General features: G+C 52.4%; 40 protein-coding genes and 2 pseudogenes (2 of these 42 only partly in view). 21 read left to right on the top strand and 21 right to left on the bottom strand.

Features of this window, described 5'->3' with window-relative positions; genetic code table 11:
* Together GPJ68_RS06525 and cusR are read right to left on the bottom strand one after the other, a co-directional pair.
* Positions 1–95 carry the 5' portion of a Cu(+)/Ag(+) sensor histidine kinase gene (locus tag GPJ68_RS06525; protein ID WP_104652342.1) on the bottom strand. The gene continues 1357 nt to the left of window position 1, outside the view, so the window shows 95 of its 1452 coding nt (coding positions 1–95); its start codon is at positions 93–95; its stop codon lies off the left edge, out of view.
* Positions 85–768 carry a copper response regulator transcription factor CusR gene (gene cusR / locus GPJ68_RS06530; protein ID WP_016152149.1) on the bottom strand — a complete coding sequence of 228 codons (684 nt, stop codon included), beginning with the start codon at positions 766–768 and terminating at the stop codon, positions 85–87. The genes GPJ68_RS06525 and cusR overlap by 11 nt, the downstream gene beginning before the upstream one ends.
* 195 nt (positions 769–963) lie before the next feature.
* On the opposite strand from cusR, the gene GPJ68_RS06535 reads away from it, so the two are divergent.
* From GPJ68_RS06535 to GPJ68_RS06550, 4 genes are all read left to right on the top strand, one after another.
* The gene (locus tag GPJ68_RS06535) at positions 964–2346 is read left to right on the top strand and encodes an efflux transporter outer membrane subunit (protein ID WP_080858978.1); all 1383 of its coding nucleotides are present in this window, start codon (positions 964–966) and stop codon (positions 2344–2346) included.
* A gap of 32 nt (positions 2347–2378) precedes the next feature.
* Positions 2379–2726 (top strand): cation efflux system protein CusF, encoded by a 348-nt coding sequence (gene cusF / locus GPJ68_RS06540; RefSeq protein WP_016155925.1) that lies wholly within the window; start codon positions 2379–2381, stop codon positions 2724–2726.
* Positions 2727–2802: 76 nt separating this feature from the next.
* Entirely contained in the window at positions 2803–4095 is a 1293-nt protein-coding gene (locus GPJ68_RS06545; RefSeq protein WP_016155926.1) for an efflux RND transporter periplasmic adaptor subunit, read from the top strand.
* Positions 4096–4106: 11 nt separating this feature from the next.
* Positions 4107–7250: a CusA/CzcA family heavy metal efflux RND transporter gene (locus GPJ68_RS06550; RefSeq protein ID WP_016152153.1), complete on the top strand. Its 3144-nt coding sequence runs from the start codon at positions 4107–4109 to the stop codon at positions 7248–7250.
* 51 nt (positions 7251–7301) lie between these two features.
* Here the strand turns inward: GPJ68_RS06550 and rclR are convergent, their stop codons facing one another.
* Positions 7302–8156, bottom strand: a complete 855-nt coding sequence (gene rclR / locus GPJ68_RS06555) for a reactive chlorine-specific transcriptional regulator RclR (RefSeq protein ID WP_046275134.1) — start codon at positions 8154–8156, stop codon at positions 7302–7304.
* A 235-nt stretch (positions 8157–8391) separates the two neighbouring features.
* Between rclR and rclA the strand changes: the two genes are divergently transcribed.
* From rclA to GPJ68_RS06585, 6 genes are all read left to right on the top strand, one after another.
* Positions 8392–9717: a reactive chlorine resistance oxidoreductase RclA gene (gene rclA / locus GPJ68_RS06560; RefSeq protein ID WP_104652344.1), complete on the top strand. Its 1326-nt coding sequence runs from the start codon at positions 8392–8394 to the stop codon at positions 9715–9717.
* Positions 9718–9881: 164 nt separating this feature from the next.
* Positions 9882–10118 carry a reactive chlorine resistance periplasmic protein RclB gene (gene rclB / locus GPJ68_RS06565; protein WP_029139445.1) on the top strand — a complete coding sequence of 79 codons (237 nt, stop codon included), beginning with the start codon at positions 9882–9884 and terminating at the stop codon, positions 10116–10118.
* Between the two features lie 11 nt (positions 10119–10129).
* Positions 10130–10690, top strand: a complete 561-nt coding sequence (rclC, locus tag GPJ68_RS06570) for a reactive chlorine resistance membrane protein RclC (protein ID WP_047358051.1) — start codon at positions 10130–10132, stop codon at positions 10688–10690.
* A gap of 578 nt (positions 10691–11268) precedes the next feature.
* Positions 11269–11955, top strand: coding sequence for a flagellar brake protein (locus tag GPJ68_RS06575; RefSeq protein ID WP_016152158.1), 687 nt, complete (start codon positions 11269–11271; stop codon positions 11953–11955).
* A 24-nt stretch (positions 11956–11979) separates the two neighbouring features.
* Positions 11980–12567: a helix-turn-helix transcriptional regulator gene (locus tag GPJ68_RS06580; RefSeq protein WP_019076223.1), complete on the top strand. Its 588-nt coding sequence runs from the start codon at positions 11980–11982 to the stop codon at positions 12565–12567.
* A 101-nt stretch (positions 12568–12668) separates the two neighbouring features.
* A complete protein-coding gene (locus tag GPJ68_RS06585; RefSeq protein WP_095715169.1) occupies positions 12669–13436 on the top strand; it encodes a bifunctional diguanylate cyclase/phosphodiesterase in 768 nt (255 codons plus the stop codon).
* Between the two features lie 189 nt (positions 13437–13625).
* Here GPJ68_RS06585 and GPJ68_RS06590 read toward each other — a convergent pair.
* From GPJ68_RS06590 to GPJ68_RS06600, 3 genes and pseudogenes are all read right to left on the bottom strand, one after another.
* Positions 13626–22959, bottom strand: a pseudogene (locus tag GPJ68_RS06590) (autotransporter outer membrane beta-barrel domain-containing protein).
* 196 nt (positions 22960–23155) lie between these two features.
* On the bottom strand, positions 23156–23734 hold the full coding sequence (locus tag GPJ68_RS06595; RefSeq protein WP_104652085.1) for a LuxR C-terminal-related transcriptional regulator: 579 nt from the start codon (positions 23732–23734) through the stop codon (positions 23156–23158).
* A gap of 618 nt (positions 23735–24352) precedes the next feature.
* Positions 24353–25528 (bottom strand): DNA repair protein, encoded by a 1176-nt coding sequence (locus tag GPJ68_RS06600; RefSeq protein ID WP_046275128.1) that lies wholly within the window; start codon positions 25526–25528, stop codon positions 24353–24355.
* Positions 25529–25774: 246 nt separating this feature from the next.
* Between GPJ68_RS06600 and pheP the strand changes: the two genes are divergently transcribed.
* The 5 genes from pheP (at position 25775) to GPJ68_RS06625 (ending at position 31826) form a co-directional block, all read left to right on the top strand.
* The gene (gene pheP / locus GPJ68_RS06605; RefSeq protein WP_019076228.1) at positions 25775–27169 is read left to right on the top strand and encodes a phenylalanine transporter; all 1395 of its coding nucleotides are present in this window, start codon (positions 25775–25777) and stop codon (positions 27167–27169) included.
* 165 nt (positions 27170–27334) lie between these two features.
* Positions 27335–28576: an MFS transporter gene (locus tag GPJ68_RS06610; RefSeq protein ID WP_016155933.1), complete on the top strand. Its 1242-nt coding sequence runs from the start codon at positions 27335–27337 to the stop codon at positions 28574–28576.
* Between the two features lie 15 nt (positions 28577–28591).
* Positions 28592–29620 (top strand): sugar phosphate isomerase/epimerase, encoded by a 1029-nt coding sequence (locus tag GPJ68_RS06615; protein ID WP_172860565.1) that lies wholly within the window; start codon positions 28592–28594, stop codon positions 29618–29620.
* Positions 29617–30768: a Gfo/Idh/MocA family protein gene (locus GPJ68_RS06620; RefSeq protein ID WP_016155935.1), complete on the top strand. Its 1152-nt coding sequence runs from the start codon at positions 29617–29619 to the stop codon at positions 30766–30768. The genes GPJ68_RS06615 and GPJ68_RS06620 overlap by 4 nt, the downstream gene beginning before the upstream one ends.
* A gap of 77 nt (positions 30769–30845) precedes the next feature.
* Positions 30846–31826, top strand: a complete 981-nt coding sequence (locus tag GPJ68_RS06625; RefSeq protein WP_016152169.1) for a LacI family DNA-binding transcriptional regulator — start codon at positions 30846–30848, stop codon at positions 31824–31826.
* Between the two features lie 3 nt (positions 31827–31829).
* Here the strand turns inward: GPJ68_RS06625 and GPJ68_RS06630 are convergent, their stop codons facing one another.
* Together GPJ68_RS06630 and GPJ68_RS06635 are read right to left on the bottom strand one after the other, a co-directional pair.
* Complete coding sequence (locus GPJ68_RS06630) at positions 31830–33074, bottom strand: mechanosensitive ion channel family protein (protein ID WP_104652083.1); 1245 nt, start codon at positions 33072–33074, stop codon at positions 31830–31832.
* Between the two features lie 132 nt (positions 33075–33206).
* Positions 33207–34415 carry an IS4-like element ISVsa5 family transposase gene (locus GPJ68_RS06635; protein ID WP_001339197.1) on the bottom strand — a complete coding sequence of 403 codons (1209 nt, stop codon included), beginning with the start codon at positions 34413–34415 and terminating at the stop codon, positions 33207–33209.
* Positions 34416–34521: 106 nt separating this feature from the next.
* On the opposite strand from GPJ68_RS06635, the pseudogene GPJ68_RS06640 reads away from it, so the two are divergent.
* A pseudogene (locus GPJ68_RS06640) lies at positions 34522–34854 on the top strand (GNAT family N-acetyltransferase); the annotation flags it as partial.
* Between the two features lie 75 nt (positions 34855–34929).
* Here GPJ68_RS06640 and GPJ68_RS06645 read toward each other — a convergent pair.
* The 4 genes from GPJ68_RS06645 to GPJ68_RS06660 are packed head-to-tail and all read right to left on the bottom strand — an operon-like array spanning position 34930 to position 39697.
* A complete protein-coding gene (locus GPJ68_RS06645) occupies positions 34930–36438 on the bottom strand; it encodes an FGGY family carbohydrate kinase (protein WP_180837191.1) in 1509 nt (502 codons plus the stop codon).
* A 32-nt stretch (positions 36439–36470) separates the two neighbouring features.
* Positions 36471–37889 (bottom strand): L-fucose/L-arabinose isomerase family protein, encoded by a 1419-nt coding sequence (locus GPJ68_RS06650; RefSeq protein ID WP_047358063.1) that lies wholly within the window; start codon positions 37887–37889, stop codon positions 36471–36473.
* Positions 37890–37926: 37 nt separating this feature from the next.
* Entirely contained in the window at positions 37927–38874 is a 948-nt protein-coding gene (locus tag GPJ68_RS06655) for a transketolase family protein (protein ID WP_047358064.1), read from the bottom strand.
* Positions 38867–39697, bottom strand: coding sequence for a transketolase (locus tag GPJ68_RS06660; protein ID WP_016152181.1), 831 nt, complete (start codon positions 39695–39697; stop codon positions 38867–38869). The genes GPJ68_RS06655 and GPJ68_RS06660 overlap by 8 nt, the downstream gene beginning before the upstream one ends.
* Positions 39698–40013: 316 nt before the next feature.
* Here GPJ68_RS06660 and GPJ68_RS06665 point away from each other — a divergent pair, with 316 nt between their 5' ends.
* Positions 40014–40964, top strand: coding sequence for a sugar-binding transcriptional regulator (locus GPJ68_RS06665; RefSeq protein ID WP_047358065.1), 951 nt, complete (start codon positions 40014–40016; stop codon positions 40962–40964).
* 82 nt (positions 40965–41046) lie between these two features.
* Here the strand turns inward: GPJ68_RS06665 and GPJ68_RS06670 are convergent, their stop codons facing one another.
* The 6 genes from GPJ68_RS06670 to GPJ68_RS06695 form a co-directional block, all read right to left on the bottom strand.
* On the bottom strand, positions 41047–42135 hold the full coding sequence (locus tag GPJ68_RS06670) for an ABC transporter permease (protein WP_104652078.1): 1089 nt from the start codon (positions 42133–42135) through the stop codon (positions 41047–41049).
* A gap of 1 nt (position 42136) precedes the next feature.
* Positions 42137–43663 carry a sugar ABC transporter ATP-binding protein gene (locus GPJ68_RS06675; protein WP_180837194.1) on the bottom strand — a complete coding sequence of 509 codons (1527 nt, stop codon included), beginning with the start codon at positions 43661–43663 and terminating at the stop codon, positions 42137–42139.
* Positions 43663–44271 (bottom strand): DUF2291 family protein, encoded by a 609-nt coding sequence (locus GPJ68_RS06680; RefSeq protein WP_180837196.1) that lies wholly within the window; start codon positions 44269–44271, stop codon positions 43663–43665. The genes GPJ68_RS06675 and GPJ68_RS06680 overlap by 1 nt, the downstream gene beginning before the upstream one ends.
* An 11-nt stretch (positions 44272–44282) precedes the next feature.
* Positions 44283–45224 carry a D-ribose ABC transporter substrate-binding protein gene (locus tag GPJ68_RS06685; RefSeq protein ID WP_016152186.1) on the bottom strand — a complete coding sequence of 314 codons (942 nt, stop codon included), beginning with the start codon at positions 45222–45224 and terminating at the stop codon, positions 44283–44285.
* Between the two features lie 117 nt (positions 45225–45341).
* A complete protein-coding gene (gene entD, locus GPJ68_RS06690; RefSeq protein ID WP_172860563.1) occupies positions 45342–46004 on the bottom strand; it encodes an enterobactin synthase subunit EntD in 663 nt (220 codons plus the stop codon).
* A gap of 50 nt (positions 46005–46054) precedes the next feature.
* On the bottom strand, positions 46055–48349 hold the full coding sequence (locus tag GPJ68_RS06695) for a TonB-dependent siderophore receptor (protein ID WP_104652076.1): 2295 nt from the start codon (positions 48347–48349) through the stop codon (positions 46055–46057).
* A 253-nt stretch (positions 48350–48602) separates the two neighbouring features.
* Between GPJ68_RS06695 and fes the strand changes: the two genes are divergently transcribed.
* The 3 genes from fes to entF are packed head-to-tail and all read left to right on the top strand — an operon-like array spanning position 48603 to position 53956.
* The gene (gene fes, locus GPJ68_RS06700; protein WP_016152189.1) at positions 48603–49820 is read left to right on the top strand and encodes an enterochelin esterase; all 1218 of its coding nucleotides are present in this window, start codon (positions 48603–48605) and stop codon (positions 49818–49820) included.
* Between the two features lie 30 nt (positions 49821–49850).
* Positions 49851–50069: an MbtH family protein gene (locus GPJ68_RS06705; RefSeq protein WP_016152190.1), complete on the top strand. Its 219-nt coding sequence runs from the start codon at positions 49851–49853 to the stop codon at positions 50067–50069.
* Positions 50066–53956 (top strand): enterobactin non-ribosomal peptide synthetase EntF, encoded by a 3891-nt coding sequence (entF, locus tag GPJ68_RS06710; protein ID WP_104652075.1) that lies wholly within the window; start codon positions 50066–50068, stop codon positions 53954–53956. The genes GPJ68_RS06705 and entF overlap by 4 nt, the downstream gene beginning before the upstream one ends.
* 45 nt (positions 53957–54001) lie before the next feature.
* On the opposite strand, the gene fepC is transcribed toward entF, so the two are convergent.
* From fepC to fepD, 3 genes are read right to left on the bottom strand one after another with little or no spacing between them, the layout of a single operon-like run.
* The gene (gene fepC / locus GPJ68_RS06715; protein ID WP_016152192.1) at positions 54002–54823 is read right to left on the bottom strand and encodes an iron-enterobactin ABC transporter ATP-binding protein; all 822 of its coding nucleotides are present in this window, start codon (positions 54821–54823) and stop codon (positions 54002–54004) included.
* Complete coding sequence (fepG, locus tag GPJ68_RS06720) at positions 54820–55812, bottom strand: iron-enterobactin ABC transporter permease (RefSeq protein ID WP_165499999.1); 993 nt, start codon at positions 55810–55812, stop codon at positions 54820–54822. The genes fepC and fepG overlap by 4 nt, the downstream gene beginning before the upstream one ends.
* Complete coding sequence (fepD, locus tag GPJ68_RS06725) at positions 55809–56816, bottom strand: Fe(3+)-siderophore ABC transporter permease (protein WP_104652074.1); 1008 nt, start codon at positions 56814–56816, stop codon at positions 55809–55811. The genes fepG and fepD overlap by 4 nt, the downstream gene beginning before the upstream one ends.
* Before the next feature lie 109 nt (positions 56817–56925).
* On the opposite strand from fepD, the gene entS reads away from it, so the two are divergent.
* Positions 56926–57671 carry the 5' portion of an enterobactin transporter EntS gene (entS, locus tag GPJ68_RS06730; protein WP_104652073.1) on the top strand. 493 nt of this gene lie beyond the right edge of the window, so only the first 746 of its 1239 coding nucleotides appear in the window; it begins with the start codon at positions 56926–56928; its stop codon lies beyond the right edge, outside the window.

The following is a 57671-nucleotide window of genomic DNA, read 5'->3' on the forward strand; positions in this document are numbered from 1 at the left end:
GCAAAGGCGAAAAATGAAGCGATCGTCGCCAGACTGATAAAAAAGGTCAGTCGTGTCGCCAGCGAAAAAGGGCGCCGCCATCGTTTACTGGGCATCAGGAACCTCAAGCATATATCCCACGCCGCGTACGGTTTGAATCAGTTTCGGCTCAAAATCGTTATCAATTTTGGCGCGCAGACGCTTAACGGCGACGTCGATGGCATTGGTATCGCTGTCAAAATTCATATCCCAAACCTGGGAAGCGATCAGCGAGCGGGGTAAAACTTCCCCTTGATGACGCAGGAAAAACTCAAGCAGCGTAAACTCTTTGCTGGTCAGGGTAATACGCGTCCCGCTGCGGGTGACTTTTCTGCTGACCAGATCGACCATTAAATCCGCGACCTGAAACTGGCTTTCGACAATCACCGCCGCCCCGCGGCGCAGCAGCGTTCTGACCCGCGCCAGCAGTTCGGCGAAGGCGAACGGTTTGACCAGATAATCATCAGCGCCTAATTCCAGACCCTTAACCCGATGTTCAATGGTACCCAGCGCGGTGAGGAGAAGAATAGGCATCCCTTTGTTAGCGGAACGCAGCATCCGCACGATATCCCAGCCGTTTACATCCGGCAGCATGATGTCGAGTATGAGCAGGTCGTAATCGCCGGTCATCGCCAGATGGTACCCGTTCAGGCCGTTATCCGCTAAATCCACGACAAAACCCGCTTCCGTCAGGCCTTTCGTCAGGTATTCACCGGTTTTTTTCTCATCTTCGACTATCAACACCTTCATCGCATTCTCCTTCTCACACGGGTTGTGCGGACTTTCAATTCTAGGGAAGCGGGATCGGATAGCAATCGGTTATTGGGAAAATGACAGTTTTGTCATTTTCCTGTCACCGCTTAAACAGAGTCACTTCGTTAAAGTACAACACTATAAATTCCTACATTTTTTAGGGCCATCAGTCCGGTCAGGACGAGAAGAACTATGAGCAAATTTAAGCTTCTTACCCTCAGCGCTGTATTCGTTCTCGCCGGTTGTTCATTGGCGCCGGACTATCAGCGTCCGACATTGCCTGTGCCGCAGCAATTCTCCTTAAGCCAGAATGCCCTGGTTTCTGCACCGGTGGGATATCAGGACACGGGCTGGCGGAGCTTCTTCGTTGACTCCCAGGTAAAGGCGCTGATTGGCGAGGCGCTGGTCAATAACCGCGATTTACGTATGGCAGTGCTAAAAGTTCAGGAAGCGAGAGCGCAATATGGCGTCACGGACGCTGACCGCTACCCGCAACTCACGGCAGGTTCCAGTGGTACTTACAGCGGCAAATTAAAAGGCGATAGCAGCACCGATCGTGAATTGGAAGCTGGACTCAATCTCAGTTTCGATCTGGACTTCTTTGGTCGGCTAAAGAATATGAGTGAAGCCGAGCGGCAGAACTTCTTTGCCAGCGAAGAGGCGCGTCGGGCGGTACACATCTCATTAATCTCCAACGTATCGCAAAGTTATTTCAATCAGCGTCTGGCTTATGCACAACTGCAAATTGCCGAAGAAACGCTGCAAAACTATCAGCGTTCTTACGCTTTTGTTGAGAAGCAGTTGCTGACCGGAAGCACCAACGTGCTGGCGCTGGAACAGGCGCGGGGCGTGATTGAAAGCACGCGCAGCGAAATCGCGAAGCGTAAAGGTGAACTGGCGCAGGCCAACAACGCGCTGCAACTGTTGCTGGGTACGTACGGGAAATTACCCAACGACCAGATGCGCAGCAGCGGGGATATCAAACCAGTAACGCTGCCGCCATCGCTCTCGTCGCAAATCCTGTTGCAGCGCCCGGATATTTTGGAAGCTGAACACGGATTAATGGCGGCGAATGCCAATATCGGCGCCGCACGGGCAGCGTTTTTCCCGTCGATTACCTTGACCAGTTCGGTTTCCAGCAGCAGCAGCGATCTCTCCAGCTTATTTAATGCGACCAGCGGTATGTGGAATTTTGTCCCCAAAATAGATATTCCCATTTTTAACGCCGGACGTAATCAGTCCAATCTCGACCTCGCTGAAATTCGCCAACAGCAGTCGGTGGTGAATTACGAACAAAAAATTCAGAACGCGTTTAAAGAGGTGGCGGATGCGCTGGTGTTGCGCCAAAGCATTGCCGATCAAATTAGTGGTCAGCAGCGCTACCTGACGTCATTGCAAATCACCTTACAACGCGCCAGAGCGCTTTATCAAAATGGTGCGGTTAGCTACATCGAAGTACTGGACGCCGAACGTTCTTTATTCGCTACGCAGCAATCGCTGCTCGATCTTAATTACGCCCAACAGGTTAATGAAATTAAGCTGTTTGCTGCCTTAGGCGGCGGTTGGGTGGAGTAATCCTTAATATTAACTTTTCAGGAGCATCAAGTATGAATACTACCGCCAAAGCCGTGTTGTTTAGCTTTTTCTCTGTGGTCATGTTTAACGCTCAGGCCAATGAGCATCAGCATGGCGAGATGATGAACATGCAGCCAGCGGCCCAACAGGAAGACGTCATTAGCGCCACCGGGGTGATTGAAGCTATTGATAAAGAAAGTAAAAAAATCACGATCAAGCATGATCCCATTGCCGCGGTGAACTGGCCTGCCATGACGATGCGTTTTACGCGGGTTGCCGACACCAAGGCTGACGATATTAAACCCGGCGATAAGGTTGCGTTTACGTTTGTTCAGCAGGGAAATCTCTCTGTGTTACGCGATATTCACATCAGTAAATAACGTTCTCGCTGGTCTCTTTTATTCTTGCCCGGATTCTTCGAAATGCGGGTGAGACTATCGCGCAATGGAAATCACTATGGCGTCTTTAAATATTAAAAATACCGCGCTTATTCTCGCTGGCATGATTGTCGGTGGGGTTATTTCTGTCGGTATTTATACTTATTATTCATCAGCAAACGTAACGGCTGAAACCGGGCAGGCTTCGCAAAAAGAAGCCAGAAAAGTGTTGTTCTGGTATGACCCCATGTACCCGAACACGCGCTTTGATAAGCCGGGTAAATCACCGTTTATGGATATGGATCTGATCCCCAAATATGCCGATGAAGAGACCGCGAGCGCGTCAGCGCCTGGCGTGCGTATCGATCCTACTCAGACCCAAAATTTGGGTCTGAAAACAGAACCTGTGCGCCGTGGCCCGCTGCACTATGCGCAAACTTTCCCGGCTAACGTTAGCTATAACGAATACCAGTTTGTTATTGTCCAGGCTCGCTCCGCAGGCTTTATCGAAAAGGTTTACCCGCTAACCGTGGGCGACAAAATTAAGCAAGGTGCGCCGCTTATCGATCTGACGATTCCCGACTGGGTTGAGGCGCAGAGCGAATATTTGTTACTGCGGGAGACTGGCGGCAGTGCGACGCAGGTGGAAGGGATTCTGGAGAGATTACGTCTGGCCGGTATGCCGGAAGCGGATATTCAGCGCTTAAAATCGACGCGTAAAATTCAGACCCGCTTTACCCTGAAAGCCCCTATTGATGGGGTGATTACCGCATTCGATTTGCGTACCGGCATGAACATTTCCAAAGACAATGTGGTCGCGAAAATTCAGGGGATGGACCCGGTATGGGTCAGCGCGTCGGTCCCGGAATCTATCGCCTGGCTGATCAAAGACGCCTCGCAATTTACCATCACTGTGCCCGCCTGGCCGGATAAGCCTTTCACCATTAGCAAGTGGAATATCTTGCCAAGTGTCGATGCCACCACGCGTACGCTGCAGATCCGTTTGCAGGTCAATAACCCTGATGAGGCGCTCAAGCCGGGGATGAATGCTTACCTGCAACTGAAAACGCAAAGTGAACCGATGCTGCTGATCCCCTCAAAGGCGTTGATTGATACAGGCACCGAGCAACGGGTGATCACCGTCGATAACGAAGGTCGATTTGTACCGAAGCAGGTTGCGGTATTCCATGAATCTCAAGGGCTGACGGCTATCCGCTCAGGCCTGACTGAAGGTGAAAAAGTGGTGTCCAGTGGTCTGTTCCTGATTGATTCCGAGGCGAATATCTCTGGCGCACTGGACCGTATGCGCGCGCAGAACAGTGGTGCGCAAGACGCATCCGCAAAGCCAGCCCAGGCGACCCATTCACACTGAGGACATGATAAATGATTGAATGGATTATCCGCCGTTCGGTGGCAAACCGTTTTCTGGTGATGATGGGGGCGCTGTTTCTCAGTATCTGGGGAACCTGGACTATCATTAATACCCCGGTTGATGCGTTGCCCGATCTCTCTGATGTTCAGGTGATCGTCAAAACCAGCTATCCAGGGCAGGCACCGCAAATCGTTGAAAATCAGGTGACTTACCCGCTGACCACCACCATGCTGTCGGTACCGGGCGCGAAGACCGTGCGTGGTTTCTCGCAGTTTGGTGATTCCTATGTGTACGTCATTTTCGAAGATGGCACCGATCCTTACTGGGCGCGCTCGCGCGTACTGGAGTATCTCAACCAGGTTCAGGGGAAATTACCGGCAGGGGTCAGCGCGGAGATGGGACCGGACGCCACGGGCGTCGGCTGGATCTTTGAATATGCGCTGGTCGATCGCAGCGGTAAACACGATCTGGCAGAGTTACGTACTCTTCAGGACTGGTTTTTAAAGTATGAGTTAAAAACGATTCCGAACGTGGCAGAGGTGGCCTCGGTAGGCGGCGTGGTTAAACAGTACCAGGTTGTTATCGACCCGATGAAGCTGACGCAATATGGCATCAGCCTGGCGGAGGTGAAATCTGCACTGGATACGTCGAATCAGGAGGCGGGCGGTTCGTCTGTTGAGATGGCTGAAGCGGAATATATGGTCCGCGCCAGTGGGTATCTACAAACGCTTGATGACTTCAATAATATCGTCCTGAAAACAGGGGCCGACGGTGTACCTGTTTACCTGCGCGATGTCGCGCGTGTGCAGATTGGGCCGGAAATGCGCCGTGGGATCGCCGAACTGAATGGCGAAGGCGAAGTGGCGGGCGGGGTGGTAATTCTGCGTTCCGGTAAAAATGCGCGTGAAGTGATCTCCGCCGTTAAAGCCAAACTCGACACGCTGAAAAGCAGCCTGCCGGAAGGCGTTGAGGTAGTTACAACATACGATCGCAGTCAGCTCATCGATCGCGCTATTGATAACCTGAGCTATAAGCTGCTGGAAGAGTTTATCGTTGTTGCGCTGGTATGCGCGCTGTTCCTTTGGCATCTGCGTTCGGCGCTGGTGGCGATTATTTCCCTGCCGCTGGGACTGTGTATCGCGTTTATCGTGATGCATTTCCAGGGGCTGAACGCCAATATCATGTCGCTTGGGGGCATTGCCATTGCCGTCGGGGCGATGGTCGATGCCGCGATCGTGATGATTGAAAACGCCCATAAGCGGCTCGAAGAGTGGGGACATCAGCATCCGGATGAAAAACTGGATAACGCAACGCGCTGGAAGGTCATTACCGATGCCTCGGTAGAGGTCGGCCCGGCATTGTTCATCAGCTTGCTGATTATCACCTTGTCGTTTATCCCTATTTTCACGCTTGAGGGGCAAGAGGGGCGACTGTTCGGCCCGCTGGCGTTCACCAAAACGTATGCCATGGCAGGCGCGGCGTTTCTGGCTATTGTCGTCATTCCGATCCTGATGGGGTTCTGGATCCGTGGCAAAATACCGGCGGAAAGCAGTAACCCGCTTAACCGTTTCCTGATCCGTATTTATCATCCGCTGTTGTTGAAGGTGCTGCATTGGCCTAAAACCACCCTGCTGGTGGCGGTGCTTTCGATACTGACGGTTATCTACCCGCTGAATAAAGTCGGTGGTGAATTCCTGCCGCAGATTAACGAAGGCGATCTACTGTATATGCCGTCAACCCTGCCGGGAATTTCGGCGGCGCAGGCGGCGGATATGCTGCAAAAAACCGACAAGCTGATCATGACCGTTCCGGAAGTGGCGCGCGTGTTTGGTAAAACCGGTAAGGCGGAAACCGCAACGGATTCCGCGCCGCTGGAAATGGTCGAAACAACGATCCAACTGAAGCCGCAGGATCAGTGGCGTCCGGGGATGACGATGGACAAAATCATCGCCGAACTCGACAAAACCGTGCGCTTGCCAGGGCTGGCGAACCTGTGGGTTCCGCCTATTCGTAACCGTATCGACATGCTTTCTACCGGCATCAAAAGCCCGATTGGGATAAAGGTGTCAGGTAATGTTCTGGCTGATATCGACGCCACGGCGGAACAAATCGAAGAGGTAGCCAGAACCGTGCCGGGCGTCGCTTCGGCGCTGGCTGAGCGGCTGGTGGGCGGGCGCTATATTAATGTGGACATTAATCGGGAGAAAGCAGCCCGCTACGGTATGACCGTTGGCGCGGTACAGTTGTTTGTCACCTCCGCGGTCGGAGGCGCGATGGTGGGCGAAACGGTGGAAGGGATTGCACGTTATCCGATTAACCTTCGCTATGCGCAGAGCTATCGTGATAGCCCGGAAGCGCTGCGTAATCTGCCTATTCTGACGCCCATGAAGCAGCAAATCACGCTGGCTGATGTTGCAGATGTGACAGTGGTCTCTGGTCCGTCGATGTTGAAAACCGAAGATGCGCGACCCACCAGCTGGATTTATATCGACGCCCGCGACCGTGACATGGTTTCGGTGGTGAACGATCTGAAAAAAGCGATCGCTGAAAACGTACAGTTAAAGCCGGGGACCAGCGTGGCGTTTTCCGGGCAGTTCGAGCTGCTTGAACGCGCCAGCCATAAGCTCAAACTGATGGTGCCGATGACGCTGATGATTATCTTCGTCCTGCTTTATCTGGCTTTCCGTCGTTTTGGTGAAGCGCTGCTGATTATCACCAGCGTGCCCTTTGCGCTGGTAGGAGGGATCTGGTTCCTCTACTGGATGGGGTTCCATATGTCGGTTGCGACCGGAACCGGGTTTATCGCCCTGGCTGGCGTTGCCGCGGAGTTTGGCGTAGTGATGCTGATGTACTTGCGCCATGCTATTGAAGCCGAGCCTGCGCTGGAAAATCCGCAAACCTTTACGGCGGATAAGCTGGATGAAGCGTTGTATCACGGCGCGGTGCTGCGCGTGCGTCCGAAAGCGATGACCGTGGCGGTGATTATCGCGGGCCTGTTGCCAATCTTGTGGGGGACAGGGGCAGGCTCAGAAGTGATGAGCCGAATTGCCGCGCCGATGATTGGCGGCATGATTACCGCGCCATTGCTGTCGCTGTTTATTATTCCGGCAGCTTATAAGCTGATGTGGCTGCACAGGCATCGCAGCCAAAAGTAATGCCTTGAAGCGCTCGCCTGCGTCGGTTTTGTTGCCGAAGCAGGCGGTGCGTTATGCCGCCAGCGCTTTCACGCGTTTTCGGTACTCGCCCGGCGTGCAGCCAAATCCCCGTAAAAAGACTTTGTGAAACGATGATTCGCTGGCGTAACCCACCGACTCGGCAATAACGATCAACGGCTGCGATCCGCGTGACAGCATCTGGGCGGCGAATTGCAGCCGTAGCTCGGTTAACACCGCCAGCGGCGTGGAGTTTGATACTTCACGGAATAGCTGCGCAAAGCTGGCCCGCGACATATGGGCACGCTTTGCCAGTTCTTCGACAGTCCAGGGAAAAGCCGGTGACTCCAGCATCATGAAGACAACGGCCCCAAGCCTTGGGTGCAGCAGTAAATTCAGCACATTTTTAGCGGGGGTCGGCTGGGATAGCCACTCTCGAACGGCTAACGCGAACAGCGTAGCGCATTGCTGGCTGCAAACGATGTTGGAGCCAGGCAGATCGTTGATGTATTCCTGCTGCATCAGCGCAATCATGGCCTTCAGCCAGTGGCTAATGGGACTGTCATCTTCTGGTGCCAGTATTAATACTTCCGGAAGGGCGGTTAAAAAATAGCGTGAAGAAGCCTGCAATCGCAGGCTTCCGCAGACAATATGCGTTTGTTCTTCCCCTGTCTGGCACAGCCGATGCGCGGAGTTTTGAGGCAGAATGACTATTGTTCCAGGGCGTAACGTAGAAGACGTTCCGTCTGGCATATCCAGTTGAGCAAATCCTTGGGTTACCGTATGCCAGCGGATAACGGACAGCTCGCCCGCCGCGTGCGGCAGTTGCCAGTCCCTGCTCAGCAGGCAGTTTTGATCAATCGAGCCCTGCGGGTCGTTAAGCATAAGTAATCGGCTAAGTGCATCCATAAAGACTCCTGAGCAGTTCTTGTTGATGCTTGTCGAGATAAAGTAACGCTGTTACTCATTATTTATTAAATAAATTTATGGTCTTAGTTTATTGTCTCGATGGATTGAGTGGAAGAGAGATAGTAGTTGTTTAGACGATTTGACAGTAATTTGCGCGATATGGATACATTGTTCATGCATCGTTAAACCTATACTTCAGTTCAACAAACGAACAGTGACATGGTGGAGAGACAGCATGAATCAGTATCAGGCGATTATTATCGGATTTGGCAAAGCGGGTAAAACGCTGGCGGCTACCCTGGCGAAAACGGGCTGGCGAGTGGCGATTATTGAACAGTCAAACACCATGTATGGCGGGACATGTATCAATATCGGCTGCATTCCCACCAAAACCCTGGTACACGATGCTGAACTTCAGCATGACTTTGCTGCGGCGATGCAGCGCAAGGCCTCCGTTGTCAGCTTTCTGCGTGATAAAAACTTCCATAATCTTGCCGATCTGGAAAATGTAGATGTGATTGAAGGTCGTGCTGAATTTATTGATAACCATACGGTGCGGGTCGTGCAGCCAACAGGCGAGATTGAACTAAGCGGCGAAAAGATCTTTATTAATACCGGCGCACAGGCAACGATGCCAAACGTGGCAGGGTTAATGACTACACCGGGCGTGTTTGACAGCACCGGGTTGTTAAATTTGACGCAACGTCCGGAACGTTTGGGGGTTTTGGGCGGCGGTTATATTGGTGTTGAATTCGCATCAATGTTTGCCAACTTTGGCAGTAAGGTCACCATTTATGAAGCCGCCCCACTGTTTTTAGCCCGCGAAGATCGGGATATTGCCGACGCTATCGCCAACATTTTACGCGACAAAGGGGTTGAGATTATCCTCAATGCCAGGGTGCAGGCGGTTTCGTCCCATGACGGCGCGGTACAGGTGCAAATGCCGGAAGGCGTCCAGACTGTGGATGCGCTACTGGTGGCATCGGGTCGCAAACCGGCAACTGAAAATCTGCAGTTGCAGAAAGCGGGTGTGGATGTCAACGAGCGCGGTGCCATTGTAGTGAATAAATATCTGCGTACTTCGGCAGACAATATCTGGGCCATGGGCGATGTGACGGGGGGGTTACAATTTACCTATATCTCGCTGGATGACTTCCGTATTGTGCGCGACAACCTGTTAGGCGAGGGATTACGTAACACCGGCGATCGCCAAAACGTACCGTATTCTGTCTTTATGACGCCGCCGCTTTCCCGTGTGGGGATGACAGAAGAACAAGCTCGCGCCAGCGGCGCGGCGGTCCAGGTTGTCACCCTGCCTGTCGCGGCTATCCCGCGTGCCCGGGTGATGAATGACACGCGTGGCGTACTTAAAGCGGTGGTAAATCGCGAAACGAAACAGATATTAGGCGTATCGCTGCTGTGCGTGGATTCTCATGAGATGATTAATATCATTAAGACCGTTATGGACGCTGGTTTACCTTACACGACATTGCGCGATCAAATATTTACTCATCCGAGCATGAGCGAATCACTGAACGATCTCTTCTCTCTTATAAAATAATAATATAGTTTGCATGATTGCCCCACCTGTGTGGGGCTTTTTTTTATCATATATAAAGAAATACTCATGAACAGTTATTCTGGCGTTATGGAGGAAATAAGATAAGCAATAATGTTTTATTCTATTACGAGTGAAATCACTTGTTAATGGAAATAGAAATGAACATGCTTAAAACTTCATTATTATTGACTGCTTTACTGACCGCGCCGGTGACATTTTCTGCACTGGCACAGCAGCCAGTCGAAGTAGCCCGCGTCAGCGTGTCGGCAATTGCCGCCGCACCTTCTGTTGTTGAACATGCAATCGCCAGACTGGCGCAGGAAAAGAAGGCAACTTCCTGGAAAATTACCTCAATGCGCATTGATAGCAGCACTCACGCAACCGCAATTTTGTACAAGTGAGGAGAGTCTGAATGGAAAAGTATCTGCGTTTACTCAGCAAGGGCGATAGAATTGGATTAACATTGATTCGCCTGAGTATTGCCATTGTTTTTATCTGGATTGGCTTATTGAAATTTGTACCTTACGAAGCCGATAGTATTACGCCATTTGTTGCCAATAGTCCGGTAATGTCATTTTTTTATGAACATCCAGAAGAATATAAGCAGCATTTAACCCACGAAGGTGAGTTTAAACCGCAGGAGCGGGAATGGCAGAAGGCGAATAACACCTATACGTTCTCCAATGGTCTGGGCGTAGTCGAAGTGCTGATCGCATTGCTGGTGCTGGCTAATCCTGTTAGCCGTTGGTTGGGATTAATTGGTGGCGTACTGGCATTTGCTACTCCGATTGTGACGTTATCATTTTTAATTACCACACCGGAAGCATGGGTGATGCCACTGGGCGATATGCACCACGGTTTTCCGTACTTGTCCGGAGCCGGGCGTCTGGTGTTGAAAGACACATTAATGCTGGCGGGAGCGGTGATGATCATCGCAGATTCATCCCGATCAATTATTAAGCAAAAGTATTGAATTTTTAACGTTGTACCCTCTGTAAGACAGTAAGCCTCTATAGTTCGATTCGGTAATTACCGGGCCAGCAGGATGCTGGCCTTTTTTCTGCCCTAAGGTAAATTTATTTTACAGGTGAAATATAATTATTCACTTTTTCACAATAACTAGTCGGAGCTATATTCCTGGTTAATGATATAGTGCCGTAAGCATTTTCTCTTCTTCTTGCGATAGCACGCCAGTCCGCATACTGCGTGGTCCTTCCTTCAAAACCCATTCATTTCCCTCTATTTTTTTCTGTGTAGTTCTTGCTATTTGTTATCTCAAAATGACATCTCAAAAAATTTTATTATTCTCTTTTGTTATAGTTAGCCAACAACTTCATGTGGTTTTAGGCATGGCTTCAGCTAGAATTAACTTTGATTAAATGTTTTTACGTATCAATAAATGGCTAAAGATAGTTAAAAACTTAATTTTTAATCAACTGTTCGACATGGAATCCACTATGGTAATTAAGCACCAGGGGTGGATGCTGATCTCGCGTTTTGTGAGCAACCAAAAGCGAGACATATCTTAAATATGGAAATAAGGGTTTTAGAATGAGCTTTGGATTAGCAAAGGACAACAAGTTTGAAATCATCGCTACCCTTCGTGAAGAGTTGCACAAGAAAACGAAACTGGAAGTTTTATGTGAAAACCATAGTGTTATCACGCAGTTAGAGAAGATTGATTTCGAGCGGTTTGTCATCTCCGGACACGAAGACATTGTTCCTGAAAAGGTCCAGTACTTTATCCTGCACAGTGAAAGTGGGATTGTAAAATTTAGTGCCAGATTCGAACAAACCTTATCAGCAGGTGCACAAGCAGGATTATCCTACTTCATCCCGGATATGATTTTCTTTGCCCAGCAGCGACAAAATCAGCGTTTTTCCTTCCTGAAGGGTTACGACTTTTTCTGTTTTGGTCGTTACAAAAACGGAGAAAACTACTCTCTGAAGATTAAAAACATCTCGCAGGGCGGTTGTGCATTAATTGTTAAAGATGTGAACTCCCGTTTTCTCTATAAAGATGCGGTGATTAAAAATGCCGCGTTGGATTTTGATACGTTTGGCAGTTTACAGCTGGATTTGAAAGTGATCGATGTCGTCATGATCAATGAATTTGATGAGGATAATCAATTGTATGCCTGTCATCAGATTTCATGTGAGTTCGATTTTAAAAATCGTCGTGAAGAGGCAGAGGTCGAGAAGATTATTATTAAATTTTTAATGAGTAACAAGATTTGATGCTGATAAGGAGCGATGAACAGGATGTTGATGTGTGGCAGTGATAATTTTGTGGGCAACGGTTTGTTCGCCTACCTGACAAGCAAACATGTACCGATACAAACATTCCAGTTTGAGGATATGTTGCATCAGTCATCATTATGCCAGCATCAAACCATGGTTTTTAATATCATTGATAACGAACAACCATGTTCAACTATCGTGCAGTTTTTGAATAAAAACCGCTTCAAGTTTTATAATAATGTCGTGGTAATTATTGCTGATAGTTTGGTGGCGAAATTATGTGTAGAGTTATTATATGTTGAAAAAACGATAGTTTTGACGGAGAAATCTTCACTGCGCGATTTCGGTCAACTGGCGTCGTTAACGGCCGGGAAATGGAATCCCCGGTTATATCGTTCACAGAAAAGATTAACCGAGAGAGAGCAGCAGATTCTGAATTTATTGGTAAACGGATATACCGCCAGAGAAATTTCAGAGTTAGTCAGCCTGAATTATAAAACTATCCAGGCGCATAAAATGAGGGTCGTCACCAAGCTGGGACTGACCAATACCTCGGAATTAAATAAATTAATTGTCAGATTTACCCATCGTATGTCTTTTTTACCCTAACCTGGCCATTCTATTCTGATGTAACACACCTAATAGTAGATACAATTCGGGAGTGATATTGACTGGTTTTTAATTTTTATGATTTGTTGAGGGAGAGAGGAATGTTTAATTCTAGTGAGGTGTTAACCGCGCTTGAAAAGGCATTGAATACCAGTCAGCTTTATATGGTTTATCAACCAATTTTTAATTTGCGTAATCAGCGTATTAGCGGGTTTGAAGCATTAATGCGTTGGAATAGCCCCCAGATGGGGATGATCTCTCCCGATATTTTTATTACCTTGCTGGAAGACAGCGGCAATATCATGTCAATTGAAGATATGGTTACCCACACTCCCTGGGATGTGGCAACCCGTTGGCCAGAGCCCCTTGTATTGTCCGTCAATATTTCCGCGCTTGAATTCTGCGATCCGCTGTTACCCCAACGCGTCAGAAAAAATCTTACTGTATGTGGTCTCCCGCCCCATCGATGCCAGATAGAGGTTACGGAAACGTCGCCGCTGTGCGACAGTCAGGTCGCGGCTAAAAATATGACGGAGCTGAAGGCGATAGGGGTCAAAATTGCCCTTGATGATTTTGGAACCGGCCACGCCAATCTTAACTATCTGTTGAAATATCCTTTTGATACCTTAAAAATTGATAAGGAATTTATCGCCGGCATTGAACCCGATACCCGCTCAACAAAGATTGTTGAGGGTATAATTTCACTGGCGCACAATTTTGGTATTGAAGTTCTTGCTGAAGGGGTGGAAACCCAGTCCGAACTGGACCGGCTGATGCAGATTGGTTGTGACAAAATTCAAGGCTTTTTCATTTCTCCCCCAGTGTTGGCAGAAGATATCCCGTTACTCCTGACGCAGTATAATCCTTAATTTTCTCCCTCTCTGTTGTTCCCCTGAACCTCGATTGTTTCGCGTTGCCAGAGGGCCGCTCCCGCGCTTTTCCTGCCTATAAAATAAGTCCGTAGGCCTGATACGTTAAGCGCATCAGGTTGCTTTGTATCCGTGACAGGCAAAAAAAAAGCCCCCTGTTAAACAGAGGGCTAGCGAGTTTATGTCAGCTTAGAACGATTTCTTAAAGCCAATTGAGGCATTAACCGGCGCTTCAACCTGCGACTTACTGCCACCGTTGCTAAATTGTGTACCCAGTTCTCCGTAAACCTGCAGGTTTCTGTCGATAGACCATGACAGACCGGCTGCAATTTCAGTGCTGGAGTACTGTTGTGAAGACTCAAGCGTGGTGGTGGCTACCGCATTGCTAAAGTGCGTTTTGTCTTTTGAACCCAGACCCTGCCAGACGTTGAACCTGCCGTAAGGCTGGAATTTGCCATGGTTGGTGTCATAGTCAGCGACCAGACGCACGCCCAGACGGGCGGTAAAGGAATCCGCGGTATCCATTTTCACTTTCGTTTGGGTCACACCATCAAGCCGCCCGTTATCAAAGTCGCTGTATTGATAGATCAGCTGAGCCTGAGGTTCCAGACTCCATGCGCTGGCGCCTAAACGGAACGATTTACCCACTTCTGTTGACGCCGTCAGCGTGTTGCCTCTGACGGTATACGAGCCGTTGTTACCGGTCGCCGCCAGGCGGGATTTATGGTTACCGTATTGCAGGACGTTATCAACATACATCCCGTCGCCTGAGAACCAGGTGGCGTAGCCGCCGACATAAAACGCGTTGTCGTCGATGTTGCCGCCTTTGCCGTCGCTGCCTGTCTTCGTGCCTTTCACGTTGCTGTCGATATCAAGAATGCTGGTATACATCCCGGCTTTCCAGCTTTCGTTGGCATACATATCGACGCCAACCTGAATCCCCATGGTGTGGGAGCTGGTTTGCGTTCCAGCCGCATCATCCAGTTTGGTTTTACCGGAGTAGCCAATCATTCTTGCCCAGGCGCGATTGTCTTCATCAATACCCGGTTTAACCTCGTCACCCATACGCTGGTGCATGTTGCCTAACAGGCTGATGTCGCCCTGACGAACGACGCTGGCGAGACCAGAATACAGCATAGTTTCTGGACGATATTCGCTTCTCAGATACCAGTTTTCACCCTGACCCTGAGCGTTGCCCGCATGCAGTTGATACTCAAATGCGCCTGCTGCCATACGATCGGCGGCAAGATGGAAGGCGTCTCGTGACGTTTGTGCCGTAGTGGTTGCGCCATTGAGCGCGGTTACCACTTCGATACCATCACCAATGGTTGGTGCGCCGAGACCAGAACCATCGACATCCAATAGCGTACTACCGCTGGCTTTACCGCCATCGATAATCAGACGGTCGGCAATGCCTGCGCCGCTGCCATTTTGTGTGGCCGCCATGTTGATAGTCCCTTTTTCGCCGGTGTAATCCCCTTTGACGGTTAACGTAGTGCCAGTCTGCTGGCCGATGAGTGAAACATCGCCGCCGTTGCTCAGTCCCGCTACCGTCTGGTTGTAACCTTGCGTGTTGAGGGTGGTGTCAGCGACAACGTAGTGGTGTGATGCGCTACTCAGAGTGTTGGTATTACCCGCCTGCAGTACACCGTTGGCAATCAGCGTTGCGCCGCTGTAGCTGTTTTCACCATGCAACTCCGTAACACCGCTGCCGGTTTGATGCAGCTGGCCTTCGCCGCTGATATTACCGGTCAGCGCCAGGGTATCGCCACGATTGACGTTGAGTACGCCGTTATCAACGATATCCCCCTGAATGCTGCCGATATCACCGCCGTTACCCAGCTGTAAAACGCCTTGCTCGATGGTGGTGCCACCGGTGTAGGTGTTATCCAGCGTCAGGGTGAGGGAGCCTTTACCGGTTTTGGTCAACTGACCGTTACCTTCGACTTCCGTCAGCAGAGAAACGTTATGTCCGTTGGTGTCGAATGTCCCGCCGCCGGATTCCAGAGTCACCTGACGAGCGGTATCAAACGCTTCACCATATTTCAGCGTACCACCATTAAAGGTAATTCCCGTCTCTGGTGCGCCAAGGTTGGTATCACCCGCCACCTGCAGCGTACCTGAGGTGATGGTGGTTCCACCGCTGTAGGTGTTGTCACCAGTGAGGATGAGCGTACCGAGGTCGCCTTTATTCAAGCCGCCGGTGCCGCGGATCATGCTGTCGATAGTCGCGGTGTAGTTAGCGCCGTCTACTGTGCCATCGCCGACGCGAATCAGCGTATTAGCCGTATCGGTGGTAATGGCTTCCCCGCCCACGCGATAACCATCGGTAGCGAACTGTGCGCCACTGATGATGACGTCGCCTTTGCTGTTATCGACGGTTACGTTGCCCGCTTCACCCTGGAAGACGGCGAACGCGGCATCGGTAAACGGTGCATTCAGCGCGCCTTCTGGCGTTGATTCATCCGTAGTCCAGTTGTCATTACCCTGGCTGGATTGCCAGATACCGTCGCCGCCGTTGATGACGCCGTTGTTTTTCAGCTCGCCATTCTCACCGCCGGTGCCGTCCCAGAAACGTAGCGTCAGCCCGGCATGGTTGACCAGGTTAACCTGGTTTTTAACCGAGGTTTGTACGTACAGGCTGTCCGCAGCTTCCGGCGCGTCGGCAATGTCCATCACATTGTTGGTTAATGTGCCGGTGTAGTTGATGACGCGGTAAACACCAACGTCAAAGCTTCCGCCTGGAGAGGTCTGGATATTGAGCTTACCGTCGAGCGTCAGATCGCCATTGACATCAATCAGGTCATTGAAGGCTCCGCCTGGGGTATAGGCCTGACCAAACTGGTAATCAAGCTGTGCGTTATCGCTGAGCGTCAGTGAACCGGTAGTCAGTTTACCCACGCTGTTGATGGCCGCACCCGCGGTAATATGGCCGTCATCCAGTACATCAACCGCGCCGCCGATAATACCGTTCCCGCCGAGCGTTGCCCCAGATTTCACCGTCACCTGACCGGTCGCGGCAGACTGATTACCGTTGACCAGCAGTACGCCTTCATTGACGTCCGTGGTGCCGGTCCAGGTGTTATCGCCGGTCAGCGTTAACGTGCCGTCACCGATTTTCACCAGGCTGCCGTCGTTGCCGCTGATAATGCCGCTGATGGTGTCATCAAGATGCAGATTACCCAGCGACAATTCTTTATTGCCCAGTTCGACATTCCCCGCGCCTGACAACGAGCCGATAGATGTTGCGCTGTCGACTGCGCTGATATCGACCTTGCCGCCCGCCAGGTTTTTAACGACGGTATTCTCTGCTAACGCCTGGTCCGCAAAGGTCATCAGTCCGCTGTTATTCACGCTAGCAGAACCACCGCTGGCGTTTTCTTCCAGCGCCAACGTACTGTCTTTTGACACGTTAACCGTCGCCTCGCCCGCGGTGGCGTTATCGGTTAACAGCGCTTTCGCTGTGCCCGTCAGGTTCAGTTTTGCGCTCGCGGCGGTGACGTTATCCGCCAGCGTTAACAGACTGTCGGCAATGTTCATGGTCAGGGATTTCAGGCTGGTCTCTGTTCCGCTGACGTTGAGCGTTGCCCCGTTATTGACGTTCACGGTGCTGCTTTCATTGCTACCAAAGGCCCCGGTTTTGCTGACGTTGACCGTCACATTGTTGGCATTTCCGGTACCGGCAATTTCTGTGTCGCCTTTATAGCTGTTCGCGCGATTGAGCGACAGGGTACTGCCCGCATCGCTTGAGCTGCTGGTGACTTTCAGTTTACCGTCGCCGGTAATCTCACCGGTTGGCGTGAAGTTATGTGAATTGAGGTCAAACACCGCCGCGTTATCATTCGCGCCCAGCGCAATGGTGCGATTGCTGGTTAGGTCCGCGCCCATCTGCAGCGTGGAGCCGTTGTTGATAGCCAGGTCGGTTCCGCTCTGACCGAGGTTGCTGTCGGCGGAAATCTGCAACGTACCGCCATCAATGCGTGTGCCGCCGCGATACGCGTTATCACCGCTGAGGATCAGACGACCAAGGTCGGTTTTCACCAGCGTCAGCTTGTCAGTCGTGCTGGCTTCGCGGATGACGGACTCAATGGTCGCGGTATAGTTTTGCCCCGCGCCACCCGCGCCAACGCGCAGCAGCAGTTCACCGGTTCCCGGCGTCTGGCCGGCGTGAGTCGCGTTTTCCGTGGTGGCATAAGCGTTAAGTGCGTCGCCTTTAACGACATAGCCATCGGCGTCAAACTGTGCCCCGGAGAAGTTAACTTCTCCTGCGGCGTTATCCACGGTAACGGTGCCACCTTTGGTGGTGAAGACGGCAAAGGACTTCTGCGCCCAAGGTGCGTTACCTTCGCCCGTTGCCGTGGTCCAGTTGTTATCACCCTGACTGCCGATCGCCATCCATTTGCCATTGCCACCGTCAATTTTGCTGTCGCCCTCAATGCCCGACGCGCCGTGGCTCTGACTTACCGTCGCTCCGTCCCAGAATTGCAGGGTAACGCCGTTGGCGTTCACCAGGTTGACCTGTTTGTCGATAGAGGTCTGGACAAAAATATTGCTCTTATCCTGACTGTCCGGTATTGCGCCCAGCTCCAGCGTCTGGTTATCCAGCGTACCGCCGTAATTATAGATACGGTACACGCCCGGTCCGAAGTTACCGCCTTGCGACGTGGTAACATCCAGGGTCCCGTCCAGTTGCAGATCGCCTGCCACGTTCACCAGATCGTTTAGCGCACCGCCTGGCGTAAAGGCCTGTCCCAGTTCGAAAGCGGAGGTCGTTTTGCTGCCAAGCTGCAGATTACCGTTAACAGATAGCGTACCCGCACCGCCGTCACCGGCGCTGATGGTTGTGGCATCGTTCATCAGCACGTTGCCGCCGATAATGCCCTTACCGCCCAGTGTGGACGTGCCGCTGACGGTGGTGACGCCGCGCGCCGCGCTTTGATCGCCATTCACCAGCAGCGTGCCGTTAGTAACGGTGGTGTTACCGGTATAGGTATTGTTGCCGTTCAGACGGGTAATGCCGTCGCCGATTTGTTGTAGCGCGCCGATACCGGAGATCACACCGTTGAGCAGCACGGTGTTGGCGCGATTAATCGCCAATACGCCGTTGTCGATGATGTCAGAGACGGCGCTCACTTCGCCTTCATTTCCACCGTCACCTAACTGCAGCGTACCGGTTTGATCAATGGTGGTAGATCCGGTGTAGCTATTGTTGGCGGTAAATACCGTGGTACCGCCCGCCGCACGTTCAAATTTCCCGTCGCCGCTGATGATGCCGCGATAGATCTGTGCTGCTGAGGTATCCCCCTGAGTATCGAAGATAACTTTGCTGTCTGCGCCCTGGGTGATGACATTGTAATCGCCAATGCTTGCGGCAGTGCTGGTTGGTTCGACGTGGTCGCCAGTACGCAGCGTGGCGCCATTGTTTACAGCAAGGGTTTCGCTCGCCAGATTCAGGTTTTCAACGATGCGTACATCTGCATTTGACCCGCTGATGGTCAGTGAATCCCAGCCGGTGCCAATGTTGGTACCGGTATTCAGGTTGTCGTTAGCCAGCGTACCAATCTTCGCATCTTTTGTATCAGTGAAGGTGAGGGCGTTGCCCGTACCCGCTGCGGTAAGGATGTGGCGCGTTTTATCCAGCGTCACATTGCCGATATTGGCTTTATTGTTACCGCCAGTACCTGCGAAATTCACTTCGCCAGCATAAGAGCCGCTACGCCAGTTGAAGGTATCTGTACCTTCGCCGGTGTTGATTACGCCGCTGGTCACACCGCCGCTGATATCGATGGTGTCATTGCCTTTACCAGACTGAACTGCCACGGCCGAGTCGTTGATGGCCTGCAGGGTTCCCGTGTTGGTGATGGCTTTACTGCTGTCGCCGCTGGCGTCTATTACCGGTGAGGTGGTACTGGCAGAGATAATCTTGCCGCTGTTGGTCAATGCGCTAACATTTTTCGCGATGATTGCAGAACCACCTGCGCTGTCATGCACGTTGATGTCGGCATTGGTGGTGATACGACCGTCCGTATTGGCGCGAATACCGCTGCCTTCGCTGTTGAGTACCTCAATGGTATAGCCTTTGCCGATGGTTAGATTACCCGTCACCGCGTCGCCATTACGTTGTTCAAAGGCGAAGCCGGTACCTTTACCGTTGACGTTGAGGATGTTGTTCAGCCCATCGTTCATGGTCAGCGCCACGCTGGTGCGGATCCCTGGGCCATCGTTGGAGTCGATGGTGACATCACGCAGCGTGATATTGGTGTTGTTGGCATCGTTTTGAATACCGGCACCGGTACCATCAGCGCGGATCATCACGCTTTGCGCGGCCAGAGCGCCAGCGCCTTCGGCCAGGCGAATACCGTCCGCGGAGCCATCGGTGGTAATGCTGTCGCCAGTCATGCCGTTAATCAGCAGGCTTGCCCCTTGGGTCAACAGAACGCCAGCGGTGCCATCATCAACCTGAATTTTGCCCAGCTTATTAATCTGCGCGCTGGAGCCTGAGGCGCGTACGCCGATGCCGTTGCTGACATGCAGGGCGAGGGAGGAGTTATTGGTTAAGCTACCGCCTTTTTGAACATCGACACCGATGCTGTCGACGCTGGCCAGATCAATAATCGATTTGGTATCGAGGATCAGGTTGCCCAGATTCCTCGCCACATAGGCGATTACCTTGTTACCGCTGGCTTCAGAGGTGATCTTCGCGTTTGAGGTGAGGGTCGTGCTCGTGGCATTGCCCTGCGTATTACCATTTAACTGATGCGCCTGACCATCCACAACCCCGGCAACGGTTCTTTCACCGGTTAAATTGATGGTGGTTTTATCGCTGATGGTCCCTTTCGCGCCGCCTTCGATAACCAGCGCCGCAGAGTCAGTACCCTTAACGGTAAACGTTGCTTCACCGGTATCTACGCTACTGCCTGCGCCAGTGGCGAGAACGCCCACGGAATTGTTACCGCTGAGAGTCAAATCCAGGTTGGAGGTGGACTGATCTTTCGGGTTAGTGGTATTACCGGCCAGCAATGCGCCATTGGCGATACGGAAAATGGTGGTGCGATCCTGACCGTTGTCATTCATCACCGCCTGACCAATATTGGCGGTCGCGCCCTTACCATACAGGTAATAACCAATCTGATCGGTGCTGTTAAATGAGGGGCTACTTAAGCTGTCAACGTTAGCGATGGCGTTATCACGCACGTGGACGCCGATGTTACCGGCTTTATCCAGCGTAATATTAGAGTAGACGTTGACCACTGCCTGACCGTTGGCGCCACCTTCCGCCCAGATGGCGTAGTTACGGTTACCGACGCCGCCTTCACCGTCCACCACGATAGCGCCTGCAGCGCTGGTGGTGACTTCGGCATTTTTGTTATTGGCGCTAACGTGGATCCCTACGTTGTTGGTGCCATTCACGTTAATCTTGCCGTCGTTACGGATTTCCTGATTTTTTTCTGCGCCGCTGTCGTGTACGGAGATGCCGTAGTTTTTACTGCTGCCCCCTTTAGAACCGCCATTGATCACGATATTGCCGGTATTGAGGACGTTGCCCGTGGCATTTCCGACCAAAATCCCTGCGGCGTTACGGACGCCGGTTCCCAGCGTGATAAGGCCGTTGTTAATCACCTCTTTGGCGCTCTTGATCATAATACCGGCGCTCAGGCTGGAACCGCCTGCCATGGTGACATCTTTAGCCGGATCGCTTGCGTCGCGACCAAGATAAATAGAGGCATTCTGAGCATTGGTAAAGGTGGCATTCCCGGCGACTTCTACGCCATAAGCGGTGCCGCTGGCAAAGGATGTACCACTTTTACGTCCGTCTACGACGTTAATCTCGCCATTGTTGACCCCTTGCGCATCGTCAGACAATTGCATACCAATCGCCAGCGTCAGCGAAGAAGCGGGGACGTCTTTGCTCCAGGGATCGGCTGCCGAAGCGGTACCAAAGTTATCGGTGGTGATCGCCTGGTTGATGATGCCGTTGTTAGCGATCTGGCTGGTGCCTTGACCTTGCATACCAAATGCGCCATAGCTGTTGACGTTTTGGTTGCCGTCTTTATCGATAAACAGCCCGGAGTTGATCATCCCGTTGTTGGTTGCCGTCGCGTCTTTTGCCAGCATGCCAATCGCCAGGCTCTGCCCGGTAGACGTTCGTAATGCGTTCAGTTCGCCAAAGTTTGTGATAACCCCGCTATCAACGGCTTTCATGACGCCATTAATACTGCCGTCAACGGCAAGAATCGCATCTTTGTTCAGGGTGCCGGAGGTGCCTGCGCCGTTGGCGTAAATAGCATGCAGCTCACCGCGGTCAGCGGTCGCGTTATTGGCATGCGATAAGCCGTCTGTCCAGACGTCGTAATCCCAACTGAGCACGTCTGAGGGCTTGCTGGAATTGATCAGACCATCAATCAGCTCGGCATACTTCGTTTGTGCTGCGGTGACGGTAGTGACTTCATTCGCTTCCAGCCACAGTTGGATTTGGCTGACTTTTTCGCCTTCCGGGTTTTCCGCCGCGTCGCTGCTATTGCCCAACAGCCAGTCGTTAAATTCGGCCAACTCCTGCGTGTTGGTGATGTTAAATGTGCGCTCACCCGTTTCGACGACTTTGCCGTCCGTATCATAGCCGTAGGTCATGAGCGTGACATCATCGCCAAACACGGAGGTTTGCGCTGAGCCGGCGAAGGTTTTTTCAGGAATAACCGGGGCGGCGTTAAATTTTATAAAGTTATCGGATTGCCAGTAAACCTGGCTACCCGCGTCCTGAGCCTCCAGTAAGGAGGAGTCTTTGGCCAGTAATTCGATGGTATTGGCTTTGGCGCGTACATTGAGCGTGTCGTCGCCAATATTCAGATTGGCCGTGGAGCCGTTTGTCGCCAGCGCGATGCCAAATTGTTTGTAGATTTTAGACTGCGTCGGATCGTAAGTGTTTAATGCCGAATCGCCAATCTGTGATTCGGTAAGAAAGTTACTTAACGCATTGGTATCAAAGACTTTAATGGTTGTTTTTTTCGCCGGGGAATGCCGGGTCGTTAATCTCAAATTCTGTGCTCTGCGAAGGCGTTGATGATTGGTTATAAGTCAGGTATTCCGCCAGTTCCTCGGCAGTAGTAATCGTTTTTACGCCCTGGGCAGGGCTGGTGGCCTGCAGGGTGATTTTGCCGGTTTGCAGTAGCTCTCTGATGGTCGTTGATTCAACAACGCCACTTTGACCCGGACTGATGGTTGGGATCGCGCCGCTGATATTGAGTGCCTCACCAGCAGTGATATCTTCATATAAAAATCCGTAGTCGTGGACACCCTCATAATCCCCAACAGAAATACCTGTCTGGTAGTCGGCGAAGATATTATGTCCACCGATATCGATAATCGGAGTTGCTGAAGCTTGCATTGAAGCGGCGCTTAATGCGCCGGCCGCCAGTACGGCGACAGTTTTACGTGAGCTGCTTTTTTTCTTTCCTTTGGTTAATTCGGAAACGACCACCCAGATACCGAGCGCCGCGTTCCAAATAATGCTGTAAACTTTGTTCATATATAACCCTCGTCTACATTCCTGTTATGTGTATTGTTAATACATTGAGTTGTTGGCTATGGTTGGCACGCGGATGTGCTACCCGGTAATAGATTTTTGGAAATAGGATTCCCTTCCGTGCGATGCGGAATTAAAAAGTGAGCCGAAAGAAAATCTTTTAAATAATAACCGTGATAATTGTCCTTAAATAAGTCAGTTACGGCTGGCTATAGTGAGAAATGGTGTACTTGAGCCGGGTGTTATTTTTCCCGAGTTTTCTGGCAATGTTGCTTTTGTACGCCCCGATGGTTTTTTCACTTTTTTGTGATGCCCCAGCGATTTGAGTCAATGACCAACCCCGGGCAAGCATCATCATTACGTTAAATTCGTTTGCTGTGATTTTGTTATTTATTTCTTTGATATTAATTGGTTTTTTGTTTTGTGATATGCACGTCACGGCATGCAGTAACCGATCAAGGCTGGCGTCTTGATCGAGGAACAGCATGTTTTTCCCGCAAACGGTTTGAAAAATAGAAAAAGTAGCCTCATCTGCCAAAACAATAATTTTTGTGGCAGGGCGTAAAGCCATGTTGCGGATAATCCTGGCATATTTTAAAAAATCTGATTTGTCAGGATTAATAATGATGCAATCCATTTCATAAGGGATTATGTTGACGGCAGAAAGCGTCTGAGAGGAGTAGTACGCGATATCAATATATAATGATGAACCACGTAGGATTTCACGCATGCCTAGCCAGGGATAAATTGATTCACCCAAAAAAATAGCCTTAGACATAACGATCTCCTTGAAATTTTGGTGCAGGCGGTCGCCTCTTTTTTTAGGCTAAAAAAAGAGTTTCTTGCGACGCATGAAATGTTAATTAAATCTCGTATGACGTTCTTTGGTGTGAACGCATCCTTATTTATTGCAGATTCAACAGATATTTTCTGTATTAATTTGAATCATTAACTATTCTTAAAGTAGATATTACACTTTGTTAAAATTTAAGATAAATCGTTTATTTCAGCTCTGAGTAAATGATTGATAGATTTCGCTTATGGATCACGCGAATAATGTTTCAGCCATTTCTATAAAGACAGGGTATTCCTATTTGTACTGGAGGGGATTTATATGAAAAATCTTATATTTCAAACAGATAACCATTCTTCTTAATGGGACTATTGGCAGGTAGGAGAATTCTTAATCAAGGCCAGGATAAAGAGAGAGGGAGAGCGGTGGGAGAGAGAAATATTGTCTTATTTGCAGTTATCGACCTAAAATTCGAGTATTTAAGTTGATAACTCTGACTTATCTTAATGGCTAAGCATTTTGTGCTATTTTTATCATTTGGTGCTTAATCTTCAAACCTCCCTTGAAGATGTTGTATTTTCTGCTTGCTATCGCTGATAGCGCTTACCCCGCCAACAGCTCCTGCTCAACCTGTTGCACCTGTTGTTCCAGCGTATTGCGGATTTCCGTAAGCGCCCGTTGTTGATCGGAGAAGTAAGCCTCTTTATCCGTCACGGAGGTGGCAAGGCGCCAGGCGTTCTCAGCTTCCAGTTCGGTAATCTCTTTGAGCAGTGCGTTAATTTGTTCTCTGAGCTGCTGTATTTTGCTGCGTAAATGCTGCAGATCGTTCAATCGGTCACTCGCCATCATCGGTTCGAGGCCGCTTTGCAATTGAGTCAGTAGCGCCCGAACGGCAGCAAGGTCGGCATTTTGGCGCGCCTGGTTAAGCTGCACCATCATCTGATGCGCTTTCTCTTTCAGATCGTCCGCCACCACGTCCGGATGACAAAGACGGCTGGCCTGACGCCACAGGCGTTTTAACTCATTACGCTCTTCAGAAGAAAGCCGTTGGTCACGGCTAAAACGATGTTGCGCATCCTGCTGCTGCTCCTGATATTCATCATATTCATGGCTGGCTTCTTCCTGTGCCTGACGGGCTGCGCTGTCGTCCTGGCGAGAAAAGTCGTTTTCCAGCTCACGAATCTCCGCCAGCAGGGCGGTAATAAGCTCCGTTTGTTGCTGAATTCGTTGACGTGTTTCCACTGATTCGTGCGAATCTGAATTCTGGTTCATCCAGAGCTGCTTAAGCCTGGCCAGTTGATCAACAGCCTGGGAAATATAGTGCTGGCAGGATTGATAGTCTTGTTCCCGGCGTTTTCGCTCCGCTTCCTGTTTGCGCTGGGCGCTGGCGGCGAGCTGTTTACGCAACTCGAGGATCCGGCTCATCAGAGGCCCAAGGCGAAGATGATACAGATCGTTGAAATCATCGAGGATTTGAATGCGCGTGTTGCGCTTATCGATCAGGTCACGCAGCTGTGTTTCGAGCGCTTTTAGTTCCAGTTTACTGGCGGCAATGGCAGGATCCTGCCACGTTGAGACTGCCCGTTGAGATTGCAGCCAGGCCGTGATTTCACGTAGGGCATCACTAAAGCGCCGTGCTTCGAGCGCCTGAACGATGGCGCCTGGCAAGACTGACATAGGCTCATTTTTCAGATGATCTACCTGCTGGAAAATAATCTCCTCATCTTCCAGTTCAATAGCGCTTTTGACGATTTCCAGTCGTTTGATGATCTTATTCATGACAGTCGTTGCCTGGCCTGGCTCAAAAACGAGTGGCTGAAACACAGCGGGTTCACCCGTTTGAAAATGTTAGAAAAACAGTAAAGCGCATTCTGTGGCCTGCGATGCCTTTTCGTCCAGAATAATTCACTGTAATTATGAACAAACGCAATGCCACGGGCACAGCGGGTCCTTATTGCGCCTTGCGACAACCAGGTTGAAATGTTAAAAGAAGCCCCTTCAATAAAAACGACACAGGGGAAGGGCGTGAAAAACGCGTCAACTGCATCTGACACCAGCGTGTCTGATGCCGCGTCAACGAATGAGCCGACGCTTCAGCGGGGGTTGCAAAACCGCCATATTCAATTAATTGCGCTGGGCGGCGCAATTGGTACCGGCCTGTTTTTGGGCATTGGCCCGGCTATTCAGATGGCGGGACCTGCGGTGTTACTGGGTTACGGCGTTGCCGGGATCATCGCTTTTTTGATTATGCGTCAACTGGGCGAAATGGTGGTGGAAGAACCCGTTTCCGGATCGTTTGCCCATTTTGCCTATAAATACTGGGGACCGTTCGCGGGATTTCTGTCCGGCTGGAACTACTGGGTGATGTTTGTGCTGGTTGGCATGGCGGAACTGACCGCGGCTGGGATCTACATGCAGTACTGGCTGCCCGATGTCCCGACCTGGATTTGGGCCGCGGCATTCTTCGTGATCATCAACGCGGTTAACCTGGTCAACGTACGTCTGTATGGCGAAACGGAATTCTGGTTTGCGCTGATTAAAGTGCTGGCCATTATCGGCATGATTGGTTTTGGCGTGTGGATGCTGTTTTCCGGTCACGGCGGGGAACATGCAAGCATTGATAACCTGTGGCGTTACAACGGCTTTTTTGCCACCGGCTGGAACGGGTTGATCCTGTCGCTGGCGGTGATTATGTTCTCCTTTGGCGGACTTGAGCTTATCGGGATTACTGCCGCAGAAGCGCAGGATCCGCAGAAAAGCATTCCAAAGGCGGTAAACCAGGTGGTGTACCGAATTCTGCTGTTTTACATCGGTTCTCTGGTGGTGCTGCTGGCGCTGTACCCATGGGTGGAAGTGAAATCCAACAGCAGCCCGTTTGTGATGATCTTCCATAATCTTGATAGCAACGTGGTGGCTTCTGCGCTGAACTTTGTCATTCTGGTGGCTTCGCTGTCGGTATATAACAGTGGCGTCTACTCTAACAGCCGTATGCTGTTTGGTCTCTCTGTCCAGGGGAACGCGCCGAAGTTCTTAACCCGCGTCAGCCGTCGCGGCGTACCGGTAAATTCATTGATCCTCTCCGGTGCTATTACGTCTCTGGTCGTACTGATCAACTATGTCCTGCCACAAAAGGCCTTTAGCCTGCTGATGGCGCTGGTTGTGGCGACGCTGCTGTTGAACTGGATTATGATCTGCCTGGCCCATCTGCGATTCCGGGCGGCGATGCGTCGTAAGGGACGTGAGACGCACTTCAAAGCGCTGCTGTACCCGGCAGGAAACTACCTGTGTATTGCTTTCCTTGGCATGATTCTGGTGCTGATGTGTACGATGGACGATATGCGCCTGTCAGCTATCCTCCTGCCGGTGTGGATCCTGTTCCTGTTCGTTGCCTTCAAACTGCTGTGTCGTAAGTCCCGCTAAGTTTCTACCGATCCCATCGTCAGGATGGGATCGGATCTTCTCTCAATGTTTATCGTGACCGCTCTCGCAATTTTGCCTTTGCTGGCAGGATCTTTATTTTGTAATCGATTACTTTTCTATTGAGTCTATTTTGTAATCGATTACTTTTTAAAGGTGAGGCAAAAAATGGTGTCAACAACCGAAAGTAGTGGAAAACAGAACGTACAGTACCGGCTGCTGGTACCCCGGCTGTCGCTAATGATGTTCTTACAGTTCTTTATCTGGGGAAGTTGGTCCGTCACGCTGGGGCTGGTGATGAGCCAGCACAACATGTCGCTGCTGATTGGCGATGCGTTTTCAGCCGGGCCCATTGCCTCTATTCTGTCGCCGTTCGTCTTAGGGATGCTGGTAGACCGCTTCTTTGCCTCGCAAAAGGTGATGGCGGTGATGCACCTTGCAGGCGCGGCGATCCTCTGGTTTGTTCCGCAGGCATTGGTGGCGCAAAACGGTGCGCTGTTGATTGGTCTGCTGTTTGGCTACACGTTGTGCTACATGCCAACGCTGGCGCTTACCAACAACATTGCTTTTCATAGCCTGTCGGATAAAGACAAAACTTTCCCGGTGGTGCGGGTGTTTGGCACCATTGGCTGGATTGTCGCGGGGATTTTTATCGGCGTAACCGGAATCTCGGATACTACCGGCATCTTTACGCTGGCGGCGGTTATTTCTGTGATTCTGGCGCTCTACAGCCTGACGCTGCCCAACACGCCCGCACCGGCGAAAGGACTGCCGGTAAAAGTACGCGATCTGTTTTGTGCGGATGCTTTCGCCTTACTCAAGGTTCGTCACTTTTTTGTCTTCTCGCTCTGCGCGACGCTTATTTCTGTACCGTTGGGAACCTATTACGCATATACCGCGTCGTTTCTTGCTGATGCGGGCGTTGGCGATGTCAGTACGGCGATGTCGTTTGGTCAGATGTCTGAAATTTTCTTCATGCTGGTGATCCCGTTCCTGTTCAGGCGTCTGGGCGTGAAATACATGTTGTTAATCGGGATGTGCGCCTGGTTTGTGCGCTACGCATTCTTTGCCCTCGGCATCAGCGAAGAGGGCCGATTCCTGCTGTATCTCGGCATTCTGCTGCACGGCGTGTGCTACGACTTCTTCTTCGTGGTCGGCTTTATTTACACCGATCGTATCGCCGGGGAGAAAGTAAAAGGTCAGGCGCAAAGCATGATCGTTATGTTTACCTATGGGATCGGTATGCTGCTTGGTTCGCAAATTTCAGGCGCACTTTACAACCGTCTGGTGGCGGGGCAAACGGTGCCTCAGGCGTGGACCACATTCTGGTGGATCCCGGCAGTGGCTGCCGCAGTGATTGCCGTGATTTTCCTTTTCTCTTTCAAGTATGACGACAAAGAGCAGGCGTAATTTTCAGGAGGGGTTATGAAAACCATCAAGGGGCCTGGAATTTTTCTGGCGCAATTTATCGGGGATCGCCCCCCATTTAACACCCTGGAAGGCGTGGCAAAATGGGCGGCGGAGCTGGGCTATAAGGCATTACAAATCCCGTGTAATCACAAGTCTTTGTTTGATGTCGAACAAGCAGCCATAAGTCAGGCCTATTGTGATGATATTCGTGGGATGTTGGCCGGGCATGGGCTGGTGATTAGCGAACTATCTACCCATCTTGAAGGCCAACTGGTTGCCGTCCATCCGGCTTACGATGACGCTTTTGACGGATTTGCTCCGCCATCTGTACGCGCTAATCCGCAGGCCAGGCAGGCGTGGGCCATCGAAACCCTCCACCAGGCCGCTGCGGCTTCGCAAAGGCTGGGGCTGACGGCGCATGCTACGTTTTCAGGTTCGCTCGCCTGGCCCTTCTTTTATCCGTGGCCACCGCATAACCGTCAGCGCTTTGAAGAGGCTTTTCTGGAACTGGCACGCCGCTGGAGACCCATTCTCGATCGCTTTGATCATCATGGGGTGGATGTTTGCTTTGAGATCCATCCCGGTGAAGATCTGCACGATGGCGTAACGTTCGAGCGCTTTCTGGCACTGGTTAATCATCATCCTCGCTGCAACATTCTCTATGACCCGAGCCATCTGTTATTGCAGCAGATGGATTACCTTGGGTTTATCGATGTTTACCACTCGCGCATTAAAGCGTTTCACGTCAAGGACGCTGAGTACCATGCCAGTAGCCGCAGTGGTGTCTATGGCGGTTATCAGCCGTGGCTCGATCGCGCTGGGCGTTTCCGTTCCCTGGGGGACGGTCAGGTCGATTTCAAAACCATCTTCAGCAAGCTCACACAATATGATTTCCCTGGCTGGGCGGTACTGGAATGGGAGTGTTGCCTGAAAGACGCGCAAACCGGGGCGCGTGAGGGGAGCGATTTTATACGCCGCCACATTATTCCGGTTTCTTCACGCGCATTTGATGATTTCGCCGCTGGCGATGAGGTACGCAAATGATACAGGTTGGCATTATTGGCAGCGGTTTTATTGGGCCTGCACATATCGAGGCGTTGCGTCGACTCGGCGGTGTGAACGTGGTGGCGCTCTGTGATAGCTCGCTGGCGGTTGCCCAGGAACGTGCAGATGCTCTTCATATTCCTCAGGCGTACGGCAGCGTTGAGGCGCTGCTGGCGCATCCCGGACTGCAGGTGGTGCATAACTGTACGCCGAATCATCTGCATGCCGACATCAACCGGCAGATTTTACGCGCGGGTCTGCACGTGTTTTCAGAAAAGCCGCTGTGTATGACGCCTGATGAGGCTCGTGAACTGGAAACGCTGGCGGAGCAGGTAGGAGTGGTGCACGGCGTGAGCTTTGTCTATCGTCAGTTTGCGATGGTACAACAGGCTGCCAGCATGGTCAGGCGCGGTAGCGTGGGGCGTCTGTTTGCCGTCCAGGGGAGCTATTTGCAGGACTGGATGCTGCTGGAAACTGACTACAACTGGCGGGTCGATGCCAAACAAGGCGGCAACTCACGGGCGGTTGCGGATATCGGTTCCCACTGGTGTGACACGGTGCAATTCGTCACTGGAAAACGTATTGTCGAGGTGATGGCCGATCTGGCTATCGTCTGGCCGGTACGAAAAGCCAGCATCGCCAGTAACGCTACGTTTGGCCAGCAAACGGCTGACCTGCAATTTGAGAATAAAGCGGTGACGACGGAAGATTGTGGATCGGTGCTGGTACGTTTTGACGATGGTAGCAAAGGCTGCTTTAGCGTTTCACAGGTGAGTGCCGGGCGCAAGAATCACCTGAGCTTTGAAATTAACGGTAGCCAGAGTTCACTGCACTGGGATCAGGAAACGCCGCAACAGCTTTGGATCGGGCACCGTCAGCAGGCGAACCAGATCCTGACGGATGACCCAGGATTGATGAATGCGGATGTTGCTGCCAGTGCGCACTTTCCGGGTGGGCATATTGAGGGCTGGCCGGATGCGTTCAAGAATATGATGCAACAGTTCTATCAGGCGGTGCAGGCAGGCAAAATGCCCGCGACGGCGGAGCGTCGATTTGCGTCATTTTCTGATGGTGCGGATGTGATGTATATCATTGATGCGATTATAAAAAGCCATCAGCAGCAGCGCTGGGTATCAGTGCAGCGCTAAACACGCACCCGGTTCGCCGGGCAGTGATTTTATGGTAGCCTCAACGTAAAGCCTAAACCGCAGGACTTGTCGTCGTTATGTCTATTCAAAAAATCGCCCAGCTTGCCGGTGTGTCGGTGGCGACGGTATCGCGTGTGCTGAATCACAGTGATACCGTCAAAGCCAAAAATCGCGAGCGCGTGCTACAGGCTATTAAAGAAAGCAATTATCAGCCCAACCTGCTGGCTCGTCAGCTGCGTACGGCACGCAGTTCGATGATTCTGGTGATGGTTTCCAACATTGCCAACCCTTTTTGTGCAGAGGTTGTTAAAGGCATTGAAGAAGAGGCGGAAAAGAATGGCTATCGCATTTTGCTGTGTAATTCCGGCTCGGATACCGCCCGCTCAAAATCGGCGCTAAAGCTGCTGTCGGGGAAAATCGTTGATGGCATTATCACCATGGATGCATTCTCAAAATTACCGGAACTGACCACGCTGATTGGCGACGCTCCCTGGGTTCAGTGTGCGGAATATGCTGATAAAGGCGCGGTTTCCTGCGTAGGGATTAACGATGTTGACGCTGCGCAGTCGGTAATATCTCACCTGGTGGAAAAGGGCTATCGACGCATTGCGCTAATCAATCATGATCTGAGTTATAAATACGCCCGGTTGCGCGAACGTGGCTATAAAGCGGCGCTGCATGCGCTGTCGCTTGAGTATCAGGCCGTAGAATACGCCAGCGAATTAAGTTCCAGCGCAGGAATTGCGGCGATGAAAACATTGCTTGCCGCAGAGGTGAAACCCGACGCGGTGTTTGCCGTATCGGACACGCTGGCCGCTGGCGCGATGCGTGCTATTCTCAATGCCGGATTACAGATCCCCCAGGATATCGCCGTCGTGGGATTCGACGGTACGGAACTGGCAGAAATGGTTTCCCCACAGCTTTCGACCATTGAGCAGCCCTCGCGGGATATAGGCCGCAAAGCGGTAGGATTGCTGCTGAATAAAATAGAAAATCCTGACGCGCAGACGGAAAGGGTGATGATGGACTGGCGCTATATTTCACGCGCCAGTACCTGAGCGTTAGCGTGGAAACGCGCCTGACAGCGCGCGAATATCATTTCCGGTGGGTGACTGATGAATGCGCAAGCCAAATTCTTCGATCACGGCGAATATATGGTCGAAAATATCAGCCTGAATACTTTCATATTCCAGCCAGACCACCGTATTAGTAAAGGCATAAATTTCGATCGGTAAGCCGTGATCGTCTGGCGCAAGCTGGCGCACCATTAACGTCATATCTTTGCGAATCCGCGGATGATGACGCAAATATTCGTTCAGATAGGCGCGGAAGGTGCCAATATTCGTCATTCGACGGTGGTTTAATACCGATTCAGGCGCATCTAACTGCTGATTCCACTCGTCAATTTCCTGATGGCGCGTGGTCAAATACGGTTTCAGCAGGTGCGCTTTATGCAGCCGCTGACGCTCATCCTCATCAAGAAAATGAATGCTGGTAGCATCAATGCTGATGCTGCGTTTAATGCGTCGCCCACCGGAAGCCGACATCCCACTCCAGTTTTTAAAAGAGTCCGATACCAGTGACCAGGTTGGGATAGTGGTGATGGTGTTATCCCAGTTGCGCACTTTTACGGTGGTTAAGCCAATATCAATCACCGCGCCATCTGCGCCGTATTTAGGCATTTCCAGCCAGTCACCCAACTTCAACATATCGTTGGCTGAAAGCTGTATTCCGGCCACCAGCCCGAGGATCGGATCTTTAAACACCAGCATTAACACGGCGGCCATGGCACCCAGACCGCTTATCAATATTGCCGGTGATTGACCAATCAGCAGGGAAATTATCAATATTCCGACGACAATAGCGCTGATGAGCTTGATGCCCTGAAATATGCCTTTTAGCGGCAATTGCGATGCGGCAGGGAATTTTTGCGACAGATTGAGAATGACGTCCAGCAGGGAAAACAAGGACAACAGGGCGTACATCATGATCCACAGCTGTGCGCAGGTTACTAATATTTCTGCTGCTTCACTGCCTTTCTGTAACCAGAGTGCGGCCTGTATATTGACAATGATACCCTGCAGGGTGAATGCCAGCCGGTGAAATAACTTGTTCTGCGTGATGATTTGTAGCCACAGGCGGGAGCTGGCGTTGGCGCGCTTTTCAAATGCGCGTAATACCACCCAGTGCAAAATAACGTGAACAATAATGGCGGTGATAAAAATAATGCCAAAAATCATCACCAGTGAGGTGGTGTGATTTATTTCAATGCCGAGTTCTTCTACCTGAGATATCAATTCCTGCATAACGTCTCCTTAATAAACAGCGGTCTATGATGACCGCTGTGCAGAGCTTATGCAAATGCGGGGATTAAACTTCCGTCAGTGTTGTTTCCAGCGGCAGACGAGATTTTGGCAGCGCGGCGCTGAGAGATCCCCTCATAATTTCCCCAAAGCGTAACCATGTGTGAATAAATTTTGAGCTAGTAGGGTTGCAGCCACGAGTAAGTCTTCCCTTGTTATTGTGTAGCCAGAATGCCGCAAAACTTCCATGCCTAAGCGAACTGTTGAGAGTACGTTTCGATTTCTGACTGTGTTAGCCTGGAAGTGCTTGTCCCAACCTTGTTTCTGAGCATGAACGCCCGCAAGCCAACATGTTAGTTGAAGCATCAGGGCGATTAGCAGCATGATATCAAAACGCTCTGAGCTGCTCGTTCGGCTATGGCGTAGGCCTAGTCCGTAGGCAGGACTTTTCAAGTCTCGGAAGGTTTCTTCAATCTGCATTCGCTTCGAATAGATATTAACAAGTTGTTTGGGTGTTCGAATTTCAACAGGTAAGTTAGTTGCTAGAACCCATGGCTCCTTTGCCGACGCTGAGTAGATTTTAGGTGACGGGTGGTGACAATGAGTCCGTGTCGAGCGCTGATTTTTTCGGCCTTTAGAGCGAGATTTATACAATAGAATTTGGCATGAGATTGGATTGCTTTTAGTCAGCCTCTTATAGCCTAAAGTCTTTGAGTGACTAGATGACATATCATGTAAGTTGCTGATAGGTTTCCAGTTTTCCGCTCCTAGGTCTGCATATTGTACTTTTCCTCTTACTCGACTTAACCAGTACCAACCCAGCTTCTCAACGGATTTATACCATGGCACTTTAAAGCCAGCATCACTGACAATGAGCGGTGTGGTGTTACTCGGTAGAATGCTCGCAAGGTCGGCTAGAAATTGGTCATGAGCTTTCTTTGAACATTGCTCTGAAAGCGGGAACGCTTTCTCATAAAGAGTAACAGAACGACCGTGTAGTGCGACTGAAGCTCGCAATACCATAAGTCGTTTTTGCTCACGAATATCAGACCAGTCAACAAGTACAATGGGCATCGTATTGCCCGAACAGATAAAGCTAGCATGCCAACGGTATACAGCGAGTCGCTCTTTGTGGAGGTGACGATTACCTAACAATCGGTCGATTCGTTTGATGTTATGTTTTGTTCTCGCTTTGGTTGGCAGGTTACGGCCAAGTTCGGTAAGAGTGAGAGTTTTACAGTCAAGTAATGCGTGGCAAGCCAACGTTAAGCTGTTGAGTCGTTTTAAGTGTAATTCGGGGCAGAATTGGTAAAGAGAGTCGTGTAAAATATCGAGTTCGCACATCTTGTTGTCTGATTATTGATTTTTCGCGAAACCATTTGATCATATGACAAGATGTGTATCCACCTTAACTTAATGATTTTTACCAAAATCATTAGGGGATTCATCAGCACCGCGCATGAAAAATACGGTACTCGGCACCGAAAGCATCTGGCTGTTGCTGCGCCAGGCGTTTGCGTTGGGCTATCGTCGCGTGGAGTGGAAATGTGACTCTCTGAACACGGCTTCCCGTCGGGCGGCGGAGCGCCTTGGGTTTATCTTCGAAGGACGTTTTCGCCAGAAGATTGTGCGCAAGGGGCGTAATCGCGACAGCGACTGGTTATCGATGATTGATAGTGAATGGCCCCAGTGCGACGCTGTTTTGCAGCGCTGGCTGGCTGCCGACAACTTCGATGAAAAAGGGCAGCAACGCCGATCGCTGGCGGCGTGTCAGCCGCAGTAACTCGCTTTTGAAGAATTAACAGTGCACCCACAGTCAGTTATGGCTGCGGGCGCATTTATCATTAGCGTTGATTTATTAACGGGTTTGCCAACGGGTGCGTTCGACGGCTCCTTGCCATTCATGCCAGCGTTTTTGCAATCTCCCATGGCGCGCCATGTTTGGCTGGAACGATACGTGATCGGGCAGATAATCTCGCAACTGGCTGGTAGATGCACCTTGCAGCTTCTTGCGTGCCAGCAATCCGGCACCGATAGCGGAAAGTTCAGGGATATCGCTGCGCATCACCGGACAGCCCAATAAATCGGCTTGATACTGCATTAGCCAGTCATTTTTTGTTGGCCCGCCATCAACCATTAACGCGCTGAGTCGAAAACCGTTGTGCTGGCGCATCGCTAAAACAACATCGGCAATCTGATAGGTAATCGACTCCAGTGCCGCACGTACCAGATGTGCGCGTTTCACTCCGCGGCTGAGACCGTGAATCAACCCCCGGGCATCTTCATCCCACCAGGGCGCGCCCAGCCCGGTAAGGGCCGGAACAAAATAGACGCCCAGCGTGGAGTCAACCGTGGCGGGCAGCGTATTGAGCTCATGAAGCAGTTGCTCTTCCGGTAATTCGCTAAGACCTGTGCTATCGGCCATCCATGCGACGGCATCTCCCGTATGCGGAATATTACCTTCCAGTCCGTAGACCAGGGTGTCAGCGTCATGCCAGGCAATGGTCGTTGCCAGCGCGCTCACCTCGGACTGCGCCGAGAATACGGGAGCCATAACGGAAGATCCGGTGCCATAGGTCGCTTTGACGCAGCCTTCCATACCCAGCCCATGGGCAAAAAGCGCAGCATGAGAGTCGCCAATCATCGCCAGAATAGGGATTCCATCAGGTATCCTCTCCAGACCTTTTGTTACGCCAAAATGGTGGCTGGAAGGGCAAACTTCGGGCAACGCCTGCTGCGGGATACCGAATAGAGCCAACATCTCGTTATCGCATTGTCCGCTGTTGAGATTGAGCAACTGCGTGCGTGAAGCGTTGGAGATGTCGCAACGAAATTCCTCGCCGTGCGTTAAGTTCCACAGTAACCAGCTATCGATGGTCCCGAGACATATTTCCCCTTGCTGTGCGAGCGTCATACCGTTGGGAACTGACTCCAGCAGCCAGCGCATTTTAGAGGCGGAAAAGAGTGGGGCAACGGGTAATCCGGTGATGGATTTTATGTACGCCTCGTGCCCCTGTTCACGTAATGCACGGCAAAAATCGGCCGTACGCGAACATTGCCAGGTGATAGCAGGGCCGAGAGGGCGACCGCTGGCACGATACCAGCCTATCGCCGTTTCACGTTGATTGCTGATCGCCAGCGCTGCGACGCGTTGTGCGCCGACGCAGGCAATGGCTTGTGCCACAACATCCAGCGATGCGTCCAGAAGTGCATCACCTGACTGTTCAACCCAGCCTTCACGGGGCGTGTGGATCGCCAGCGCGCGGGAGAACTTCGCGACCACGTTTCCCTGACCATCCAGCGCTACGGCTTTGGCATTGGTGGTGCCTTCATCAAGCGCAATAATAATGTCTTTTTGTGCTGACATTGTTTTCTCCAGCCCTTCGGTTTCCCTGAGTATTAGCGATGGAAAAAGGTATCCACCCCGAGATAGCGGGTGAAAGCTTCATGCAGTACCTCTGCGCTGGCGGAATGGTTCATTGCCACGTGATGCTCAAAGCCATTACGACAAATCCAGGCCAGTAGGTTCTCCAGATGAGGCACCTGGATTACCGCTCGGCAGCCGACAGTGTCCAGCGGATCGTCAACCGATAGCCCTTCGCCGACGTAGGCTTTGATTTCGCCGGTTAAATCGTCGGTACTCAGGCGGAAGTAGGTCAAGGCACCGCTTTTCATACGACCATGAACTGCACCGCAGGTGTTCTCTTTACCGACGGTGGTACCGATGATATCCGCCGTCCCCATCTTCGGGCTGTCCAGACTGGCTGATGCGAAATTACCGCAGTGAAAAAGAACGCATTTATCACGATCGTCGCCGAAATTATTATTCCAGTCGGCAATGGATGCTGGACTTAAGTTGCTGCTGGCGAGGGCATACATTGACAACGCGCCCATCACATCCACTTCGCAGGCACTGGGCATTAACTGCCCGGACATCACGCTCATGATTGAGCACACGTTGATGCCTAAATTTTCCTGCAGCGAGGTCCAGCACTGGATGGCAGTTGTATCAATATCATTAGCGATGACCCATTCGCTGATAACGACAAACAGTTTTGCCATGGTGACCAGTTTGTCTGCTGGAATGGCGCTGGCGTCGGCGTTATCCATCAACAGGCGGCGTTTTTCATCCACCCGGATATCGTCGTCGCGCAGTCGTTTGATGCGGGTAAAGACTTCAGACAGATCCAGTGTTTCGACGGCAATACCCAGTCTTTCGAGCAATTTTTCGCTGTAGCGGACGGTGTTAAACCCAGCTGGACGTGCGCCGATAGCGCCGACGCGAACTCCGCGCATGCTGGCGACCACGCGACAGATTTGTTCGAAACGTTTCAGGTCTTGTGCAAACACCTCGCCTGACAGGTCGCAGACATGCTGGGTGGTTAGCGTAAACGGAATACCGTACTGGCGCATGTTATTGCACAGGGAGATCTTGCCGCAGAAGCTGTCACGGCGAGTGGCAAGCCCCATTTTATCCAGGTTGTCTTCCTGCGCCTGGATCAGAACCGGGACATCTAAACCGGAAAGTCTCAGCGTTTCCGCTATCGCTTTTTCATCGCCAAAGTTCGGCAGTAGTACCACCACACCGTGAATCTTGTCGCGGTGAGCGCGGAAAAGTTCAGCACAAACTTTCGCATCCTGACGGGTTTCAACACCGCCGAGTTCTGTCTGCGTTTCGTTGAGCATAATGGTGTTAATGCCCAGCCGCTCAAAGAGCACGCTGGCTTGTTCGCGGGCTTCAGCAACCAGATAGCTCGGGAAAAATCCCCGATTGCCAATAATCACCGCCATGGTCAACTGATGAGGAATTCGTGACATCGCTTTCTCCAGTAAGTGTTCTGTTGTTGTTATTGTTTTATCGTGTTGCCAGCAACAGTGCGGTGGCGTTTTTCACGACACCCGCCGCGTCAATTTCATGGCGTGCGCGCGTTGCTGCACGATCGGCTGCGATTGCATATTGGCCATCGGCAATCCCCAATCTACGCAGTGGAATGGCACAGCCAGCTTCTGCCAGCACTTCAGCCACCAGACTTCCCACGCCGCCATTAATGTTATGTTCTTCCACGCTAACCACTGCCTTGCAGTGGGTTAAAGCTGCCAGTAACTGTTGGGTATTGCAGGGACGTATTGACGGTACACTGATTACGCTGGCGTCAATACCCGCCTGTTCCAGCACTGTGGCAGCCTCGACAATTTCATGCACAGTTGAACCCATTGCCACCAGTGCGACATCTTTTCCTTTGCGCAAAATATCGATATTACCCGGCGCGAACTGGTAGTTTTCGTCGTGTAATTCGGGTAAGGCTTTGCCATCCAGGCGAATATAAACCGGACCTATGTGGCTTAAGGCGTAGTCGAGAATCTGTCGGCATTCCACCGGACAGGACGGGGCGTAAATCTCTATATTGCCAAAACCGCGTAGCACGGAAATATCATCAATGCTGTGGTGCGTACTGGCGAGCGGGCCGTAGCTGGCCCCTGCGTTCAGGCCAATCAACTTCACGTTGGTATTGTTGTAGCAAATGTCGACTTTAATTTGCTCATTGGCCCGTGAAATCAAGAAGGGCGCAGCGTTACAGGTGACGGCGATTTTACCGCCCAGCGCCAGTCCGGCAGCAGCACCGACCAACGTCTGTTCGGCAATACCCACGTTCACCAGACGACCGGGAAATTCTTTCATAAATGGGGCGATTTTGGCTGTTGATGTTGAGTCAGCCACCACCGGCACAACATCCATTCCACGTTTGACCGCGGCAATTAACGTGTTCACCATGACGGTGGCGAGGTGTTCGCTATTACGCATCTTTCAGTTCCTCCAGCGCCAGTTCAACTTCTTCTCCTTTTGGCACGCGGTGGTGCCATTCCGGGCGGCCCTGGATAAAAGAGATCCCGGCTCCTTTGGTGGTGTGTGCAATGACGACATATGGCTTGCCTTCAGGGGTTAATCCTTCCAGCGTGCGCACCACATCGCTCATATCGTTCCCGCGACACTCTGTGACTTGCATACCGAAGGCTCGCCATTTTTCATCCAGCGGATCGGTGTTCATGATCTCTTTGGTTGATCCGGCAAGCTGGAGGTTATTTTTGTCGTTGATGATAATCAGGTTATCCAGTTTATAGTGGGCAGCGACCAGTGCTGCTTCCCAGTTGCTGCCTTCGGCCAGTTCACCATCACCGGTGACGACAAACACCCGGCGTTTGCTGTTGCTGCGTTTAGCCGCCAGCGCAATCCCTACTGCAACCGGCAGACCGTGACCAAGAGCTCCGGTATTCAATTCAATTCCTGGCGTTTTATGTTTTACCGGATGCCCCGGCAGATGCGAATCAGCGTGTTGATAGGTCGCCAGCCAGTCCACAGGAATAAAACCGGCTTCTGCCAAGACACAGTAGTAACCGCCCACAGCGTGACCTTTTGACTGGATGTAGATATCGCGCTCGTCGCTCTCTTTAATCTCCGGGGAGCAATTCAGGATGCGAAAATAGAGTGCTGTCAGCAGTTCAACCTGCGACAGGTCTGCGCCAGTGTGCCCGCCAGCCGGGCTTTCAGCATTCAACACGATAATGCGGCGACGCACGGCACGTGCTTTCTTTTCTAGCTCTGGTATTGAGAGCGAAAACGGATTCATAAGACACCTCTTGAATGTTTAATCTTGAATGAATAAATATTCCATGTGAGTGCAGTAGTGCAACTGTCTCTCTACCCACCACGTAATCTGCAGATAAAACAGTCAGTCGTTATTGGTTAGAATAAATATTCACTACTGATTTATTATTCATGATTAAAGATATGCCTTGTCTGGCGGTTTGTCTACGGCTTGTGCCACCAAATTTTGGAGAAAAGAGAAAAGGATCACACTAACGTGATAACTGGAAAGGTACTGATGACTTGTTATCTATTCAGGTATGAATAAAAATAACAGGCAGTTTATCAGGGGGAATGCCATGTCAAAGCAGGATGAACAGCGGTTGCTGGTTAAGATTGCCACGCTTTACTACGCCGAAAATAAAAAACAGTCTGAAATCGCCACGCTGCTGCATTTGTCGCAGTCCTTTGTCTCCCGTGCTTTAACGCGTTGTCAGAAAGAAGGGCTGGTGAAAATCACCGTCGTACAGCCGACCAATATCTTTGTGGCGCTGGAAAAAGCCATTGAAGAGCAGTTTGGTATTCGTCAGGCGATTGTCGTGGATGTCGGTGACAACCCCAGCAATACGCAAATTAAGCATGCAATTGGCAGCGCGGCGGCGCATTACGTTGAAACCCGCTTGCGAGCCGAGGACCTGGTTGGAATTTCCTCCTGGAGTAGCACCATTCGCTGTATGGTCGATGAGATGCACCCGCAAAATATCCGTGCGGCGGGGGTGATCCAACTGCTGGGCGGCGTAGGGCCGAATGGTAACGTGCAGGCCACGATTCTTACGCAACAGTTGGCAGCGCACCTTGGCTGTCCGGCCTGGCTGCTGCCTTCACAAAGTATTGAGCATTCGGTTGAAGAGCGTACACGGTTGGTTAACAGCCCTGACGTTGCCGCGGTGGTTGAAAAGTTTGCTGAAGTGGATGTGGCAATTGTCGGTATTGGCGAACTGGAGCCTTCTCAATTGCTGAAAAACTCAGGCAACTACTACAACGAAGAAATGTTGCGACTGCTCGCCGAGCGCGGCGCAGTAGGCGATATCTGTCTGCATTATTACGATGCAGCAGGTAATCCGGTACTCAGCCATGAGGAAGACCCGGTCATCGGAATGGAGCTTTCGCAGATCCGGGAGTGTAACCACGTGATTGCTTTGGCTGGTGGTGTGGAAAAACAGAATGCGATACGCGGGGCATTGCAGGGGAATTATATTGACGTATTGATCACCGACTACCCGACAGCCCGCAGTCTGGTGAAAGGGTGATGTCACGGTGAGTTAAACAATTGACAGCCCCAGGAGGTTCCTGGAGCTGTCTGGTTGTGCATATCAGACTTTTCAGAGGCGATTACTGACTTTCCATCGCCGCCTTTTGTGCTACCACCGCGGCTTTTTGCTGCATCCGGTTTTGCATCTGGTCGATGATGACCGCGACGATAATCACGATACCTTTAATCACCATTTGCCAGAACTCGCTGACGCCCATCATCACCAGACCATCGGCCAGAAAACCGATAACGAAAGCGCCAATCAGCGTGCCTAAAATCGTGCCTCGTCCACCGGCCAGTGACGTACCGCCGAGAACCACTGCGGCAATGGCGTTCATCTCAAATGCCGTACCGTTGGCCGGATGGCTGGCGGAAAGCTGTGCCGAGACCACAATTCCAGCAATCGCGGCACACAGTCCGGATAGGGTATACACCCAGATTTTCACCTGTTTTACTTTTACCCCTGACAGCTCAGCAGCGCGTTCGTTATCCCCGATGGCGTAAACGTGGCGACCAAAAGGTAGACGACGAGCGACGTAAGCAATGACCAGTGCCAGCACAATCATCATCCAGATGGCCCACGGAATCCCAAACAGTGTACCGGCACCAATCTCATCAAAACCGGTATTGCCGAGCTGCGGATTGCCGGAAAGCCCGGGAAAGGTTTGCCCATCGGAGGTCAGCATCGCCGCCCCGCGCAAAACGTACATGGTTCCGAGCGTACAAATAAACGGTGCGACGTTATAGTGGGTGATGATCCAACCATTCGACGCGCCAATCAGCCCACCAATCAACAAGACGACAGGCACAATCACCCAGACGCTGGGGAAAATTGCGATGCCGAACATTGGCAATACAATGCCTTTAGTGATTAGCCATCCCGCGACCATGCCGCACAGCCCAAGCGTAGCGCCAATTGAGAGATCAATCCCGGCGGTAATAATGACAAACGTGATCCCCAGCGCCAGAAAGGCGTTAATGGCGATATGCTTGATCATAATGACCATGCTGCCGCCAGAGAGAAATCCCGGTACGGTGAAGGCAAAGAACCCGACGATTAAAAACAGTGCAATAAAAGTGCGCAGTTTTAGGATTAGTAGCAGGATATTTTCCCGAGAGAAGGCGACTGTGGAGCGAGGCGCGATGGTGGCAGATTGTAGTGTTTTCATATCAGAACCCCTGAGCACTTGCGGTTACCAGCGCCGATTCTTCGGCACGATCGCGGGCGATATCGGCAGTTAGCTTGCCGCCGGACATCACCAGAATGCGGTCAGAAACCGCCATAATTTCTTTTAAATCTGAGGTGGAAAAGACCACAGCAATACCTTGCTGGGAAAGCTGGACCATCATGCGGAACACATCGGCTTTCGCCCCGACATCGATGCCGCGTGTGGGTTCGTCAAGAAAGAGAATTTTGGGATTGGTGAGCAGAGAGCGACCAATCACCACTTTTTGCTGGTTCCCTCCGCTCAGCGCCTGAATTTCAACCTCTGGCGAGGAGACTTTTATCGACAGATTGCCAATTGTGCTGGCGACCACGGCCTCTTCATCTTTGCGGGCAATGGCAAAGCCACGTTGCAGACGCCGCCAAAGGCTGGCAATAGTCAGATTGGTGGCGACGGATGAAATGGGGAAAATCCCCGTGCTCTTGCGATCCTCCGGCACCAGACTCATTCCCATACGGATGCGATCGGCGGTGGTTAAGCGCTGCGGGACCGGTTTGCTGTCGAGCCACAGTTTTCCGAGGTAGTTGCGCTCAGTACCTAACAAGCACTCGAACAATTCGGTTCGCCCAGCCCCCATAAGTCCATAGATACCAACAATTTCACCGGCATGAACGTTAAAGGTGACGTCATTGACGACTGCGCTGCCAGCGGTATTCACGCAGGTGATATGTTCAGCTTCCAGAACCGGAGCTCCAAACGTGCGGCCGGGTTCGAGAAAGTTGCTTACCGGATCACTGCCCAGCATCTCGCGCACAATCCACGGGACATCGATGTCGCTAACCTTGGCTTCGGCTTGAAATTTACCATCACGTAAAATAGTGATCACATCGCCAATTGCCATCAATTCTTCGAGACGATGGGAGATATAGATTATCGACACGCCCTGGCGAGTAAGTTCACGGATCACGCGAAACAGAATCTCGACTTCAGTTTTACTGAGCGCTGAGGTGGGTTCATCAAGAATCAGGATATCTGCATCTTCAGCCAGTGCTTTGGCGATTTCGACCAGCTGTTGCTGCCCTACTTTGAGATTGCCAACCAGGTCGCGCGGTGATATCGGCTGATCGAGCCGGGTTAATAATTCCGCGGTGCGTTTCTCTTGCTCGGCCTCATTAATGGGAGCCATGCCTTTTTGAATCTCCCGACCGAGGAAAATGTTTTCCGCGACGGTGAGGTTCTCAAACAGGTTTAACTCCTGATGCACCATACCAATTCCATGTGCCGCGGCATCCCGGGTGCTGGCAAAGCGCACGGGATTTCCATTGAGCGACATCTCACCGCTACTGGGTTGCTGAACGCCAGCGAGGATCTTCATCAACGTCGATTTCCCCGCACCATTCTCACCAATAATCACATTCACCTTGCCACGCCAGACCTGATAATCGACGCTGTCGAGCGCAATTGTGCCGGGAAACAGCATTGAAATGGCATGCGTGCGCAGGATGATGTCATCAACTGAGGTATTGCGCATTAGTGAGCCTCCTGTTCCAGCGTCAGTGCTGCTGCGTTTTCCGCTTTTCCAGCATTCAACGTCACGGCAAACAGCACCGTGGCAGTTTTCCCTTGCCAGCTAGTGTCTACGGCGGGTAACTGTTTCGCCGCTTCACGGTTATAAGCCCGTGACAGTTGGGCAAACTGAACCTGGTTAGTAAAATCTTCAAACTTGAAACCACTGGCATCGCGAATAGCATTGCCACGCATTACCGGGCCAATCTGAATCGTGACGGGCATATTATTGACCCTCACCACGATGGTGTGCTCTCGCCCATTGGTGGTGTCGACGCTATCAATCTGGCTGGTCAGGCGTACAAACACGCTTTCAGGAGCGGGTGAGGGGGCCTTCAGGCGAGTGGTCAGCGCTGAAGCATCCAGAACATGTTGCTGTGCCGCTTCCAGGACGCGGGATTGCCAGGTTTGTTGCGCGATCTGATCGGGAGTCTGGTTGTCGAAACTGGCTTTGGCCTGAGGATCGGCCGGGATAATTGGTTTGCCGTTTTCGTCGAGGTCAACTACCGTACAGGCCGTCAGCAACAGGGTGGCGCATCCAACCAGCGCGGCACCCCATTGTGTTAACGACATAGTGCCTCCGCTTAGTGGCTCAGGTTGAACTTGTTCAGCTTGCTGGCATTGGTTTCGTCAATCAGCACGCAATCCATGAGCTGTTTTTCTTCTTTCTGGGCTTTGCCGTTTTTCAGATAGTAATCCGCCTGCTCAACAGCCATTTGTGCCTGCTGCCAGCCGGGCTGCAGTACTGTCGCTTTAATATTGCTTTTATTAATGATTGAATCGCGGGTGTAGTCGCTGCCATCAAAACCGACCACGATGACATTATTTTTCCCCGCCGCTTTTAGTGCGGCTTCTGCACCCAGCGCCATAGTGTCGTTACCTGAGATCACGCCTACGATATCTGGGTTGGTTTGCAAAATGGCTTCCATTCGGGTAAAGGCTTCGGTTTGGCTCCAGTTTGCCGTCTGCTGGGCTACCATTTTCATGTCCGGATAGTCATCGAGTACATCGTGATACCCCTGCGAGCGTACATGGGCGTTGGTGTCGGATTGACGTCCCAACAGTTCAACGTACTTCCCTTTTCCGTCCAGTAACCTGGCGAACTTCTCTGCGCCGAGCTGTGCGCCTTGATAGTTATTCGACACGATTTGCGCCACCGCGATACCGGTTTTATTGATTTCGCGATCGATCAGAAAAGCAGCTACACCCGCTGCTTTGGCTTTTTCCAGCGGCCCTACGGTGGCATCTGCACCCGCATTATCGAGAATGATCGCTTTTGCTTTACGAGCAATAGCAGTCTCAATCAGTTGGTTTTGTTTATTGACGTCATCATCATGAGAGGCAACCAGCGTGGCGTATCCCAGCTCTTTTGCTTTGGCGACTGCACCGTCGGCTTCGGCTTTAAAAAACGGGTTATCGTGAGAAGGGGTAATAATCGCAATCAGTCCGTTGTCGGCAGCATACAGCGAACCCGATGTGGTAAGGATCGAGGCCAGTAATACGGATTTAATCAAGGTCTTGTTCATCTCTTTCTCCACTTTGAATATTTATTCAAATATGATTTATTATTCAAGTTAACGATAAGTCGAGATAATCGAACTGTCTACGATTTGCGCAGCTAATTTCTTAAAAAGAGAAAAGGATCACGATCCTGATGGTGAGAATGGAAATAGCGTCACGATATTTTTATCACGCTGAAACCAATGAACGTTAACTTCTTGATTGCCGAGGTTTGCCGAAAATGACGGCATGATTTGTAATGTTAATTGCTGAGTCGTGAGTGCGGTGATTTTTGCGCTGGTGAAACCTGGTAGCCCCGATGCCTGATTGGAAAACGCCTTATACAGGCTCTCCTTTGCGCTGAATACCAGGGTTAAGGCGAGCGGAAAGGGCAGGCAGGTATGCTGCAAAATCTGATGTTCGTGGTTATCAATAATGCCATCAGCCAGCTCAACTGCGGTTTGTAGTGTAAAAATAGCTTCTATATCCAGCCCAATGGGATGCGTTGATACGACCGCCAGCGCCGTTGTTGCGCTATGGCTGATGCTGCCAAACAGATCCTGCGGCCACAATGGTTGGCGTTGCACACCGATGCCGGGCACGGTTTTGTGGCCAAATTCACGCAGTGCGTGGACTGCAGCAATACGCCCCGCTAAGTGCTCAGCTTTACGCTTACGCCCACTGGAGTGGAGCTGAGTGTGGTGGGGGAGCCAGAGCAGGTCGTGCTCATGGAAAGTGTCGGGATCAAATTCGACAATGTGCAGCGTATGATCTGCGAAAGGGAGCGGGATGTGCGTTGTGTGCATGATTTCTTACGGTTTCCCTCTCCCCGCAGCGAGGAGAGGGAAAAACATTATCAGAAGTGTGTGTTAACGCTCATGAACCACGTCCGGCCCGGTTCGTTATAGGTGTACGCGCCAGCGCCCGCCATGTAATAGCCAGTTTTGTTGTCGCTGGTGGTTTGGGCATTACCTTCACGCCACAGACGTTTGTCGAAGACGTTATCCACGCCGCCGGTCAGGCTGACGTTTTTCGTCACATCCCAGGTCGCACTCAGGCCGACAATGCTGTACGGACTCACTTCCTGGGCTGAACTGCCGGTCACCGGTTTCCCCTGGTAATCGTATTTTTTCGGCTGCTGTTTGCCGTACCAGGTGAAGGTGGATTGCAATGACAGATCTTCGCGTGCCTGCCAGCTCAGGGTTGAGTTCAGCGTGTATTCAGGAATAATCGACAGGCGTTCGCCGGTCTCTTTATTCTTACTTTGCAGCATGTAGGTAATGTTGTTGGTCCAGGTTACGGTCTCGCTAACCGGCACGTTCAACGTCCCTTCCAGACCTTCCACCACCGCTTTAGGCACGTTTTCCCACTGATAGATATCGGTGTAGGTTGTTGTTGTTTTACCTGTGGTCGGGTTTTTCTGGGTAATCGATGTTCTGCTTAACGGTACGGTTCCTGCTTCAATCTTGTTACGGTAATCGTTGCGGAACCAGGTTACCCCGGCCAGCCAGCCATCACGTTTGAACTCCAGACCAATCTCTTTGTTGATACTGGTTTCGGCCTTCAGATCATCGTTGCCCATCATGTAGCAACCAATACCGGTCGCTGAGCCAGTGGCGTAGCAACCCTGACCTTTACTGTACAGAATGTAGTTCGGGTTGAGCTGATACAGGCTTGGCGCTTTATAGGCGCGCGCAATCCCCATCTTCAGGGTGAAATCATCGCCCAGACCTTGGGACAGGTTCAGGGACGGACTCCAGTTATCGCCCACAATGCTGTGATGATCGAAACGCAAACCCGGCGTCAGCATGGTGCTGTCGGTCAGTTCCATGTTGTTTTCAGCAAACAGAGAGAAAATCTCTGCGTCTGAGTACGGGCTGCGGTTGGTGCTGCTGGACCCAGGAATATTACCGCCCATAAAGGTCTGAGTATTGGAACTCATGTCCTTCATGCGCTGCTGGTTCCATTCGGTACCGAGCGTCAGATTTTGGTTAACCAACAGGTCGAATGGAATGCTAATTTCGCTGTGCAGGGTGACATCCGCCAGGTCAGTGTCGGTAAAATGATTACTGTTAAATAGCCCTTCAAGACCTCCTGCCAGACCTTCACCCAAACGGGAGTTGCGGGTATGTTCGTATTGCGCCCAGTTGCTGGTGGTAATGCCGTTGTCCCAGCCGCCGTTCCACGTCAGCGCATAGTTCTGACGGTACATACGGTTGGTTTCTTTACCGTAGTATTTTTTTACCAGTCCGTTGGTTTTGTTATCGTTGTTGGTGTTCTGGGTGTCGCCAGCGTATAGATTGCCCTGGCGGCTGTAGCCGGCTTCAAACTCCAGCGATTGCATTGGCGCAAAATCCCACCGCAGTTGGCCGTTGATATCTTTGTTTTTTACCCCTTCACGACCCGCTGGCATGGTATCTGCGTAGTCGCCCGTACGTGCAGACTGGTGACCATCGTTAATATCCCACGCGTCGGCCTGGGTTTTGTCGAGGTTACCGTTCAGGCGGAAGCTGAAATCCCCGCCCAGCGGGCCATTCAGGCTAAAGTTGGTGCGTTTGGTCGAGCCTTCGTCTTTATGTTCCGGGGCGTTGAAATAGGTATTCCAGGAGCCATGCCACTCATCGCCGCCTTTCTTGGTGATGATATTCACCACGCCGCCAGCTGCACCGTTGCCATAGCGTGCCGCGGCAGGACCACGCAGCACTTCAATACGTTCGATCATTTCCGGAGCAACCCATGCGGTATCGCCGCGGGTATCACGCTCGCCGCGCCAGCCCTGACGCACAGAGTTACGGCTGGTTACCGGTTTGCCGTCGATCAGAATCAGGGTGTTTTCCGGCCCCATGCCGCGAATATCGATTTGGCGGTTGTTACCGCGTTGACCGCTGGTTGAGTTACCGGTCAGGTTGACGCCTGGCATGGTACGGATGATTTCCGACACATCGCGAGCGGGAGGATTCTTACGAATTTCATCAGCGGTAATGGTTGAAACGCCCGGTGCCTGCAGGTTCTGCTGGGCGGCGGTAACCACGATGGTGTCTTCATGAGAGACAGCGGCGCTATCGGTTTGATCTTCTGCCATCGCTGGCAGGGCTACCCCGTAAATCCCTAAATTGACCAATAAGGCCAGTGAATGAATCTTGTTGTTCATTGTATGTCCTGCTGTTCTTTTAGCCACGAGTACCAATGTGCCGTGGTGCGGCATTTGGTCTGATGTCGCCCGCATCCGCGTAAACCCTCCATTCCAGAAAAAGTACGCAGCGCCAGGCCGGTTTATAAGTGGTGAAAAACTGTGCGCGCTTCCCACAGCGCGACAATACGCTATTGCAAATGCAAATAGTTATCAATAATATTATCAATATATTTCACGCTAGATCATAAAATTCGACAATAAACATGGGGTTATGGCGGTGACGACGTTAAAGATGGGAAGCGAGGCGTGGTGGCAGTCAAAAAAAGGCCCGGAGTGGGAGCGTGAAGACAACGGAAATTATCGGGTAACCTTCTGGTGGCGCGACCCGCAGGGAACGGAAAAAGAGTCAGCCATTCATCGCGTATGGGTCTATATCACCGGCGTCACCGACCACCATCAAAATGCCACCCCGCAGTCGATGCAACGCATTGACGGAACAAATGTTTGGTGCTGGAGTGTTTCCCTCAGCGCCAACTGGCGCGGCAGTTACTGTTTTATCCCAACAGAACGAAATGATATTTTTGCCGCGCAGACGCCGGGCGAAGCGCCTGACCGAACCGTGCTGCGTGAAGGCTGGCGGCAATTGTTGCCGCAGGCTATTGCCGATCCCCTCAATCCGCAGAGCTGGCAGGGCGGTCGTGGTCATGCGGTGTCTGCGCTGGAAATGCCTGATGCACCCGTACAACCGGGATGGGATCGACCTGAAAACCCCGACTCGCCCGCAGTTTGCCTGCAATGGCGTAGCGCCAGACTCGGCAATACACGCCGCGTGTGGGTGTTTACCACTGGTGAAGCCCAACCGGAAGCGCGTCCGCTGGCCATCCTGCTGGACGGACAGTTTTGGGCACAGAGTATGCCGGTCTGGCCTGCGCTGACTTCACTCACCCATCGCGGACACCTCCCGCCCGCCGTTTATCTCCTGATTGATACCATCGACACGGCTCACCGCAGCCGCGAATTGCCGTGTAATGCGGATTTTTGGTTGGCGGTACAGCAGGAGTTATTGCCGCTGGTGAAGACCACGACCGCGTTCAGTGACGACCCGCAGCGTACCGTCGTCGCCGGGCAAAGTTTTGGCGGGCTGTCATCGCTGTATGCCGGGCTGAACTGGCCCGCGCGCTTTGGCTGTGTGCTCAGCCAGTCGGGCTCTTATTGGTGGCCGCATCGTGGTGGTCATCAGGATGGGGCGATCGTTGAGCAACTGAAGAGCGGAAAGATAAGCGCCCAGGGGCTGCGTATTGTGCTGGAAGCCGGGATCCGCGAGCCCATTATTTATCGCGCAAATCAGGCGCTATATGCCCAGTTACCTTCTGCACCACAGTCTATTTTCTGGCGTCAGGTTGATGGTGGACACGATGCGCTTTGCTGGCGCGGCGGACTGATGCAAGGGCTGATCACGCTCTGGCAACCGCTTACCGACACGATTTAACCGGACGATGTTCCACGACAGGAGTTGAGTATGGAATTCAGTAACCCCTTCGATAATCCGCAGGGCCAGTTTTACATTCTGCAAAATCCCCAACGTCAGTTTAGCCTTTGGCCGCAGCAATGCTCACTTCCTGCTGGCTGGACGGTCGCGTGCGAACCCCAATCACAGGAAGCCTGCCAGCAATGGCTGGATGCCAACTGGACCACGCTAACGCCAGCGAACTACGTCGATGTGCAGGAGGCTCCATGACTCAACGTTTACCGTTAGTTGCGGCTCAGCCGGGGATCTGGATGGCAGAAAAACTCTCCACATTGCCCTCAGCGTGGAGCGTGGCGCACTACGTAGAATTAACCGGCGAACTGGACGCACCGTTGCTGGCGAAAGCGGTAGTGGCGGGTCTGGAGCAGGCCGATACTCTAAGGATGCGGTTTAGCGAAGATAACGGCGAGGTCTGGCAATGGGTAGACTCTGCGCTTGCCTTTGCGCCACCAGAAATTATCGATCTGCGCGAAAAATCCGATCCGCATGCGTCAGCGCGCGCATTGATGCAGGCAGACCTGCAGCAGGACATCCGTGCTGATGGCACTAAGCCGCTGGTTTTTCACCTGCTCATTCAGGTGGGAGAAAAGCGTTGGTATTGGTATCAGCGTTACCATCATCTGCTGGTTGATGGCTTCAGTTTCCCGGCCATTACCCGCCAGATAGCCGCAATTTACCGCGCATGGCTGCATGGCGAGCCCACGCCGGAATCACCTTTTACGCCATTTTCTGAGGTGGTGGAAGAGTATCAACAGTATCGGCAAAGCGATGCCTGGCAACGTGACGGCGCCTTCTGGACCGAGCAGCGAAAGCAACTCCCACCTCCGGCTTCGCTGTCTAACAAACCCCTGCCAGGGCGGTCGGCCAGCGCGGGTATTATTCGTCTGAAGTTAACCGCGCCTGAAGGGGAGTTTCGCCGGCTTGCGGCACGTATGCCAGACGTTCAGCGTGCGGATCTGGCCCTTGCGCTGGTGGCGCTGTGGCTCGGACGTTTATGCAGCCGAATGGAATATGCCGCCGGGTTTATCTTTATGCGGCGTATGGGGTCGGCGGCGCTCACGTCCACCGGACCGGTTTTAAACGTCCTGCCATTTGGCGTGCAGTTGAATGCGGCAGAAAGCTTGCCTGCACTTGCCCAACGACTGGCCGCACAGTTGAAGAAAATGCGCCGACATCAGCGATATGATGCTGAGCAAATTGTTCGCGACAGCGGGCGCGCAGCCGGTGCCGAACCGCTGTTTGGCCCGGTACTGAACGTGAAAATATTCGACTATCAACTGAATATTCCTGGCGTTCAGGCGCAAACCCATACGTTGGCGACAGGTCCGGTGAACGATCTGGAACTGGCGCTGTTCCCGGATGAAAACGGCGGGCTGAGTATTGAAATCCTGGCCAATAAACAGCGCTACGATGCCGCGACGCTGGCGCAACATGCATCGCGTTTAACCGCGCTTATCGCGCAGTTTGCCGACAATCCGTCGCTATGCTGCGGCGATGCCGGGATGCTGTTGCCGACAGAACATGAGCGGCTGGCGAAGATTAACGATACGACCGTGGCGATCCCGTCCACCACGCTGAGCGCGCTGGTGGTACAGCAGGCCGATAAAACGCCGGATGCCCCGGCGCTGGCTGATGCCCGCTATCAGTTTAGCTATCGTGAAATGCGCCAACAGGTTGTGGCGCTGGCGCGCCGCCTGCGCGAGCGTGGCGTACAGCCTGGTGACAGCGTTGCCGTGGCATTACCGCGTTCCGTGTTCCTCACGCTGGCGCTGCACGGTATTGTTGAGGCGGGAGCCGCCTGGCTGCCATTGGATACCGGATACCCGGACGATCGCCTGCGGATGATGCTCGAAGACGCGAAGCCAAAATTGTTGATCGCGACCGAAGAGCAACTGGCGCGCTTTAGCGATATTCCGGAGCTGGAAAGTCTGTGCTACAACGCGCCGCTGCCAGAAGAGGATGCTGCACCGCTGGCGCTATCTCAACCTAATCATACGGCCTATATTATTTTTACTTCCGGTTCTACCGGCAGACCAAAAGGGGTGATGGTTGGGCAAACAGCCATCGTTAACCGTTTGCTGTGGATGCAAAATCACTATCCTCTGACCGCGGATGATGTGGTGGCGCAAAAAACGCCGTGCAGTTTTGACGTCTCGGTATGGGAGTTTTTCTGGCCGTTTATTGCTGGGGCAAAACTGGTCATGGCAGAACCTGAAGCGCACCGCGATCCGCTGGCGATGCAGCAGTTCTTTGCGCAGTCAGGGGTGACGACCACGCACTTTGTTCCCTCTATGCTGGCCGCTTTTGTTGCTTCACTGACGCCGGAAACCGCGCGGGAGAGCTGTGCCTCGCTGAAACGGGTATTCTGCAGCGGCGAAGCCTTACCTGCAGATTTATGCCGCGAATGGGAACAGTTGACTCATGCGCCACTGCACAATTTATACGGGCCAACGGAAGCGGCGGTCGATGTGAGCTGGTATCCGGCCTGGGGGGACGATCTCGCTGCCGTAACGGGCAATAGCGTGCCGATTGGCTATCCGGTATGGAATACCGGTTTACGGATCCTGGACGCCATGATGCGCCCGGTGCCCTTTGGCGTGGCAGGTGATCTCTATCTGACGGGGATCCAACTGGCGCAAGGATACCTCGGGCGAGCGGATCTAACTGCGAGCCGCTTTATCGCCGATCCGTTTAACCCTGGTGAACGCATGTACCGTACCGGGGATGTGGCGCGCTGGCTGGAGAATGGCGCAGTGGAATACCTCGGGCGCAGCGATGACCAGCTTAAAATTCGCGGACAGCGCATTGAGCTCGGTGAGATTGATCGGGTGATGCAGCAACTGCCAGATGTCGAACATGCCGTTGCCCACGCCTGCGTATTCAACCAGGCGGCGGCGACAGGCGGCGATGCGCGACAGTTGGTGGGGTATCTGGTGTCGCAATCGGGGTTACCGCTGGATACGTCTGCATTGCGAGAAACTCTGCGTGAAAAACTGCCTGCGCATATGGTGCCGACGGTATTGTTGCAACTGGCGGAGCTGCCGCTGAGTGCAAACGGTAAACTGGATCGTAAAGCGCTGCCGATGCCGCAGTTGACGTCGCGTACGTCAGGACGTGCGCCGCGAGCAGGGACTGAAACCGCCATCGCGCAGTCTTTTGCGGCTTTGCTGGATTGCGAGGTTAATGACGTAGAGGCTGACTTCTTTGCGCTTGGCGGACATTCGCTGCTGGCGATGAAGCTGGCAGCGCAGTTGAGCCGGATTTTTGAGCGTCAGGTAACGCCTGGGCAAATAATGGTGGCTTCTACTGTTGAACAACTGAGTGCACTGCTGGAGAGCAATGATGATGAACAGTCGCAGCGTCTGGGATTCGAAACGCTGCTGCCGCTGCGTGAAAGTCATGGGCCAACGCTGTTTTGCTTCCATCCGGCGTCGGGTTTCGCCTGGCAGTTTAGCGTGCTGTCGCGTTACCTCAGTCCGCAGTGGTCGATTATTGGCATTCAGTCGCCGCGACCGGATGGCCCTATGCAGACGGCGGAAAACCTTGATGCGGTATGCGAACATCACCTGGCAACGCTGCTCAGCCAGCAGCCTCATGGTCCCTATTATTTATTAGGCTACTCGCTGGGGGGGACGTTGGCGCAGGGAATCGCCGCACGCTTACATGCCAGAGGAGAGACAGTTGCATTCCTGGGGCTGCTGGATACCTGGCCGCCGGAAACGCAAAACTGGCAGGAAAAGGAGGCCAATGGGTTGGATCCCGCGGTACTGGCCGAGATCGAGCGTGAACGTGAAGCGTTTCTGGCAGCGCAGCAGGGGAATGCGTCAGAGGCCTTATTTAATGCTATCGAAGGCAACTACGCCGATGCGGTTCGCCTGCTCACCACGGCACACAGCGTGCCGTTTGCTGGTCACGCCACGCTGTTCGTTGCTGAGCGCACCTTAGTGCCGGGGGTCAGTCCTGAACGCAGTTGGTCACCGTGGATATCCAGTCTGGATGTATATCGTCAGGACTGCGCGCATGTCGATATCATAACCCCTGAAGCGTTTGAGAAGATTGGGCCTGTCATGCGTGACCTGCTCCAAAATATCCAATAAACGTCATCGGGTCAGCGTGTTAAACGCTGACCCGTGTAGTCATCCCTATAGAGATGACTGGGTATGAATTTTCGGTGTACGCCCAAGCGGCACCACTAACGGCGTTCCGGCAACCGGATCGTCGATAATCATACAGCGCAGACCATAGATTTTTTCAATAAGCTGCGCGGTGACGATCTCCTTCGGCGCACCCTCGGCAACAATTTTTCCGTCACGCAGCGCAATCAGATGCGTTGCATAGCGACACGCCTGATTAAGATCGTGCAGAACGGCGGCCAGCGTATACCCTTTCTCCCGGTTTAGCTCACTCAGCAGCTCCAGCAGATCGATCTGATGGCTGATATCCAGCCAGGTGGTAGGTTCGTCGAGGAGCATAATCGATGTTTCCTGCGCCAGCACCATCGCAATCCATGCGCGCTGGCGTTGTCCACCGGAAAGGGTATCCACACTTTGTGACGCAAGATGAGTGATTCCTGTCGCCTGCATTGCGTTTGAGACCGCGATTTCATCCTCATTTCGCCAGCGGGTAAACAATGGCTGGTGCGGGTAGCGCCCACGGGCAACCAGCTCCTGTACCGTGATATCACCCGGCGTGGTGGCGTTCTGCGCCAACAAACCTATTCTGCGAGCAACCTCTTTGCTGGCATAGTGCTGGATATGCTCGCCGTCGAGCCAGACCTTACCGTGCGCGGGCGTCATCAGACGACTAAGCGTGCGCAGTAGTGTTGATTTTCCGCAGCCGTTTGGCCCGATAATTGCGGTGAAGTGACCGTCTGGAATCGACACATTGAGGTTTTCCGCTACGGTAAATTTGCCATAACCCAGCGTTAACTGGTCGCCACGCAAACGGGCTACTGATTCGATCATTTTTTGCGGGACTCCTGAATTAACAAGACGATAAGATAAATACCGCCGAGGCTTACGGTGACAACGCCCACCGGAAGCTGATAAGGCATAAACAGCTGTTGGGCGCATAAATCCGCCATCAACAGCAGCAACGCGCCACACAGCGCCGACAGGGTTAATCCCCAGCGCGATGTGCCGCTAATCCGCCGCGCGATATGTGGGGCGACAAGGGCAATAAACGAGATAGGGCCAGCCAGCGCGGTGGCTGCAGCGGTCAGTACAACCGCAACCAGCATCATCATCAGACGTGAGCGCTCTACGCTGACGCCAAGCGCACAGGCGCTGTCATCACCCATTTCCAGTAAACGCATCCGGCGCACCAGCAGCGTGGCGCACACCAGCATAATGATAATCAGTGGGGCAGAAGGCCAGGTTTTGGCCCAGGTCAGGCCATTGAGCGATCCGGCGTTCCACAATCCGGCGGTCAGCGCGGTTTCTAATGATGCCTTCAGCAGTAGCCAGGTGTTGAACGCAACCAGCATGGCGCGTATACCGATCCCAATAATAATCAGCCGAAAGGTGTCGATACCATTGCGCCAGGCGAGCGCCCAGACCACCAGAGACGTCAGGACCCCGCCAACCATGGCCGCAAGCGCGATAGCGGTGAGATGCTGTCCGAACAGCACCATTGCCACCAGCACACCGCTCCAGGCACCGGTATTGAAACCCATCACATCCGGGCTGCCCAGCGGGTTGCGCATCAGCGACTGGAATATTGCACCGCTCACGCCGAGCGCCGCGCCAATCAATAGCGCCATCAGCACGCGTGGCAAACGCCATTCGGTCACCACCAGCGTAATACTGCGCGGCGCATCGCCAAGCAGAGCGGCAATAATTTGCTGGGTTTCCAGCGTCACGACGCCGCTACGCAGGCTCCACAAGCCAACGGCGAGACAACCTACAACCAGCAGCAGGCTGCTGACTATCAGGCGGCGGGAGAGGTGCATCATGCGCCACCCCCGCGCGGTTTCCGGCGTACCAGAAAGATAAGCACCGGCGCGCCGATAAATGCGCTGACCACTGAAACGCGCAGTTCGCCGGGGACAATCAGGCGACCGATGATATCGGCAATTAACAACAGAGAGGGGGTTGCCAGCAGGGTAACGGGCAGCGACCAACGGTGATCTGCCCCCACCAGCCAGCGCGCCATATGCGGCATCATCAGGCCGATAAAGGCGATAGGGCCGACAATCGCGGTCGCACTGCCGCACAGTACGGTAATCACCAACAGGCCAATAAACTGCGTGCGAGCGACTTTGCTGCCAAGTGCGGTGGCGGTGTCGCTCCCGAGGCTCAGGCTATTCAGAGCACGGCTAAGGAATAACGCGACAGCCGCGGCAATCAGTACCGGCACCAGGACGACCTTCAGCGTTTGCAGGCTGCGGATATCCAATGAACCGGCCTGCCAGAAACGCAACTGATCGTAGACATCCGGGTTGAGCAGGGCGATTCCGGTGGATAATCCTTCCAGCACCGCGCCCAGCGCAACGCCCGCCAGCGTCAGGCGTACCGGGCTTAACTGCCCGCCGCCCTGGCTGCCGGTAAAGGCCACTATAAGCGACGCGACCAGCGCCCCGGAAAAGGCCATCAGCAGTTGCTCTTGCGCAGAGGAAAAACCGAACAGCGCGGCTCCCAGCACAATAGCGAAGCTGGCACCGGAGTTAACGCCCAGAATGCCGGGATCGGCGAGAGGGTTACGCGTGAGCGTTTGCATTAATGCACCAGCCAGACCCAGCGCCCCACCGGCGAGCAGCCCCGCCAGCGTGCGCGGCAGTCGCGCGTCCAGCACGATGGTGCAATCAGCGCTTTGACAACTGCTGGTAAGTGCATCCAGCACCACGGAGGCAGGTAGCGACTTGGCGCCAATAACCAGACTTAATATCGTGGTGAGAACAAGTAATAACAATAGTCCGGGAACGGCGAAGGCACGTGTCGCGGAAACAGAGCATGACATATCAACTTCCCTGATAATGATAGTAATTATCGTTATCGATCTTATTTGGATATGTTAGCATGTGCAGCCATCGAATGGATATTGAAAAAGTACCTGGTAAGGCTCTGTAATGAATCGACAATCCTGGCTGCTCAATCTCAGCCTGTTAAAGACCCACCCTGCATTTCGCGCCGTCTTCCTCGCCCGTTTTATTTCCATTGTCTCTCTGGGGCTACTCGGCGTGGCGGTTCCGGTACAGATCCAGATGATGACCCAGTCGACCTGGCAGGTAGGTTTGTCAGTGACGTTGACCGGCAGCGCAATGTTTATTGGTCTGATGGTGGGCGGGGTGCTGGCCGACCGCTATGAGCGTAAAAAAGTGATCCTGTTGGCTCGTGGAACCTGCGGAATCGGCTTTATTGGTCTGTGTCTGAATGCGCTGCTGCCCGAACCGTCGTTACTGGCGATTTATTTGCTTGGCTTATGGGACGGTTTCTTTGCCTCGCTGGGCGTGACCGCGTTGCTGGCGGCAACACCGGCGCTGGTTGGTCGGGAGAATTTGATGCAGGCTGGGGCGATTACCATGTTGACGGTACGTCTGGGTTCGGTTATTTCGCCGATGCTTGGCGGGGTATTGCTCGCGACCGGTGGCGTGGCCTGGAACTACGGTCTGGCGGCGGCGGGCACTTTCATTACCTTGCTGCCGTTGCTGAGCCTTCCCGCGCTGCCGCCTCCGCCGCAGCCGCGCGAGCATCCGCTAAAATCGCTGCTGGCAGCATTTCGCTTTCTGCTTGCCAGCCCGCTGATTGGCGGCATTGCGCTGCTTGGCGGTCTGTTGACTATGGCGAGCGCCGTGCGCGTGTTGTATCCCGCGTT

This window comes from Citrobacter sp. 172116965, assembly GCF_013458095.1.
GTDB classification, from domain to species: Bacteria; Pseudomonadota; Gammaproteobacteria; order Enterobacterales; family Enterobacteriaceae; genus Citrobacter; species Citrobacter braakii.

Bases quoted from the DNA above. Each gene is read 5' to 3' on its own strand.
- cusR (WP_016152149.1), bottom strand. From the start codon at position 768: ATGAAGGTGTTGATAGTCGAAGATGAGAAAAAAACCGGTGAATACCTG.
- GPJ68_RS06535 (WP_080858978.1), top strand. From the start codon at position 964: ATGAGCAAATTTAAGCTTCTTACCCTCAGCGCTGTATTCGTTCTCGCC.
- cusF (WP_016155925.1), top strand. From the start codon at position 2,379: ATGAATACTACCGCCAAAGCCGTGTTGTTTAGCTTTTTCTCTGTGGTC.
- GPJ68_RS06545 (WP_016155926.1), top strand. From the start codon at position 2,803: ATGGCGTCTTTAAATATTAAAAATACCGCGCTTATTCTCGCTGGCATG.
- GPJ68_RS06550 (WP_016152153.1), top strand. From the start codon at position 4,107: ATGATTGAATGGATTATCCGCCGTTCGGTGGCAAACCGTTTTCTGGTG.
- rclR (WP_046275134.1), bottom strand. From the start codon at position 8,156: ATGGATGCACTTAGCCGATTACTTATGCTTAACGACCCGCAGGGCTCG.
- rclA (WP_104652344.1), top strand. From the start codon at position 8,392: ATGAATCAGTATCAGGCGATTATTATCGGATTTGGCAAAGCGGGTAAA.
- rclB (WP_029139445.1), top strand. From the start codon at position 9,882: ATGCTTAAAACTTCATTATTATTGACTGCTTTACTGACCGCGCCGGTG.
- rclC (WP_047358051.1), top strand. From the start codon at position 10,130: ATGGAAAAGTATCTGCGTTTACTCAGCAAGGGCGATAGAATTGGATTA.
- GPJ68_RS06575 (WP_016152158.1), top strand. From the start codon at position 11,269: ATGAGCTTTGGATTAGCAAAGGACAACAAGTTTGAAATCATCGCTACC.
- GPJ68_RS06580 (WP_019076223.1), top strand. From the start codon at position 11,980: ATGTTGATGTGTGGCAGTGATAATTTTGTGGGCAACGGTTTGTTCGCC.
- GPJ68_RS06585 (WP_095715169.1), top strand. From the start codon at position 12,669: ATGTTTAATTCTAGTGAGGTGTTAACCGCGCTTGAAAAGGCATTGAAT.
- GPJ68_RS06595 (WP_104652085.1), bottom strand. From the start codon at position 23,734: ATGTCTAAGGCTATTTTTTTGGGTGAATCAATTTATCCCTGGCTAGGC.
- GPJ68_RS06600 (WP_046275128.1), bottom strand. From the start codon at position 25,528: ATGAATAAGATCATCAAACGACTGGAAATCGTCAAAAGCGCTATTGAA.
- GPJ68_RS06610 (WP_016155933.1), top strand. From the start codon at position 27,335: ATGGTGTCAACAACCGAAAGTAGTGGAAAACAGAACGTACAGTACCGG.
- GPJ68_RS06615 (WP_172860565.1), top strand. From the start codon at position 28,592: ATGAAAACCATCAAGGGGCCTGGAATTTTTCTGGCGCAATTTATCGGG.
- GPJ68_RS06620 (WP_016155935.1), top strand. From the start codon at position 29,617: ATGATACAGGTTGGCATTATTGGCAGCGGTTTTATTGGGCCTGCACAT.
- GPJ68_RS06625 (WP_016152169.1), top strand. From the start codon at position 30,846: ATGTCTATTCAAAAAATCGCCCAGCTTGCCGGTGTGTCGGTGGCGACG.
- GPJ68_RS06630 (WP_104652083.1), bottom strand. From the start codon at position 33,074: ATGCAGGAATTGATATCTCAGGTAGAAGAACTCGGCATTGAAATAAAT.
- GPJ68_RS06635 (WP_001339197.1), bottom strand. From the start codon at position 34,415: ATGTGCGAACTCGATATTTTACACGACTCTCTTTACCAATTCTGCCCC.
- GPJ68_RS06645 (WP_180837191.1), bottom strand. From the start codon at position 36,438: ATGTCAGCACAAAAAGACATTATTATTGCGCTTGATGAAGGCACCACC.
- GPJ68_RS06650 (WP_047358063.1), bottom strand. From the start codon at position 37,889: ATGTCACGAATTCCTCATCAGTTGACCATGGCGGTGATTATTGGCAAT.
- GPJ68_RS06655 (WP_047358064.1), bottom strand. From the start codon at position 38,874: ATGCGTAATAGCGAACACCTCGCCACCGTCATGGTGAACACGTTAATT.
- GPJ68_RS06660 (WP_016152181.1), bottom strand. From the start codon at position 39,697: ATGAATCCGTTTTCGCTCTCAATACCAGAGCTAGAAAAGAAAGCACGT.
- GPJ68_RS06665 (WP_047358065.1), top strand. From the start codon at position 40,014: ATGTCAAAGCAGGATGAACAGCGGTTGCTGGTTAAGATTGCCACGCTT.
- GPJ68_RS06670 (WP_104652078.1), bottom strand. From the start codon at position 42,135: ATGAAAACACTACAATCTGCCACCATCGCGCCTCGCTCCACAGTCGCC.
- GPJ68_RS06675 (WP_180837194.1), bottom strand. From the start codon at position 43,663: ATGCGCAATACCTCAGTTGATGACATCATCCTGCGCACGCATGCCATT.
- GPJ68_RS06680 (WP_180837196.1), bottom strand. From the start codon at position 44,271: ATGTCGTTAACACAATGGGGTGCCGCGCTGGTTGGATGCGCCACCCTG.
- GPJ68_RS06685 (WP_016152186.1), bottom strand. From the start codon at position 45,224: ATGAACAAGACCTTGATTAAATCCGTATTACTGGCCTCGATCCTTACC.
- entD (WP_172860563.1), bottom strand. From the start codon at position 46,004: ATGCACACAACGCACATCCCGCTCCCTTTCGCAGATCATACGCTGCAC.
- GPJ68_RS06695 (WP_104652076.1), bottom strand. From the start codon at position 48,349: ATGAACAACAAGATTCATTCACTGGCCTTATTGGTCAATTTAGGGATT.
- fes (WP_016152189.1), top strand. From the start codon at position 48,603: ATGGCGGTGACGACGTTAAAGATGGGAAGCGAGGCGTGGTGGCAGTCA.
- GPJ68_RS06705 (WP_016152190.1), top strand. From the start codon at position 49,851: ATGGAATTCAGTAACCCCTTCGATAATCCGCAGGGCCAGTTTTACATT.
- entF (WP_104652075.1), top strand. From the start codon at position 50,066: ATGACTCAACGTTTACCGTTAGTTGCGGCTCAGCCGGGGATCTGGATG.
- fepC (WP_016152192.1), bottom strand. From the start codon at position 54,823: ATGATCGAATCAGTAGCCCGTTTGCGTGGCGACCAGTTAACGCTGGGT.
- fepG (WP_165499999.1), bottom strand. From the start codon at position 55,812: ATGATGCACCTCTCCCGCCGCCTGATAGTCAGCAGCCTGCTGCTGGTT.
- fepD (WP_104652074.1), bottom strand. From the start codon at position 56,816: ATGTCATGCTCTGTTTCCGCGACACGTGCCTTCGCCGTTCCCGGACTA.